The organism is Occallatibacter gabretensis (genome assembly GCF_001449115.1).
Classification (GTDB): Bacteria; Acidobacteriota; Terriglobia; order Terriglobales; family Acidobacteriaceae; genus Telmatobacter; species Telmatobacter gabretensis.
This window is the reverse complement of record NZ_LAIJ01000012.1, coordinates 481,083-538,753: the sequence shown is the minus strand read 5'-3', so window position 1 is coordinate 538,753 and position 57,671 is coordinate 481,083. Positions and strand designations below refer to the sequence as shown.

Below are 57,671 nucleotides of genomic sequence, written 5' to 3'. Positions count from 1 at the left end.
TGCATACCTTCTCGCCGGCGAAGATGTGGATTGCCGGTCTCAGCTTGCTGAACAAGCCATTCCTTCACCTTCATACTCAGTTCAATCGCGAGCTGCCTTACAGCACGATCGATATGGACTTTATGAATTTGAATCAGGCGGCTCACGGGGATCGGGAATTTGGATTCATCACGGCTCGCCTGCGGCTTGCCCGAAAGGTGGTCGTAGGTTTCTGGCAGGATGCCGAGACGATTGCCGAGATTGCGACCTGGACACGTGCAGCTATGGGCTGGCATGAATCACAGCATCTGAAGGTTGCGCGATTTGGGGATAACATGCGCAATGTCGCCGTGACAGAAGGCGATAAGGTGGAAGCGCAAAAGGTCTTTGGCTATACCGTTTCCGGTTATGGGATCGGCGATCTGACCGATCGTATGGCGGAGTTCTCTGATAATGAGGTTGCAAAGCTGGTTGCCGAGTATCGCGAGAGCTATTCGATCGCCAAAGAACATGATCGTGCGGATTCGCTTGGCGTGGCAGCGCGCATCGAGTTGGGGCTGCGTGCGTTTCTCGAAGACGGCGGCTTTGGCGCATTCACCGATACATTTGAAGACCTGCATGGAATGGGACAGCTCCCGGGCATTGCTACGCAGAGGCTGATGGCCTCGGGATACGGGTTTGGCGGAGAAGGAGACTGGAAGACGGCCGCGCTGGCGCGAATCATGAAGGTGATGGCGGCGGGCCTGCAGCAGGGCACCTCGTTCATGGAGGACTACACCTACGACTTTGGAGGAACTCCGAAGGTGCTTGGATCGCACATGCTCGAGATCTGTCCATCCATTGCAAGTGGCAAGCCTGCGCTTGAGGTTCATCCGCTTGGCATCGGCGGCAAAGCAGATCCGGTTCGCCTTGTCTTTACTGCTCCTGCTGGCCCTGCGGTTGTCGCAACGATCGTCGATATGGGCAATCGCTTTCGCATGATCGTGAATGATGTGGATGTCGTGCCTCCGGAGCAGCCACTGCCAAAGCTTCCCGTGGCGCGAGCGATCTGGCACCCACGTCCCAATCTGAAAATCGCAGCGGCGGCTTGGATCTATGCTGGAGGGGCGCACCATACCTGCTTTAGCCAAGCGCTTACCATGGACCACATGGAAGATTTTGCCGAGATCTCAGGTGTTGAGCTGGTGCGGATCGACAGTGAAACGCGCATTCATCTGCTGCGGCGCGAACTTGTCTGGAGCGATGCGGCATATAAACTCCAATAAACATGCAGCATTTGAAACAATACAAGGTTTTTAATCGAGGAATTTCGAATGAGCGCTCTCGACATGCTGGTCGTCGCACAGAAAACGCATTGGGGAACGGTCGATGGTGAGCCGGTCGATCTTTACACCATCTCCAATTCTTCTCTCACGACCTCCATCACCAACTTCGGGGCCTGCGTTACAAGCATTGAAGCCCCTGACGAAAACGGGGCAAAAGCCGATGTAGTGCTCGGATTCAAAAAACTCGATGACTATCTGCGCGATGAGAAGACCTATATGGGGGCCATCGCTGGCCGCTATGCCAACCGCATTGCCGACGGTACATTTGCCATCGACGGCAGTGTCTATCACATCCCCTCGCGTCATCGTGACTACGCGCTGCATGGCGGCACGATCGGCTTTGACCGTAAGGTATGGAGTGCCGCCATCATTCCCAACGGAGTCGAGTTCACCCTCGTCAGCCCGGATGGCGACATGGGCTTTCCTGGCACGCTCACAGTGCATGTTCGCTACACTCTGGAGTCTTCAAGTCTTCGGATTGAATACACTGCCACAACAGATAAGCCTACGGTGGTGAATCTGACGAATCATAGCTATTTCAACCTGGCGGGTAGAAGTGGTGGCACCGTGCTCGATCATGAGTTGATGCTGAACGCGGATCGTTACACGCCGATCGATGCCGTGATGATTCCTACCGGAGTGCTTGCGCCGGTCAGCGGGACGCCTCTTGATTTCAGACAGAGCCATCGTATTGGGGAGCGTATCCAGAGTGAAGACGAGCAGTTGAAGCTGGCGGGCGGGTACGATCACAATTTTGTTCTCAATGGAGAGGGACTGCGGCTGGCTGCCAAAGCGTTTGATCCCCATAGTGGCCGAACGCTCACCGTCTCAACCACGGAGCCGGGCGTGCAGTTCTATTCCGGCAATTTTCTGGATGGGTCAGTGATCGACAGCGATGGAAGACCGTATGAAAAATATGCGGGGTTTTGCCTGGAGACACAGCACTTCCCGAATTCTCCCAATGAGGCGGAGTTTCCGTCTACGATTTTGCGTCCGGGGCAAATGCTTCATAGCACCACAATTTTTGAATTTGGCGTGCAGGAGTGATTCTGATAGATGGGTTTAAATTATTGATATTCAGGAATATGGCGGAGAGGGTGAGATTCGAACTCACGGAACCCGTAAAGGTTCGGCGGTTTTCAAGACCGCTGCCTTAAACCGCTCGGCCACCTCTCCGCGGCAGGACTGATTTGATTGTACTTGGGAATGCGGGGACGGGGCCAGAACGATGGCGTATTCTTTCGTTGCGCGGACAGCCGCAATTAAGACTGTCGCGGGGGCCCATAGAAAGAGATGCCTAAGAAAGCTCCATCGGGAAGCAATCCACGAAGTCCTCAGCCGGGACAGCCAATCAGCCTGAAGACACTGGGCGAGTATCTGAATCTTTCGCCGGCGACGATTTCGCTGGTGCTGAACAATGCACCGGGAGTGCGGTCGATTCCGCAAGACACGCGGGACCGGGTGATGGAGGCTGCGGCAAAGTTTGACTATCGGCCGAGCTTTTATGCGCGGTCGCTCAGGAAGCGGCAGAGTTTTTCAATCGGCGTGCTGGTGCCGGAACTGAATGACAGCTATGCGACGCAGGTGATGGCGGGGGTAGAGGAAGTCCTGATGGAGGAAGGGTACTTTTACCTGACAGCGAGCCACCGGAGAAAGCCGGACCTGATCCAGGAGTATCCGCGGCTGCTGATGGACCGCTCCGTGGAGGGATTCGTCTTTATCGACACGGTTCTGGAGGAAGCGCTGAGCCTGCCGACGGTGGTGGTGGCGGGGCATAGAAAGATCGAGGGCGTGACGAATGTGGTGCTGGACCAGAAGCGCGCGGCGGAGTTGGCGCTGCGGCACCTGTATCAGCTGGGGCACCGCAAGATTGCGTTTATGCGCGGTGGCAGCCACAGCTCTGATGCGGACGACCGGTGGAACTGCCTGATGGCGGTGGCGAAAGACCTGAAGATTGAGGTAGCACCGGAGCGATGCGTGGTGCTGGAACTGCGCGTTTCAACGCCTGAGCTGGGGTTTGGACCGATGAATGAACTGATTGCTCGCGGTGTGGATTTTACGGCGGTGCTGGCCTATAACGACATTGCGGCGATTGGGGCGATTCGCGCATTGATGAATCACGGGCTGCGGGTGCCGGAAGATATTTCGGTTGTGGGCTTTGACGATATTCAGGGAGCAGCATTTCACAACCCGAGCCTGACGACGATACGCCAGCCGCTGAACCAGATGGGAGCGGTGGCGGCGCGGATTCTGCTGCAGAGAATTCGGGGACAGGCTACGTTTCCTGATATTGTGCCCATTCATCCGGAGTTGGTGATTCGCGAGTCGACGTGTCCGCCGAATCCGAAGCGGAACCGAAACAAACGAAGCTAAGGCGCATGAAGATGCACAAGGGCAGGCTGGTTGTTCTTCATGCGGCGTTTGGGCTGACGGGTGTGCTGCATGCGATCGGCGGGGCGCTGCTGCCGGCGATTGCGGCTTCCTTTGGGTTGTCGGACAGCCGGTCGGGGACGCTGTTTCTCTGCTACTACATTGGAACGCCGCTGGGTGCGCTGGTCTGCGTGGGGCGTCATGTGCGGATGCTGACGGCGGGCTTTCTGCTGACTGCGGTGGTGTGCTGGGGGATTGCTGCGGGCGGATCTGCGCTGCTGCCGGTGCTGTTTTTTGCGATGGGCGTGGGTGTGGGCGTTCCCATGACGGCGGTGAGTATGTACGCGGGGCGGGCGTTTGCGGGCGAGACGGCCGCTCCGCTGACGCTGCTGAATTTTACGTGGAGCGCTGGCGCGCTGGCTGCTCCGCTGTTGGCGGCGCGGGTGCTGGCGGGGCATGGATGGCGCACGGCGTATGGGCTGCTGGCTGTGGCTGCTGTTGTGGCTGCGGTGGCGTGCTGGCTCGGGCTGCAAGAACCACCAGAGGAAGCGGTTGTAGCGGCTGGGGAGCGCGAGACTGAATCCGGAATGGGGCCGTGGGGCGTTGTTGTGCTGTTCGCGTTTCTGGCTTTTCTTGAAGTGGGGATTGAGAACACGACGGCGACGTGGATGGCTTCTTATGCGATGCGCGTGGCGAGCACGGGAGCGGCGAAGGCGGCGGCATCTTCTTCGTTGTACTGGTGCGGGTTTCTGGCTTCGCGAGGACTCTTTGCGCTGCTGCTTACGCGCATGAATGCCATGCGTGTGCTGAGTGTGATGGTTGTGGCCGCGCTGTTGGCGGCAGGGGCACTGGTTAGCTTTACAGGAGTGGCTCCGGTAGCGATGCTGTTGCTCGGTGCGGCGCTGGCGCCGGTGTTTCCGCTGCTGATCTCAAGGTTTTTTGCGCGGGCACAGGTGAAGCATTCGCGGTGGGTGCTTTTCGTGGCCGGATTTGGTGGATCGGCACTACCGTGGGTGACAGGGCTGGTTTCATCGAGTGCAAACAGCTTGCGGTTGGGACTCTGTACGGTACCAGCCGCGCTGGTGGTGATGATTTGCCTGATGCCGCTGGTGCGGATGCGGCAGAAGACGGAAGCCTGAGGCAGCTCGCGAGGCCGTTACAGATTTACTGAAAGTGTGAGGCAGGGGGAGAGACGGCCTGAGCATCCGGATTTGTTTATTAGCAGGTTAGCCGCGCTTTGCGCGGTGGCGAGTCAGCAAGTTAGCCGAGAGGATCATGCAGGGAGTTAAGTATGTAAATCCCTTTAGATTCAGTTGAGTGACTCGATTTCCTGCTGTTAACTAATTGTGCAATAGATTGGCAAAAAGTGGTTACTTTTCCCAAAGAAATTTGTTTTTTTTCCTTTTTTTTCGGGAGATGAATTCCCTAAATTAAGAAAGGCCCGATTTGTCCATCGGGCCTTTTTCCGCTGCTGATTATGAGTGTGGCATAAACGGCGGTAATTTTATGCAAACTATCTGAGCGAGGTTTCATTACGAAAGGACAATGGACTAAAGTAACGTGCCTTGTGCGGTCTGCCTTAAGGCATGACGAGCACTTCGACGCCGCTTGCTGCGTCTTTCTGATGGAAGACCTGCTCGGTTGCCTTTACGAAGTCCTCCGGTTTGGCGTGCGGAATGTCGGTAAAGGTTTGCGGGTTGCGGTCTGTGAGCGGGAACCATGTGCTCTGCACCTGCACCATGATGCGATGGCCGCGGCGGAAGGTGTGGAAGAGGTCCGGCATGGTGAAGTCGATCGCTGTCTGCTTGCCGGGCGTGAGGGCTTCGGGCTTCTCCCAGCTATTGCGGAATTTTGCACGGAATGGCTCGCCGCGCAGAAGCTGCTGGTAGCCACCCATGTGGAGCGGGGCTGAGTCGAGAATGCGCTTGTTGCCGCTGCCTTCGACGTCGGGTGCGTCATCGGGGTAGACGTCAATGAGCTTGACGACGAAGTCCGAATCCGTACCGGAGCTCGCGATTTTCAGCTTAGGTGCGATTGGGCCGGCGATGGTGACATCTTCTTCAAGAGGCTCGGTCTGGTAGACGAGAACGTCCGGGCGATAGCTGGCGAAGCGCTGATCGTCAACCATGTAACGCTGCGGCACGGTGTCTGTGGTGTAGCCGACGAAGGGAACGGGATGGTTGGGGTCGCTGACGTATTCGTCAAAGCCCTTTGCATCGGCAGGAGCATCGAAGCTGAGCTTGCCGTTGGCGTGGAAGTAGAGCGTCTTTGGCTGGGCGGCTTTTGGCGGCCACGCATCGAAGCTGCGCCAGACGTTGGTTCCAGTTTCAAATACGACAGCCTTGGGCTGCGCGCCTGCGGATTTGCCTTTGAGATAGTGCTCGAAGAAGGGGAACTGGATGTTGGCGCGGAAGTATTCGGCTGTCTTGGCGTTGAATTGCGCGTCGCCGAGGTGAGAGCCATCGCCGCGCGCCCAGCCGCCGTGGACCCAGGGGCCTTCGACGAGCGTGGTGGGGGTTTCAGGATTGAATTTGTTGACGGCGTAGAAGGTACCGTAGGGACCGGCGAGATCTTCCGCGTCATACCAGCCGCCGACAACGAGCACGGCGCATTTGACGTTCTTCATGTGCGGCGCAAGGTCGCGGGATTTCCAGTAGGCGTCGTAGGTGTCGTGCTGGAACTGGTCGTTGTAGAGCCAGTTGGAGCCCTTGAGAGATTTGGCTTCCATGTCGGCGAGGCTGCCGGCCTTGAGATACCACTGGTAGTGATCGGGGGTGCCGAAGTCGAAGTTATCGCGCTGGGCGTGTGCGGGATCTTCAGGATTGTGCTGAGGCTTGAAGAAGACGTAGAAGCCGAAGTTTGCTTCCAGCATGAAGGTTCCGCCGTGGTAGGCATCGTCCCCCTTGAAGAGGTTTGTCATGGGCGCCTGCGGGCTGGCGGCAACGAGTGCGGGGTGGGAGTCGATCATCGAGGCTGAGGTATAGAAGCCGGGGTAGGAGATGCCCCAGATGCCGACTTTGCCGTTGTTGCCGGGCACGTTCTTGAGCAGGAAGTCGATGGTGTCGTGTGTGTCGGAGGCGTCATCGACGTCCTGCGGACCTTTTTTATCGTCGATGTGTGGACGCATCTCGACGAAATCGCCTTCACTCATCCAGCGGCCGCGAACATCCTGATAGACGAAGATGTAGCCGCCCTTTTCGAACTCGTCTGACGGGCCGAGGTGCATTGGGTATTGGTCTTCACCATAAGGACCGACGCTGTACGGTGTGCGATCCATGAGGAAGGGATACGGGCCTGCGTCGGAGAATGCGCCGGTCTTGGGCACGTAGACAGAGGTGAAGAGACGCTTGCCGTCACGCATGGGGATGCGGAATTCGTACTTGGTGTAGTGGGATTTGACGAAGTTTTCTGTTGCATCTTGCGCGGGAAGTTTGGCGAGCGCGAAGGTGCAGAGGGCCAGAACGGCCAGGGTGCGACAGAGAAGTCTGTGCATGAAAGTCTGGAATCTCCTTGAGAGAACAGAGTAAAGCAGGGAACAGGGAATAGGGATAAGGGAATAGGGTTATAGATAAAAAGAGAAAGGCTATAAATATGCGCACCCTTGCGCCAGGCGAGCCACAAGGGTGCGGATTAGACGGTTCTACTCTTCAGCTTTCTTCGCTTCCGGGGCCTTTTCCGGGGTGGTTAGGGGCTTGGTGATGTCGTCGAGGTAAGCGGGCGTGCCTTCAGTGCGCTCGAGGACGGGATAGCGCTCGCCGTCGTGGTAGTCGATGTCGAAGTTGTTGACATAGCTTTCGGACTGGACAACGAGGTGGATGGGTTCGCTGTTGCCTTTGGCGGCGTCGATGGCGCCCTTAAGGGCATCGGCAGAGAAGGTGCGGCCGTTGACGGCCAGGACCTTGTAGCCGGGAGCGAGGCGGGCCTTGTCGGCGGGGCCGTTCCAGCGGACGTCGGAGATGGTTCCTTCGCCGCCGATGCGGATGCCGAGCGAGTACCAGACATCGATGCCGAAGCCGTAACGCGCGTATGCCGCTGCAACCATGCGGGATGAGGCGGAGGGCTTGTCTTTGTAGACGAGCTTGTAGCCGCCGCGCTCGATGCCTTCGAGATCGGCGCGAGGATTGATGTGGTCCACGCGGTCGTGAAGGAATTTGGCCCAGTCGTAGGGCGTGACCTGATTGAGATCCGTGACTAGCTCATCGAAGTTGTAGGGGACGATGAGTGGGCCAGTGGTGCCGCCCTTGGCGAGGAAGATCTTCTGGAAGTCGTCGAGGGATTTTTTGTTGTCGGTGAGCTTGCGGATGAGTGTGTCGGCGTCGAGCCAGAGGAGCTCGCCTTCCTGGTAGTAGTCCTGTCCGCGCTTCCAGTTGGACCATGCGGGGTTGCCGCCGCGGAGGATGCTGGCGGAGATGGCGGTGTCTCCGGTGGAGCGCCATTCGCGGCCTACTTTATAGTCCAGGCTGGCGGCGCTTGAGGCGAGCAGATCGCGGTACTGGGCCTGGGATTTGAGGCCGGAGCGAGCGGCGAGGACGTTGCCGAGATACTGCGTCATGCCTTCATAGACCCAGAGCAGAGCGCCCTGTTGCATGGTGGCGAAGTCAGGCTGATAGAGGCCGACGGGACGGCGATATTTGCCGTTCCAGGAGTGGGTGAACTCATGGGCGAGCAGATCGGATTCGGCGAGCTGGTGGGCGTCATCGGCAAAGCCTTTTTCGCCGACGCCGTTGTCAGAGGACTGGCCATGCTCCAGGCCCTCACCGCCGGCGATGTCAGAGAGCGTGAGGAGGAAGTGGTAGACGTTGTAGTGATGCGAGGCGTAGAGCGAGTCGGCTTCGCGGACGAGATTTGCGACTTCAGCCAGTGTGGCAGGACGCATCTTTGAGTCTTCGGGATCGTCGGAGACGACGTCGAGATAGTGCGCGGGCTTGATCTGAGGGGCGAGGGGAAACTCGTGGAAGTACTGGCCGGAGATGATGGGCGAGTCTTCCAGCTGCTCGACGCTGGTGACGGCGAATTTTGTGGTGCTTCCGGCGGCGGGGACGGGCCAGGAGGATGCGCCTTCCGGCTGCAGTGCGGTGCCGACTCCCCAACCGGCGGGGACTTTCAACGAGGGCTGGATGGGAATGTCGCGGACTGGCGTGTGCGCGGGATAGAGCAGGAGTTTTTCCCACTCGAGGACGGCCATCTTCTGCGTGACGCGAGCGAGGACGATGCAATCGAGATGCGCGTGGAGAGTGGTTGCGCCTTTGGGAACGTTGACGTGGAACTGGTAGAGATCGACATCGTCGCGACGCCACTCGACGGGCTTGCCATCGACGGTGAAGACGACGCCGGTGATGTCTTCAGCAGGGCCGGTGGGACGATGGTTGCCGGGGATCCACTGGGGAGTGGTGAGGGTGACTGGGCCGCCGGTGACGGGGATGTCGACTTCGGCGTGATAGAGCTTGCGCGGGGCGTCGGTGAGATCGGCGGTGATCTGAATGGGCGTTTTTTGCGCGACTGCGAGCGAAGCAAGGGCGCTAAGGGCAAGCGCGCCGAGACGGGCAGGGAAGCGGAACGTGTGCATGAATACTCCTGTGAAGAAAGGGTATCGCACGGGGCGAGCGGGCCCTGCATGTGATTGGGTTGTACCCAAAATGGGAACATGGTATTGTCTTCTGGTGCGAGTGTTTTCGCGAAACACCCTAACCAAGTCCGTAGAGAAACTGGCAGGCCATAAAGACCAGCCTGCGGTGAAGTCGGCGCTGGATGCATGGTTCCATGAAGTTCGGCGGGCTGCCTGGAAGTCATCGGCGGATGTTAAGAGAAGCTATGCGCATGCGAGCATTGTGGGCGGGGATCGGGTTGTGTTCAACATTAAGGGCAATTCGTATCGGCTGGTTGTCGCAGTGAACTATATGCGCGCCAGTGTCTTTATTAAGTGGATCGGAACGCACAAGGAATATGACTCGATAGATGTGAGGGCAATTGAATATGGACCTGAAGCCAATTAAGACTAACGCTGACCATGAGGCCGCTCTGCGTGAGATTGAACGCTTGTGGAACACTGCGGAAGGCACTGCGGAAGGTGATCGTCTCGAAGTTCTGATGACTCTGGTCGAAGCCTATGAAGAAGCGAATTTTCCTATTGACCTGCCTGACCCGATTGAAGCGATTAAATTTCGCCTTGAGCAGCAGGGAGAGGATGTGAAAGCGCTCATCGGCATCCTCGGCAACCGCACTCGCGTCTATGAGGTGATGCGTGGTGATCGCGCGCTTTCGCTAGCGATGATTCGGCGGTTAAATGCGGAATTGCATATACCGGCGGAGGTCCTAATTCAGCCAGTGCATCCCCGTCGTAGAAAAAAGGCTGCTTGAGAGCCGGTTTGCTTTTGCTTCCTGATTGCTCCCTTAGGTCCCGCATGTTACAAGCAGAAGAACAGGGAGCAGACAGATGCGGCTTTTGCCCGGTGAAGGAAGCCTGCACCTTGAATTTGCAGCAAAGGAAGTTCTCCTCTGTCCATGAGCGCTGGTCCCATTGCGGAGCTGGAAGGCCTGTTGGGCGACTATCCGCTTGACGACGCCTTTGACGAGATGCGCGAGCCGAACGGTGAACTTCGCGAGCATTACTGCGCGCTGGCGGAGACGCTGGCGAAGCTGCCGACAGACGAGCTGAAGCGGAGAAAGCAGTCAGCGGATATTTCGTTTCTGACGCAAGGCATTACCTTCACGGTTTATGGGCGCGACGAGGGGACCGAGCGGATATTTCCCTACGACATGCTGCCGAGGCTGATTACGGCGCGGGAGTGGGAGCACATTGAGCGCGGGCTGACGCAGCGCATTACGGCGCTGAACCACTTTCTGCGGGATATTTATTCGGACGCGCGAATTCTGAACGAGAAGGTGGTGCCGCAGGAGCTGGTGTACAGCTGCAAGCAGTTCCGGCGGCAGATGCGCGGGCTGCAGGTGCCGCGGAATGTGTATATCGCAGTGATTGGGTCAGACCTGCTGCGATTGAATACGGGCGAGTTTGTGGTGCTCGAGGACAATCTCCGCGTGCCCAGCGGCGTGAGCTATATGCTGACGAACCGAAGAGTGATGAAGCGGACTTTCCCGCAGCTCTTTCACAACTACGGCGTGCGGCCGATTGAGCGCTATCCGCAGCTCTTGCTATCGACGTTGAGGTCACTTGCGCCGGAGGGAAGGCCGGAGCCGAATATCGTGCTGCTGACGCCGGGTGTTTTTAACTCAGCTTATTTTGAGCACACGTACCTGGCGCGCCAGATGGGCATTGACCTGGTGGAAGGCCGCGACCTGGTTACGCACGACAACATTGTGTACATGCGGACGACGGACGGGCTGAAGCGCGTGGATGTGATTTACCGGCGCGTGGATGACGACTTCAGCGATCCGCTTGTGTTCAGGCCGGATTCGATCCTGGGCTGCTCGGGATTGTTCAATGCGTATCGCGCGGGCAATGTGACGGTAACGAATGCATTCGGTACAGGCGTGGCGGACGACAAGGCGCTGTATGCGTATGTGCCGAAGATTATCCGCTATTACCTGGACGAAGATCCGATTCTGCCAAATGTGGAGACGTTCCTGATGACGGACGAGAAGGAACGGAAGCATGTGCTGGCGAATCTGGACAAGCTGGTAGTGAAGGCTGTGGGCGAGAGCGGCGGTTATGGGATGCTGATCGGGCCGCACTCGACGGCAGCGCAGCGGGAGGAATTTGCACAGAGGATCGAGGCGAATCCGCGGAACTATATTGCGCAGCCAACGCTGGATTTTTCGAGGGCGCCATGTTTGATAGGCGACCAACTGGAGCCGCGGCATGTGGATCTGCGGCCTTACATCTTATTTGGCGACAAGGTGAACATTGTGCCTGGAGGATTGACGCGGGTGGCTCTGGAAAAGGGTTCGCTGGTAGTGAACTCATCGCAGGGCGGCGGCAGTAAAGATACATGGGTATTGCAGGATTAATTGATTTCGGAAGCAAGCACGGAGATCGGGAGAATGCGCGGATGCTGAGCCGGGTTGCCGACAGCCTCTACTGGATGAGCCGTTACCTGGAGCGGGCGGAGAATACCGCGCGCCAACTGGATGTGACGATGAACCTGATGCTGGATCCCGGTGAGGCAAGCGCGGAGACACGATGGAAGCGTTTTGTGGCATCCCTGGGCAGGCCGACGGGTCTGGAGTGGAACGGCGATCTGGAAGCAATGACACGCGGGTTGGTTTTTGATACATCGAATCATGCATCGGTGATTTACTGCGTGAATTGCGCGCGTGAGAATGCACGGCAGGTGAGAGAAGAGATCTCAAGCGAACAGTGGCAGAGGCTGAACCGGCTTTTTCATCACGTGCACTCGCCAAACACACAACTGCAGGCGCGCGACAATCTGAGTGATGTGCTGGCAGGCGTGCTGGACGGGATTCATCTGTTCAAGGGTGTGACCGATACGACAATGCTGCATGGGCAGGGGTGGCAGTTTATCCGGCTGGGGCGATACCTGGAGCGCGCGTATGCAACGGCTACGCTGCTGGAGGTCTTTCACCCCGACCTTCTGAGTCTGCCGGATCACGAACACTCCGGTTACAAGTACCTGGAACAGGTGGGGCTGCTGCGGTGCTGCACTGCATTTGAGGCTTACTGTCAGGTTTATACGGCTGATATCGATGCAGATCGCATTCTTGAATTTCTGGTTCTCAATCGTGATTTTCCTCATGCGATTCGCTACTGTATCGAGGGGAGTCTGCAGGCGATTGACTCGATTCAGCGCAGTGGAGGACGGCGGCCGCCGGAAGAGCTGCGCGCGGCGATCGGGCGACTCCATGCGATGTTGGGATACACGACCGTGAACGAAATTATCTCCGGTGATGCGGCTGCATTTCTGCACTCGATCCGAGTGCAGTGCATGGCAATTCACGAGCAGATTTATGGGCATTATGTGCATTATTCCATTCAGTCAGCCCTGACGGTGTAAGAGGCGAGAGCGAGCATGAATTTTTATTCGATACGGCATTTGACCCGCTTTCGCTATTCGCGGCCCATCAGCGAGAGCATCATGGAAACGCGTATGCATCCGCGATCGGATGCGTTGCAGCATTGCCTGGCGTTTTCGCTGTCAGTGAGCCCGCGCTGCCGCGTCTTTACCTATCGCGACCATCTCGGCAACAATGTACATCACTTCGACATTCCGGGTGACCACACGCAGCTCATCATTGTGGCGGAGAGCATTGTGGAGCAGCAGACGGCTGCGGATGTGCCCGCATTTCTGTCTCCGGATGCGTGGAGAGCGCTTGATGAGATGGTGCAGGGCGGCGATTACTCCGAGATGCTGCTTCCTTCGACCTACGCGATAGAGTCAGCAGCGTTGCTGGAGCTTGCCGGCAAGCTGGAGGTGAGGCGTCGCGATGATCCTATGATGCTGGTGCATGAGCTGAATCAAAGGCTCTTTGAATATTTTGAATATGTGCCGAAGTCCACGCGCGTGGACTCGCCGATTGATCTCGCGATTGAAAGCCACATGGGTGTCTGCCAGGACTTTGCGCATACGATGATTGCGCTCCTGAGACATGTAGGGATTCCGGCGCGGTATGTTTCCGGCTATTTGTACCGGAGCCGCGAAGACCATGACCGTTCGACGCCCGATGCAACGCATGCATGGGTGGATGTGCTGCTTCCGTATCTCGGGTGGGTTGGCTTCGATCCAACGAACAACCTGGTGGCGCATCATCGTCACATTCGTACCGCCGTAGGCCGTGATTATGCGGATGTGCCGCCGACGCGGGGCATCTTTCGCGGCAAGACGGAGAGCGAGCTGTATGTGGCGGTGCATGTGGAGGCCGGTGAAAAGGCTCCCGAACTGGACCGCAACCTGCCGATTCCAGAGGACTGGTCTGTACTGGTGGAGCGGGCGCAGGAACCGGTGGCACAAGTCATGCCAACCATCGAAATTCAGCAGATGCAGCAGCAACAATAAAAGGAAATGAAAGATCTTTATGGGATCTTTTGATCCGTCCTTATAAATTTCTTATTGAATCTCCGGTCAATTTCCTGCACAATTGCGAACTATCCCCCCTTTCGGTGCATAGCTCGAGGTTCCCGCTACACAAAGATTTACGAAATCGAAGATATTGCGACACATTCGGCGGCGATGCATACGTCGCAGTTGTGGCGCAAGACGGATCGACCGTATCACCGCGCTGCTGACAATACACGGCAGCGTGGTAAGCACTTTTCCAGCGAACGGCAGAAGTACATGCCGCCGCATAGATGAGTCATTCTTTGGAGGAACAGACGTGAAACGATCCTTTAAGGGATGGATGCTTCTCTGCATCCTTTCCACCGCTTCCTGCCTCTTTGCCCAGAACGCGACAACCTCGCTTCGCGGCACCATCAAGGACCCCAGCGGCGCGCTCGTCCCCGGCGCCAAGGTTACGCTCTCGGAAAAGGAAACCGATCACACTTATACCGCCGTTGCCAATGCAGCCGGTGAGTATCAGTTTGTTCAGATTCTTCCAGCCAAGTACACCATTACGGCGACTGCAATGGGGTTTGGCGACCAGTCCAAGTTCGCCGAGCTGCTGGTGAACCAGCCTGCCACAGTGGACTTTGCCCTTACGGTGCAGGCCAGTGCGGTAACAGTGGACGTTTCCGCTGCGGCGCAGACACTCAACACATCCGACGCCACACTGGGCAACTCCATGGACAACACCATGATTCAGGACATTCCATCCGAAACACGCAATGTGCCTGACCTGCTTGCGCTCCAGCCCGGCGTTCTCTATCTTCCTGGTACCGATGACTCGCGCTCCGGCGCAGTCAACGGTGGTCGCTCTGATCAGGGCAACATCACGATCGACGGTATCGACGACAACGATCAGATCAACGGCACAGCTTTCACCGGCGTACTCCGCCAGACGCAGGATGCCATTCAGGAATTCCGTGTCGTTACGGCGGGCGGCAACTCTGACTCCGGCCGCTCCTCCGGCGCTCAAGTCTCGATGATCACCAAATCGGGCACGAACAGGATCCATGGTGCCGCCTACGAGTACATGCGCAATGGCCTTGATGGCAACGACTGGTTTAATAAGAATGCGCAGGTAGGTAACGGCGAGCCCAATATCCCTGGCAAGCTCATCCGCAACATCTTCGGCGCCGACCTGGGCGGGCCCATCAAGAAAGACAAGCTCTTTCTCTTCATGAACTATGAGGGTTGGCGTCTGGCGGAAAATGCCCAGGTCTCCCAGACTACTGCGACTGATGACTTTAAGAATGGCATCCTCAGCTACCAGGATGTGAACGGAAACAAGCAGCAGCTCCAGCCTGGCGATGTGGCCGCTATCGATAGCGGCTGCACCGTCATCTGCAATTCCACTGCTTATCCGAATCCGCCGGGACCCAATCCTAACTCGCTCAAGTACTTACAGTCCATGCCGACGGCAAACGTTCCATCCGGAGGCGACGCCACCGGAGGCGTGCCCTATAACTTAGGCACGTATACTTTCTCTTCTCATAATCCAATAAATAGAGATACCTATATAGCGCGCCTGGATTACCAACCCTCGTCGAGGCAGAGCATCTTTGTCCGCGGCCAGTTGCAGGGTGATACGACGATTGGTACGGAGCAGTTCCCAGGCGCGGGACCTTCCAGCCTCACGGTTGCCAATAACCGCGGCATCATAGCCGGCCATACCTGGACCCTCAAGCAAAATCTCATCAATGATTTCCGCTATGGCTTTATCCGCGCGGGCGGCGGCTCCTCCGGTGTTGGAAAAGGGGATTATGTGGACTTCCGCGGCGTCTCCTCGCCTACCTCGGAGTCGCGCAGCTCGATCAGCAACACCCCAGTCAACAACATTGTGGAAACCCTCTCGTGGACCAAGGGCAATCATGCGCTGTCATTCGGCTTCAACTGGCGCGGCATCAGCCATAACAGCCTTTCCGATGCCAATTCCTACGATGGCGCCAGCACCAATCCCTCATGGTTTTCCGGCAATGCTCCCGAACCCATGGGCGGAGATGGTAACAGCCTGGTCAACAGCGGCTTTGAGACTAATTACAAGTGGGCCTATACGGACCTTGTTGGCGCCATTCCTTCACGCACCAACAACTACAACTATCATCTGGACTCCGCCACCGCGGCTACCGCGCTGTCGGAAGGCGTTCCAGTTGAGCGCCACTTCAAGGCCAACGAGTACGAGGGCTATGGGCAGGATTCCTGGCGTATTCAGCCGAACCTGACCCTGACCTTCGGTCTCCGCTACACCATCCTGCAGACCCCCTGGGAGACAAAGGGGCAGGAAGTGCTTCCCACTGTGGACACCCACCAATGGTTTTTGAATCGCGGAATAGCCGCAGCGGCAGGACAGGTCAACCAGCCGGATCTCTCTTTCAGTCCCGGCGGCAAATACTATAACAAGCCCGGCTTCTTCCCCATGAACAAGAACAACTTCGCTCCGCGCCTGGCCATCGCTTTCGCTCCTGACGCGCACACCTCCATCCGCGCCGGCGCCGGCATCTACTTTGACCACTATGGCGAAGCCATGGTGAGTACCTTGTCCAGCCAGGCTTCTTACGGCATGTCCACCTCCGTGACCAACCCCGCCTCAAGATACGTTATTAATAGTGATTGCGCGGTGTATGACAAGACCACCTGTCCGCATCCGGCTTCCCAGCGTTTCACGGATCGCAACACGCTGCCGAACATCGATCTGGGACAGGCGCCGCCTACCTCCGCGACCTTCCCGTACACGTATCCCGAAAATTCGCTGGCCATCAAAGCGGGCGTGGATAACCACATCAAATCTCCTTACTCTGAGACCTTCAACCTCTCCGTTCAGCACGAGTTCCGCGGAGGCTTCACGTTCGAGGCTGCCTACGTGGGCCGTCTTGGCCGCCATCTCCTACAGAATCTCGATCTCGCCGAGCCTACCAACTACGTTGATCCGCTGGGCGGGGGCGACTACTTCTCCAACGCCGATAAACTATCGAAGTTCTCCGACTCGGTCGGTGACGGCGGCGCCAACTACATCGCCAACGTACCGACCATTCCGTACTTTGAAGATGTATTTCCCTGGATGAAGAACTTTACCGGCAACGGCGAATCCGCCACCACGGCTATCTACAACGCCGAATGGGGATGGGCGCGCTATACCTACGGCGAAACCAACGCCATCTATGACCTGGATCTTGGCTATGACGGAGGTCCGGCCGACCGGGTTCCTCACTTCTTCCAGAACCAGTTCTCCTCCTTCTTTGCCCTTTCCTCCATCGGCAGCAGCTACTACAACTCCGGGCAGTTCACGCTTCGTCACCCATTCAGCCACGGTCTCGCCTTCGATGTCAGCTATACCCTGGCCCACTCGATCGACATGGGGTCGGACAGCGAGCGCAACTCCTTTGCCCCAGGCGGCGGCAACGGCGGCGTCTCCCTGTCGGCTATCTACAACTCCTGGAATCCTAGCCTGAACCGGGGCTCTTCCGAGTTCGACGTTCGTCACCTCATCACCGGCGATTACGTCTATCAGCTGCCCTTTGGCCGCGGAAAGTCGATTGGGGGCAGGGCCAACGGCATACTCGATGCTTTCATCGGAGGATGGCAGCTTGCCGGAGGCCTCCACTGGTCGAGCGCTCTTCCTTACTCGTTCTATGATCCGGGCTGGAATACCAACTGGGAGCTTTCCAGCTATGCCGTCCAGACGGGGCCCATCAAAATGCACCGCCATATTGACGCCTCCACGCTGTACACGTTCATTGATAATGGCGATAACATTTCGATGAACGGCACTTATGTAGGCAACCCGATGCGCCTCTCCTATCCCGGCGAAGCAGGCATGCGGAATCACTTCCGCGGAGACGGCTACTTCGACCTGGACTCCGGTCTTTCCAAAACCTGGAAGACGGGCGAATTCGGCAAGCTCAAGTTCACCTGGGAGGTCTACGACGTTACCAATACCGTTCGCTTCGATCCGCAGTCGATTGGAGCGCAGCTGACCTCTTCCGGGCTTGGCGAGGCCGGTACCGAGCTCTCGAAGCCGCGCGTGATGCAGGGCTCGCTGCGGTACGACTTTTAAGCTGTATCAAAAAAATATTTGAGATGCCGGAGTGGCGTATGCGACTCCGGCATTTCTATTTGCCAGCCTTGTTTGCTACCTAATTTGGAGCTACCGGTGCAAAAGTGGCTTTCTGTCCGCTCTGTAGGTAGAGCAGGTAGAGCATGTTCGGAAATCGGTGGTGCTGTTTGAGTGAAACATCGAAATCCAGCAGATATAGCAGTAATGGAATAAAATAAGAGATCTTTATACGGTCCTTTGACCCTGCCTAGTAGATTTTTTGATTGAATATTTTGCTAAATTCCGACAAAATTACACAAATCTACGACTGAGTCAGTTGCCCGATGCTCTCCGGGCGCTGAATTACACGCAAGACAGTCGAGTCGATCATAGATTTGGATCAAATACGGATCCCAGCCGAACTGGGACGTAAAACCGTACCCACTGTGCTGCACCTCGCAAGAGCAGGACAGCGCCGAAAAGCAATCACAAGATGCGGCGGAACCATACAACGCTGCACAGACGGATTTTCTGGAGGAACTGACGTGAAACGATCCCTTCTGGGATGGATGCTTCTTTGCATCCTCTCGACGACTTCCCTTGCATTCGGTCAAAGCGCAGCCACCTCACTTCGTGGCGTTATTAAGGATCCAAGCGGCGCACTGGTTCCTGGCGCCAAGGTCACTATCACCGATGCAGACGCGGGCCGCACCTACACAGCCACAGCGAATACAGCCGGCCTGTATGAGTTTGCGCAGATCCCACCGGCGAAGTACAAGATCACTGTTAGCGCAATGGGATTCTCCGACCAGAGCAAGCTGGCGGAACTGCTGGTGAACCAGCCAGCTACGATTGATTTTGCAGTTTCTGTCCAGGCCAACACTATTACTGTGGATGTCTCGGCTGAGGCGCAGACGCTGAATACTACGGATGCCTCGCTGGGTAGCTCCGCAAACAATGCACTCATTCAAGCGCTGCCTTCGGAGACGCGCAACGTTCCTGACCTGCTTTCACTGCAGCCCGGCGTACTGTATCTGCCGAACAACGATGACAGCCGTAGTGGTGCAGTCAATGGCGTCCGCTCTGATCAGGGTAATGTGACGATGGATGGCGTTGACGATAACGACCAGGTGAACGGCTACGCGTTTACCGGCGTTCTGCGCGAGACGCAAGACTCAGTAGAGGAATTCCGCGTGGCTACCGCGAATGCTAACTCCGACCAGGGCCGCTCTGCCGGTGCTCAGGTGAGCCTGGTGACTAAGTCCGGGACAAACAAATATCACGGGGCTTTGTACGAGTACAACCGGCCCACTATCACGGTCGCCAATAATTGGTTCAATAAGCAGGGGGAAATCAACAGCGGCCTGCCAAACATTCCCGGTAAGTTGATTCGTAATATCTTTGGCGCCGACGCAGGCGGGCCAATCAAGAAGGGCAAGCTCTTTTTCTTCGCAAACTACGAGGCCGAACGGATTGCGGAAAATACTCAGGTCACGCAAACCGTTCCCACATCGTCCTATCAGCAAGGCAATCTTATCTATCAGGGAGATTCATCGAGCGGAGCCATTGAGAATGTCACGCTCAGCTCGAACCAGGTTGCACAACTGGACGGGGGATGCCAGGTTTGCAATACTGCCGGGTACCCGCCACCGCCGGGCCCAAATCCGAACGCGTTGGCTTATTTTCAGTCGATGCCTGCAGCCAATGGCTTTACCGAAGGCGACGGACTGAATTCGGGCTCGTATTCTTTTTCCTCGCCTAACCCAATCACGGAAAATACATCGATCGTACGTCTTGACTACACCCCGTCCGAGCGGCATCGCATCTTTATCCGCGGGGACCTGCAGAAAGACACCACGCAGGCTACGGAGCAGTTTCCAGGTCAAGGGCCGTCCAGCTACTTTGAAGACAACAGCAAGGGCGTTATTGCCGGCGACACATGGACGATCACGCAGAACCTCATCAATGACGTCCGCTATGGTTATGTCCGCCAAGGTAACAGCACTCGCGGCATAGGCTCCGGCGACTATGTCGATTTCCGCTTTCTAGCGACCCCTACTGCTGAGACCCGCTCTACCATTAGCTGGGTTCCGGTGAATAACATCGTGGACAATCTGACATGGACTAAGGGCAATCACACGCTACAATTTGGCGGTAACTGGCGGCTGATTCATCAGAACCGCATCTCCAACGCAGCCTCATTCAATAGTGGTAGTTCGAACCCTTACTGGCTGGGCGGAAACCCTCCCGCGCCGGATCAGGTTCTCGGCCTAGACCCCGTTGATAACGGCTTTTCAAACTCATACGTGATTGCCTATGCGAATCTGGTAGGCACAGTTCCTTCAGTGACAAACGTTTATAACTACCAGCTAAACGGTAGCTCAGGCACGCTTCTGGCAGACGGCGCAAATCTTACGCGCCACTTCAGCGCAAATGAATTCGAGTGGTATGTGCAGGACGCCTGGCGCGTCATGCCGAATTTGACCATCACGGTCGGACTTCGCCACAGCATCTTGCAAACGCCCTGGGAAACCAGCGGGCAGGAGGTTACTCCTACTATTGATACACACACCTGGTACCTACAGCGTGAATCTGAAGCGCAGCAGGGCCAGATTTATGAGCCTCAACTTTCGTTTGCGCCTGCAGGCCCGTATTACGGCAAGCCAGGCTTCTGGCCTAAGTCCAAGGACAACTTCGCTCCGCGCTTAGCCATTGCGTACGCACCGGATTCAAAGACCTCGATCCGCGCTGGTGCTGGTATCTTCTACAATCACTACGGCCAGTCGCTGATCAACATTTTTGACCAGAACGGCGCCTTCGGTCTTACCACTGCCATCACCAACCCGGCTGCAACCTATGGCTCGGAAGATTCGCCGCGTTATACGGCGCGGAATGCCCTTCCATTCAGCAACGGCGCGTTTCCGGGAAACGCGGTATTTCCATATTCGCCGCCCACTGGCCCCGTGGAAGGATTTGCAATCACATGGGGCATCGACAGCAAGTTGAAGACCCCATATTCGGAAGCGTTCAACTTTTCTGTCCAGCGTGAGATCGGTAAAGGGTTCACGCTCGAAACGGATTATGTAGGCACGCTGGGGCGTCATCTTATCCAGCAGCTTGACCTCGCGGAGCCGGTGAACTATGTGGATCCGCAGGGTGGAGGCGACTACTTTACCGCAGGCAGAAAGCTTTCGGCTTTGGTCGATACCAATAAAGGCAACTACGGCGTGAACAGCAGCGGAACTGGCTCTGTGGTGAACGTGCCGACGATTCAGTACTATGAAGATGTCTTCTCGTTCATGCAAGGTTATGATTACCCCGGTGAAAGCGCTACCCAGGCGGTCTACAACAACGAGTGGGCACCGTACCGTTACAACCTCGGTGCTACAACGTCCCTGTCCGATCTCGACTTTTACGGGCCGCTTGAAGGTTTCTATCCTGCGCCGGCCAACTGGCAACCGCACTTCTGGCAAGGGCAGTTCTCCTCGCTCTATGCACTTTCGACCATCGGCATGAGCTATTACAACGCTTTGCAGGTAGTGCTGCGTCATCCGGTCAGCCACGGTCTACAACTCGATGTTGCGTATACGCTATCCAAGTCCATCGATATGGGCTCGGATGCAGAGCGCAATACCGAGTTCTCCGGCACCAACTCGTTTTCCAGCATTATGAATACCTGGAAACCGTATTTGAACCGCGGTATCTCCGACTTCGATACGAAGCATCTGCTCACAATCGACTGGGTGTACGCACTCCCGTTCGGTCGTGGAAAGATGCTTGCCGGAGGCGCCAGTAATTTGACGGATGCATTCATTGGCGGCTGGCAGCTCTCAGGCATCAGCCGCGTCTCCAGCGGTCTGCCCTTCACGCTCTTTGAGCCGGGCTTCACAACCGATTGGCAGCAGGAGAGTTTCGGCGTCAAGACTGGGCCGATCAAGATGCGTCGCCACTTCGATGAGAATGGCGAGCCGCAATTCTTCGATAATGCCGCAGCCATCAACACTGGCATCAAAAATGGGGCAACTCCTGAGCGGCTCCCGTATCCCGGAGAAGCGGGCGAACGGAACAACTTCCGCGGCGACGGCTACTTTGATATCGACGCCGGACTGGCCAAGAACTGGAAGCTTGGCGATTGGGGCGGGCTCAAATTTGCCTGGGAGGTTTACAACGTGACAAACACAGTCCGCTTCGATCCGGCATCGATTGGATCAGGCTTGCTGGGCGGCAACCTGGGTGTTGCGAGTTCCTTGCTGACGGCGCCCCGCCGTATGCAGTTCAGCTTGCGCTACGACTTCTAGCGTGTAACTCATATCAACAGAAATGCCGGAGCGGCGTATGCGGCTTCGGCATTTTTATTTGCTGGTTTTCTTTGAGGGCTGACTGGGAGCAGGTGCCGCGGAAGCTGTTTTCTGAGCGGGTTGCGGAGGCGGCTGTTGTTTTGGGCTGTTGCTTCCGGGCAGCCGAGCCGGAGCTCCGGCCTCGTTTTTCACCAGGATAGTGACTCGGCGATTCGAGGGGTCGTAGGGATTGGACTGGACGCGGAGCAGCTGGTCGGCGTAACCACGAACCTGGGTCACCTGATCGCCACGGACGCCATCCTGTTGCATCAGGCGGCGGGCGGAGTTGGCGCGGTCGGCAGAGAGCTCCCAGTTGGTGTACTCCGCGCCGGTGGAATATTGTGCGGCGTCGGTGTGCCCTTCGATGAGCAGATGATTGGGGAGAGTCTTCAGCTCGCCGGCGAGCAAGGCAAGCAATTGCTGGCCGTTGTCGCTCAAGTGTGCGCTGCCGCTCTCATAGAAGGTGGCGTTGCTGCCTTCGAGCAGCTCGATGCGCAGGCCTTCCTGCGTGACGGTAATTTCAATCTGTTTGGAGAGCTTTTCCAGGTTTTTGCTGGCCTTGATCTCCTGGATGAGGCGATCTTTGAGCGCGTTGAGATCGGTGGCTGGCACGGGTGCCGGGACGCCGGTGCCTTTCATGGTGGTGCCGAGCTGGTTTGAGGTGCCGCGAGGGTCATTGAAGTAGCCCGCGACGGCTTCTTTGACTTTGGAACTCTGGCTGGTGAGCCAGAGAACGATGAAGAGGCTCATGAGAGCTGTGACGAAGTCGGCGTAGGCCACCTTCCAGGCTCCGCCATGGTGCCCATGGTGGACCGCCTTGCGCTTGATGATGATGGGTTGCGTGCGGGATGGGGCTGCGGGCGGCACAGGTGTCATGTCTTCTCTCCAGACGCGTCAGGTTTCCAGGTGCGTCAGGCCGCGATGGCCTTATTCGCAGTCTGTCCCTTGCAATGTTTTTCCATCTCGTCAAAGCTGGGGCGAACGCGGGCAGGGATGGCTCGACGGGCCATCTCCACGGCGATGAGCGGTGCAGAGCCTTTCATGAAGGCCATCAGCAGGACGCGCAGTACATGGAGATATGCGTGGTGCTCATCGGAGATCTTGGACATGTGAGCTGCGACTGGTCCGAAGAGGCCATAGCAGAGCAGGATTCCCAGAAATGTTCCGACGAGTGCGGCGGCAACTTTTTTGCCCACCTCTTCAGCCGGTCCGCCGAGCGAGCCCATGGTGATGACGACGCCGAGGACCGCAGCCACGATGCCAAGGCCTGGCAGGGCGTCGGCCGCATTGGAAAGCGCTGTTACAGGCAGCTGCGCCTCCTTGTGATGCACTTCCATATCGAGCTCGAGCATCTGGTCCATGTCGAAGCTTTCCACTCCGCCGGTCAGACCGACGCGGAGGGTATCGCACACGAAGTCGCGGGCGTGATGGTCGGCGAGGAATTCAGGATTGGACTTGAAGAAAGCGCTGGCTTCGGGCTTTTCGATGTCGGCTTCAATGCTGAGCAGGCCCTCTTTACGGACCTTGTTGAGAAGCTGGTACATCATTTTGAGCGTGGCGAGATAGGTTTTCGAGGTCAGGCCCGAGCCGCGAAGAACGCTGAGGAGTCCGGAGACAATTCCCTTGAGGATATGCACAGGATTGCCTGCCAGAACCGTGCCGGCAGCAGCTCCGGCGATGATGAGCAGCTCCGCAGGCTGGAGGAGGACCAGAATTTGGCCCTTCTCCATGAGATATCCGCCGAGAACGGCGCAAAATACTACCAGAATGCCGATAATGGCGAACATAACCGCCTCCCAAGCAGCGCAGACAGACAGATATCCGGCCCCAGAATGATCCGGACGCTATCCGAATTTCACTGTGACGCGGACTCTTTGCCCTTTCCGCATCTATCGGCAGTTCCGGAAGTAACTTCAGGGAGTCCACGGACAAGGGAAATGCTGGGAGCAGGATGGGCGCGTTATGCGCGCGGAGACCGTAGCAGATGGAGTGCCCAGCCAATCAGTGCGCCTGCGGCTGCGCTGACGAGTACGACCGCAGTGTGCCAGATCAGGACATGTGCCGCCTGGAAGTTGGTGCAGTTCAGTTCAAGAACGCCAAGCCCCGCCAGGCCTGCGAGCGCGCCTGCGGCCAAGCCTGCGGAGACGGGTTTGACGGCAAAGCCACGCCGAAGCAGGAGCCCGCTTAATAACGCAACGGGAACGGCGTGGAGCAGGCCACGGAGCAGGCAGGCGACGCCGGCAGAGACGAAATTGGTGGTCTGATAGTCGCGGAAAGAGAGCGCAAAGACAGCGAGCATCGCCACGATGGCGACTGCGAGCAGTGCCCCAGAGGAAATACGGCGCAGGCGGCCGGGAATCATGGCGGAGGCAAATTCGCCAGCGGCGATGACGGCGAGGATACCGAGCGAGGGGAAGATGAGCAGCCGTTGCCAGGGAGACATCTGCTCGATTCCGAAGAAGCCGGCGCGGGCAGCGCCTGCAATTGCGACGGCGAATCCAATGAGGAGCAGTCCCGCGACGAACACCCAGCGCGCAGGCAGCGGACGAACCGGTTTGAGCGATTGCTGAACGGTAGCCGTAATGTGGTTGAGCACATCGGAATTGAGGCCGGAATCAGGCTCATGCGATGCGCCTGCCGCCTGGAGGAGATTGTCGATTTCGTTATCTTTCACGACTGCTCTCCTCTCTGCCGGCTGCTTTGCGGCGTTGCACTCAGAAGATTTCTCAGTTTCTTATACGCGCGATGGGCTTTTTGTTTCACCGATCCCACGGTAGAAGAGGTGGCGCGCGCGACTTCTTCAAGGGACATTCCTGTCACCTTCAGCATGACGACGGTTTCGCGCTCCGCAGGGGAGAGCGGGGCAAGCAGAGTCGCCAAGCTATTGGCCTTCGCAAACGGCTCATGATCGGCCGTTGCATGCACGGGCTCTACTTCCAGTCTTTGCTCCCGCGTGGATATGCGGATCGCTTTGCGGTAGTGATCGACGCGAATATGCCGTGCGATGGCATAAAACCACGGCAGAGCCGGTTCGCTGGAACGATAGGTGTGGCGGACGCGATGAATGCGAAGCCATGTCTCCTGCAAGAGGTCATCGGCGTCGGTGCGGCTGAGAGATTGCGCTGTAAAAAAACGATGCAACTGAGGACTCACGCGATGGATAAGCGCCGACGCAGCAGAAAGGTCGCCCTGTTGATAGCGGGCCATAAGCATCTCGAGATTGTCTTCCTGATGCATCCGATGGATCGTCTTCCTGCAACTGTAATCAGCACGGACGCCGTTCGATCATCCGCCGTCTGAAGCCTAGCAGACTGCCGACCCCATCCTTCTTGAATTCGCTCAGATCGATAGAAAAGTTACATGGGTCTGAGCGAAATTCTAAAGATTTTTATCTCTCCACGAATTCTGCGCTTGAGCGTAACCTTTCGCGTCTGCGCAGCGAACATCCGAGTACAAACAGGTCCACTTCTCTCACGGTCTGGAGTGCTGGAGAGAGCGGAATCCAATCAACGCCAAATTTTCAGGCTTAACTTCAAGGAGAGTGCGATGAATTCTCAAGGACTCAAGATGCGTGCGCCGTGGCGCAGTGTTTTTTCAGCAGCGGTGATGCTTGCGTGCGGAATGGCTGTTGCAGCCGGCGCGCAGGAGCGCAGCACATTTGTGCTGACGAGCACGAACAACACACAGCACAACGAGGTGGCTGTGTTTGCGCTCAAGGGCGGGCAGAACCCTTCGTTGAAACTGGAATACACGCTGCCTACGGGAGGCAAGGGAGGCGCAAGCAACAACGCTGGAATTCTGCAGTTCCAGGGCGACCTTGGAGCAGTGGCGAATTACGGTTCGAACACAGTGAGCCAGCTGGTACGGCGAGGCAATGCGATTGGCGTCCAAGGGAGCATCCGGCTTGCGTCCGGCTGCGCGAAGCCGGACTCTGTGGCGCTGAGCGGTGAGCACCTGTTTGTAGTGGGCGCGAACTGTGCCGAGAGCTATGCGTGGCCGGAGGGTTATCCAGATGGCGGCGCGGTGAGCCTGCCGGACAATACGGCGGCGCAGATCGCGGTGGGCAAGACGTGGGCGGCAGTGACGATGACATCGGGATCGGTGTTGCAGCTTCCGCTGACGCATGAAGGCGGCGTGCTGAATGGGACGAGCAATGTTGTTACGCTGCCCGAGGATGCGAACAATACTCCGCTTGGCGAAGCGTTCTGGGGTAATCTGCTGGGGTTCGATCCGGCACACAGCGTGGATAGCCTGGCGCTGATGAATGCGGACGCGGAGATCTTTCCGATTCCCGGGCCGATGCCGGCTTATCCGACGAATGCTCCCTGCTGGCTGGCGAAGGGGCCGCTGAGCATCTGGTACGCAGGGAACTCGCCGGGACAGGCTGTTTCCATCTTCTTCACCGATGCAAAGGGCGGCTCGTTCTACAAATCCGTGCCCTTGCCGGGGTCGCCGACGGATATTGCTGTCTCCCGCGATCAAAAATGGCTGGCTGTGATCTATACATCTGCCGATGGCGCGCATGTAGCGACGTTTGCGATTGATGAGCGCGGAGATCTGAAGGGGATGACGACTTCGCCTTCGATTGGAGCGGCTGGCTTCAGCGGCGTGGCGTTCAGCGAATAGCGCGTTGTGCAGCAGCGCAGTTCAACCTTATGCAGTTTGAACCGCGGGAGCGATGCTCTCCGCAAAGGAAGAAAGCGAGAGGAATATGAACGGGATTCGGAAGATGGCGATGGCCGGTGTGTTGCTGCTGGCAACTGCGGCAGCGTTTGGGCAGAGCTCCATGCAGAAGTCGGAGCCGGTTGCGACGGGAACATTTCACGGGCAGGTTCACGCCACAAGCGGTCGCGCATCGATCTACAAGGACATGGACAGCAAGATGGTGCTGCGGCTGACGAACTTCAAAACTTCAAACGGGCCGGATGTGCATGTGCTGTTGATTGCCGCGAAAGATGCGGAGGATAACCAGAACTTTCTGAGCAGCATGACGGAGCGCGTGGAACTGGGCAAATTGAAGGGCAACGAGGGGGATCAAAACTATGAGATTCCCACGGGCACCGATCTGGCAAAGTTCAAGACAGTCGCCATTTATTGTGAGCGGTTCAATGCGACATTCGGGGCCGCGCCGCTTGAGAAGTTCTAACAATGAGCATGGCCGGTGCTGTGAGGCACCGGCCATTTCTTCCAGCAAAGGGTTTTTATGCTTGTGTTTCTTGTACGGCATCGGGTGGTAATGGCGATTGCGATTCTGGCCACCGCGATGGGATTCTGGTATCTCTTCCGGCCAGAGAAGCTATTTACCACGCAACGAGTGAATGAGGCGGCGCCTTTTGCCGCCGATGACGCTGCGCGGCCTGCGTTTACAGGGCTGTTGCGCAGCAGTTTGCATGAGACGAAGGGCCGCGCGACGGTATACCGCGCGGAGAATGGAACAATGAGTCTGCGGCTGACCGACTTCAGCACATCGAACGGTCCGGATGTGCATGTGGTGCTGGTGGCGGCGAGCGATCCGGGGCTGAAGAACAACCTTCCGGGCCAGGCACTGCAGGCGATTGAGGTGGACACGCTCAAGGGCAATGAGGGCAACCAGGAGTACAGGCTGCCGGAGAACGTGGACCTGACGCGGTACGACACGGTGGCGATTTATTGTGAGCGGTTTCGGGCGGTCTTCGGGACGGCGAAGCTGGAGGCGTTTTAGGTCAGGCCGTGGCGGCCTGGACCGGCTGGGGCTCGGCGGCGGGAGCGGTCTGGCGAGGGAGGCGGACAACGAAACGGGTGTTTCCGGGTTCAGATTCCACGTCGATGCGTCCGCCGAAGCCCTGCGTGATGATGCGGTAGACGATTTCAAGACCAAGTCCTGTGCCGGAGCCCTGTGGCTTGGTGGTGAAGAAGGCTTCGAAGATATGCGGCATAACTTCCTTGGGGATGCCGGATCCGTGGTCGCCGATGGCGACAACGAGCCAGTCCGGCTCGGTCCAGGTGGCAACTTCAAGAGCGCCGTTCATGGGAGACGCGTCAGCTGCGTTGTCGATCAGATTGGTCCAGACCTGGCTGAGCGCGGAGCCGCGAGTTTCGATGATGGACGGTGAGGCGTCAAAGCGCTTTTCAACCTTGATGTGCTTGATGCGGAGCTTGTGGCTGAGAATCGTGAGCGTGGACTGAATGCTGTCATGGACATCGAGAGAACGGGAAACAGCGCGGTCGTCCCAGGCAAACTTCTTGACGGCCATGACGAGATCTGTAACGCGACCGATGCTTTCCTCGATGGCGCAGACCTGCGAGAAGCTGGAGACGAGCGAGCCGAGCCAGTTGAGCGCGTTCGAGAAGGCTTTCGGGTCGAAGGCCTGCTGGGCACAGGAAAGCTCTTCAGGATTAAAGCCCATTTCCACGAGCACCGGGCCGATGGTGTATGCGTTTTCAACTTCGGCGTTGACCAGCCACTCGGAGAGCGCTTCTTCGGCTTCGGATTGCTCAATGGTACTGAGGGCCTGAAGGCGGCAGCTTCTGACGGCATGCTCGAGAAGGGATTTCAGACAGACGATCTGCTCAGGGGTCTTGGGGTGCTCGGCGGCGCGAAGGCTCAGCTCCTGCAGCCGAACGAGGTTTTCGCGGAGCGTGGCAGCGGCACGTTTGGCAGCTGAGCCGGGATTATTGAGCTCGTGCATGAGACCGGCTGCAAGCGTGCCGAGGGTGACAAGCTTTTCGCGATGCAGGGCTTCTACCTGATAGGCCTGCAGGCGGCTGTTCATGTCCCGGATGGCGACGGAGCGGATCTCAGGGCAGCAGGCGAGAAGCTGCCAGAACTGCTCGCGGGTGAAGCGGACGGCCACGGAGTCTTCGTGAGCAACGATGTTAAAGGTGGCGTAGGCTTTGCCCTGCATGAGGGGTGTTTCGCCGCAGCCCTCGCCCGGTGAGACGAATCCAACTACCGTGACTGTGCCGTCCTGCTCAAGGCGGTCGGCGCGAAGCTTACCTTCAAGAACGATCAGATAAAAGATGTGCGATTCGCCGGACTTGACCAGCTGGGTGCCGGCGGGAGCATGGAAGAGATCGACTTGCTCGTCTCCGAAGACGGTGCAGAGACTGGACTGCGCGAAAGCGGGAATGCAGGCGATTCGAGGAGCAATCTCCCTCAACGCAACATGTTCCGTCTGAATCGTTTGGCTGCCTTCACTCATTTGGAGCTATTCCGCAATTCCCCCATCTAAAACTGATTCCGTTTTCTCATAAATGATTCAGTTTCTTGGAGCATTTCTTACGAGCTTCGCATAGTTTTTCGACCAAAAACGCAAAAAAGTGATCCCTGAGACTGAAGAATCAATGGCTTTCCTGGCACGGCCTAGAAGCCGGCCAGATATTGGTGCACAAACTGGATGGCAATGGAACCTTCTCCGACCGCCGATGCCACGCGCTTGACCGAGCCATGGCGGACATCCCCGGCAACGAAGACGCCGGGAACGCTGGATTCGAGCAGAAATGGCTCTCGCGTCTCCTTCCACTCCGGCGGCAGCTTGCCGTCGATGCGGAGGTCGGGTCCGGCCAGCAGGAAACCTTTGTCATCGCGGTGTATGGTGCTGGGCAGCCACTCGGTGCGCGGAGCTGCGCCGATGAAGACAAAGAGCGAGGTGGCGGGAACCACGGTCTCCCCTTCCGGTCCGCTGAGCCGTAGCTGCTCCAGGTGGTCGGTGCCGATGACTTCGACGACCTGCGTGTGCGGCTTGAGGATGATGTTGGGAGTTCGCTCTATTTCGTCAATGAGATAGCGGGACATGGTCGCACCGAGGCCGGGACCGCGGACGAGCATGGTGACATGGCTGGCGTACTGGGAGAAATGCAGCGCAGCCTGCCCGGCGGAGTTGGCTCCGCCAACAAGATAGATGTCCTCGCCCTTGCAGGAAGCCGCTTCTACCAGGGCCGCGCCATAGTAAATTCCGCAGCCGGTGAGATTGTCGCAGCCGGGGATATCGAGGCGGCGATATTGAACACCCGGAGCCAGCAAGACAACATGGGTGGAGACAGAGCGTCCGTCGGCCAGCTGAACTATGCGGTACTGGCCTTCAATGCGCAGCCCGATGGCGCTTTGGGTGACGAATTCCGCGCCGAAGCGCGTGGCCTGGATGAGTGCGCGGCGTCCCATATCGGCTCCGGTGATGCCCGCAGGGAAGCCGAGATAATTTTCGATTTTTGAAGTAGTTCCGGCCTGGCCGCCCGGAGCCTGGGGCTCGATGACTAGCGTGCGGAGACCTTCGCTGGCGCCGTAAACCGCCGCGGCCAAGCCAGCGGGGCCTGCACCGACAACGACAAGATCGTAGAACTCCTGGCTGGCCTGGACTCGGAGCCCGACACGCTCTGCCAGGGCCTCCGCGGTAGGAGCCATGACGGCGCTGCCGTCGGCAAAGAGGACGACCGGAAGCTGATCGGAGGTGAGGGATGTGGAATCGACGCCGCGTTCTTTAAGGAATGTGGTCGCTTCGTCACTGGCTACGTCCAGCCAGCGATAGGGAACGTGGTTCGAGGTGAGGAAAGAACGCATCTGGTGGCCGCGCGGGCTCCAGCGATGGCCAATGACGCGCAGGCCTTCAAAGCGCGGACGATAGCCGGCCTTCCAGTCGTCCAGCAAGTCGCTGAGAACCGGGTAGAGCTTTTCCTCGGGTGGATCCCAGGGCTTGGTGAGGTAGTAATGAATACGCGCGGTGTTGATGGCCTGGATTGCGGCCTCGGTATCGGCGTAGGCGGTGAGCAGGACGCGGCGAGCGTCAGGATAGATGAGCCGGGCGCGCTCGAGGAACTCAACGCCGGTCAGGCCGGGCATGCGCTGATCGCTGACGATGAGCGCGAGGGGCTCATCTTTGGCCTTCACCTGGGCAAGGGTATCAAGCGCCGCCTGTCCGCTTGCAGCGCGCATGATCCGGTACTCGTTGCCGTATTGACGGCGGAGATCCTGGACAACGGCTTCAAGCACATGTACGTCGTCGTCTACAGCAAGGAGTATCGGGCGTGCCATGGACAACAGTGTACAGGGAGCATGGGCGGCTCAAGGATGTACTACTGGCAGATGAAAGACACCTGAAGGATTTTTGGTTGGCTCAGGGCCGTGTTCCTTGGTATCTTCCAGATAGATACTCGGACCAGAACGTCATTCGATACATGGTGGAGAAGGGGTTACTTCACCGCTCGATGTGTATCAATTCGACGCAAGGCAGAGATTTCTGTGTGACAGTCGATACAAAGTGCAATGGGGGCGCATCCGCTGTCAGCAACCGGTGGGCCGCAGCCATACTGTTTTAGGCAATCTGCTGCGCGAGGGGACGCGATGAGTATGCCAAAGAGCATGCCAAGCGAGCGCCTGTGCCAGGCACGTGGAATGAGACACACGTCATGACCAAGATCATACTTGCGGATTCACAGGCAATATTTCGAGCCGGCACGGCCAAGGTTCTCGCCATGGATGAAGATCTGCGCATCATTGCGCAGTGTTCCGACATGGACAGGCTGCTTCATGCGATTGCGACGTTCCCGGGCTCGGTGGTTCTGTTTTCAGCATCGCTCAAACCTGAGATGTCGCTGCTGAAAAGATCGCTGGAGGAAGCGGGCAGTCGCGGAGTCGTGATTGCGGAGAACAACGAGACTGCGGCGCAGTATATGCAGCAGGGATTCAAGGGCGTGGTTTTCCGTTCCGTGACAGGACAGGCTCTGGTGGATTGCGTGCGGCGTGTGGCAGGGGGCAACACCTGGGTTCCTCCGCAGCTTGTGGTTGCTGAGTCGCATGATGAGGACGCGGTGGGACGGCGCGTGCGCGATCGCCTTACGCCAAAGGAGATGCGGATTGTCGCTCTGATCGTGCAGGGGTGCAAGAACCGCGAGATTGCCATCCGGCTGAAGACTACCGAGCAGGTGATCAAGAACTATCTGCGGTCAATTTACGACAAGACAGGCGTAAGCGATCGGTTGGAGCTGGCGCTGTTTACGATTCACCATCGCGTGCTGGCCCAGGCCGCGGCAGAGGTGGGTAGCAAGCTCGAAGCCGAGGAACAGCAGTCCACGGCGGTAGCGTAAAAGGCAGGCGGAACGCGCTTTCCGGGCGGTTTCGCTTTGACCTCTGAGTGGCGCTGCCAACGCGATGCTAAATAAGCACAAACGTAGATTACGATTGAAGGAATGGATGCACCCAGCGAGCTTAATGAGGTTGTCCTTCCGCAGAATGTGATCGGTCCGCTTACGCGGTCGGCGATCTTCCTGGTGTTGTGCATTCGCCAGGATGAAGATGCTTATGCAGAACTACGCGACTTCTGCGCGGGACTATCCGGGCTGATTCGCGCAGTGGAGTTTCGCGATGTCGAGGCAGGTCTTACCTGCATCGCCGGATTCGGTTCCGATGCCTGGGATAAACTCTTCGGAGCGCCTCGCCCTGCCGAGCTTCATTCATTCCGCGAGATTCGCTCCGCAGGCCGCCATGCCGTTTCTACGCAGGGTGACATTCTCTTTCACATTCGAGCCAAGCGCATGGATCTCTGCTTCGAACTGGCCGCGCAGATCATGGATAGCCTGGGAGACACGGTTTCCGTGGCCGACGAGGTACATGGCTTTCGTTACTTCGACGACCGCGATGTAATGGGTTTTGTCGACGGCACGGAGAATCCACGAGGAGATGTGGCACGCGACGCGGCAATCGTTGGCAGCGAGGACGCGGCCTTTGCGGGCGGCAGCTATGTCATCGTGCAGAAGTATCTTCACGACTTGAAGGCGTGGAACTCGCTTCCTGTCGAGATGCAGGAAAAGATCATTGGCCGCCGCAAGCTCTCAGACATTGAATTGAGCGACGCGGACAAGCCGGCCTACGCGCACAATGCGCTCACAAACATTGAGGAGAATGGACGCCAGCTGCAGATTCTGCGGGACAACATGCCGTTTGGACGTCCGGGCCACGGCGAGTTTGGGACCTACTTTATCGGCTATTGCAGGACTCCCAGCATTACCGAAAAAATGCTTGAGAATATGTTCGTCGGCAATCCCCCGGGAAATTATGATCGGCTTCTCGACTTTAGCCATCCTGTGACAGGCGGCTTGTTTTTCGTACCTACGGGGACATTCCTCGACAGCGTCACTCCAGATGCACCGAACGCGGCGCAGAACACTAAAGCGCCATCCGACGAGTCAACTTCATCGGCTCCGACATCCAAACCGGCTGCCGTACACGACACTTCACTCAAAATAGGATCATTACGGGGAGAGAAAGATGAATAACCTCCATCGGGAACTTGCGCCGATTTCTGACGCAGCATGGGCGCAGATTGAGGAAGAGACGACCAGAACGCTGAAGCGCTATCTGGCAGGGCGACGCATTGTGGACGTTCCGACACCGGGAGGGATCGGCTTTCCCGGTGTTGGGACCGGGCATCTCAAATCCATCTCCGCTCCTGCGGACGGCATTCTCGCGAGACAGCGTGAGGTGAAACCACTGGTGGAACTGCGGGTTCCGTTTGAACTGTCGCGTCAGACCATCGATGACGTTGAACGCGGTTCCGAGGACTCCGACTGGCAGCCTGCGAAGGACGCCGCAAAGAAACTCGCCTTTGCGGAAGACCGGGCGATCTTCAACGGATACCAAGACGCGAATATTCAGGGCATTCGGGAAAGCACCAGCAATCCCATCGAGACCCTGCCTTCCGATGTACGGGATTATCCGGATGCAGTTGCCCATGCACTGAGCCAGTTGCGTCTGGTGGGTGTGAATGGACCCTATTCTGTTGTGCTGGGAGCCGACGAATACACGGCATTGGCCGAAACCCGCGATCACGGATATCCCGTGCTTGAGCACGTAAAACGCATTGTGGACGGCAACCTGATATGGGCGCCCGCGATTGAAGGCGCGTTTGTTCTGACGACTCGAGGCGGTGACTTCGAACTCAATATCGGACAGGATGTTTCGATCGGCTATCTCAGCCATACCGATTCCGCCGTGCAGCTGTATCTTCAGGAGACGTTTGTCTTTCGGGTGCTCACCACGGAAGCAGGTGTTGCATTATCCCCGTCACAAAAATCTTCCTGACCGGCTGGCAAGTCGAGCGCATCAAGTTACGGCCACTGCCAAGGGATTGGCAGTGGCCGTACATGATTGCGATACGCACCGAGGATTCCTGCTAAATTTTCTCGGCGACGGATTTGGCTTGCGTGAAGAGGTAGAGATAATCCGGTCCGCCGGCCTTGGAGTCGGTGCCACTCATGTTGAAGCCGCCGAAGGGATGCGCGCCAACCATTGCGCCGGTGCACTTGCGGTTGAAGTAGAGATTGCCGACGTGGAATTCGCGGCGGGCGATGTCGAGGCGGGCCTTATCACTGGTGTAGAGTGCGCCGGTGAGGCCGTATTCCGTGTTGTTGGCGACAGCCAGGCCTTCTTCAAAGCTCGAGACCTTGATGATGGCGAGGACGGGGCCAAAGATCTCTTCCTGCGAAATGACGGCGCCGGGGGCGATGTCAGCGAAGACGGTGGGCTCGAGGAAATAGCCGCCGTCCGCGGTTTCGACGGCATGGCCGCCGGCAACAAGACGGCCTTCGTGCTTGCCCTGCTCAATGTAGCCGAGGATGGACTCATACGCAGCCTTGTTGACCACGGGGCCCATGTTGAAGTTCTCTACCGGGTTGCCGACTGTAAGCTTAGCTACCTTTTCGCGGACGCGCTCAACGAAGATGTCGTAAACGGGAGCTTCCACTATGGCGCGGGAGCAGGCGGAGCATTTCTGGCCGCTGAAGCCGAAGGCCGAGGCGACGACCCCATCGACGGCTGCGTCCAGTTCGGCATCGGCGCAAACGAGAATGGAATCCTTGCCGCCCATTTCGAGGATGGTGCGCTTGATCCAGATCTGGCCGGGCTGGGTTTTGGCGGCGCGCTCGTGAATGTCGAGGCCGACGGGTTTGGAGCCGGTGAAGGCGATGAAGCGAGTCTTCGGGTGCTGCACGATGGCGTTGCCAAAGGTGGCGCCGGAGCCGGGGCAGAAATTGACCACGCCGGGTGGCAGGCCGACCTCTTCGAGAACCTCAAAGAACTTGGCGGCGATGGTTGGCGAGTCGCTGGAGGGCTTGAGGATGACGGTGTTACCGGCAACGATGGAGGCGGCAGTCATGCCAGCCATGATGGCGAAGGGGAAATTCCACGGGGGAATGACCGCGCCGACGCCGAGGGGAATATAGAGGAGCTGGTTGCGCTCGCCGGGGTATTGGATGGGGGTAGTGGCCTGTGCGAGGCGGAGAGCTTCGCGGGCGTAGAACTCAAGAAAATCAATGGTTTCGCCTACGTCGGCGTCGGCCTCGGCCCAGTTTTTACCGACTTCGTAGGTGAGCCAGGCACAGAAGTCGAAGTTGCGCTGGCGGATGATCTCGGCGGCGTTTAGAAGCAGCGAGGCGCGTTCTTCGACGGTGGTGCGGCTCCAGGTTTCGTAGGCGGCAAGAGCGGCAGTCATGGCCTGCTCGGCGTGTTCGAGGCCAGCCTTCTGGTGGATGCCGACGATTTGCGCGGGCTTGGCGGGATTCAGCGACTGGATTTTGCCTGGGGTGCTCAGGTGTTCGCCGCCAATGACGAGGTCGTACTCGCGGCCAAGCTGGTGCGCCACGTGATCGAGCGCGGCGCGCATGGAGCGGGCGTTGTCGGGGGTTTTGAAGTCGACGAAAGGCTCATTGCGGAACTCGCCCTGGGGCGAGCGCGGCTGAATTTTGGTGGAGAGAGTTACGGTTGCCATGGCTTCTTGATTGTAGTCCGAAAAGTGTGGAACGGGGACACCGGACTGACGGCGAAGAGACGGTAAGCCGGCTGCGAAGAGCGGCGTCTAAGGGCGAATTTCCGTAATTTTCTTCCCAAAACGAAACTAATAGGGTGGGACAGGGTCTGGATTGACATTGCATTCATCTGTGCGGCGAAACTGCCCCGGGATGAAGGGGGCGTGAGTCTGTTATTGGTGCGTCCCCAAGGTTGAATTGAGCCCTGCTTGATCCGCAAGAAGCGGGCGGGCAAGGGAAGGCAGTAAGCGGCGCGTCCGCGCTGCCTGGAGGAAGCATGGAATCCCTTTCCCCGAAGATGCGTCTGCCTGGCGGCGCTCTGATTGTTGCCTTGGTCTCTCTCGCGGCTAGTCCGTTGGTGGCGCAGGGATATCCGCCACAGGGCGGCGGTTATGCGCAGCCGCAATACCCTCAGCAACCTCAATATCCTCAGCCCCAGTATTCCCAGCCGCAATCTCAACAGCCGCAGAACTATGCAGACCAGCAGGGTTACGCGCCTCAGCCGCAGGATGGTTATGGGCAGCAGAGTGCTGCGATGCAGGCAGTGACTCCCGACCAGCTGGAGCAGCTGGTGGCTCCGATTGCGCTTTACCCGGATGCGCTGGTGGCGCAAATTCTGGCCGGGGCTACTTACCCGGCGCAACTGGCGGCGGCGGACCAGTGGGTGCGTACGATGGGATATTCCGGCCCGGACCAGGTGGCAGCCGGGGCGAGCGCGCAGACGATGTGGGACCCGAGCATCAAGGCGCTGACGGCTTATCCGCAGGTTCTGGATATGCTGGCTGGAAACCTGCAATGGGCCACGGCGCTGGGCAATGCCTATTACAACCAGCCGCAGGATGTGCTGCAGACGGTGCAGGTGATGCGGATGCGCGCCCAGCAAGCCGGAACACTAACGAACACTCCGCAGATGCAGGTGGTGCAGAACCCCGGATATATTGCGTTGCAGCCAGCGAATCCCGATGTGGTGTATGTACCGACGTATAACCCGTGGGCGGTGTATGGCGCGCCGGTGCAGCCGTATCCGGGCTTTTCCTTTACGGGGATTCTAAGTACGCTGGCGGGGGCGGTTGCAGGCGGATGGGGCCATGGCGGCTACGGCGCGGGCTATGGCGGCGGCGGGCTGCAGTTTCTGGCTAGCTTTGCGCTGGGCGCGTTTAACCATACTCCCTTTGGGCTGGTTGCGTGGGGACTGGATTGGCTCTTCAACGCTCTGACCTTCCATCACTCGGATTACTACACGCACAGCGCATCTGTGCGCGATTGGGGACTGCCGCACGGCGGGCCGAGATATATGCCGCGAGCTTATCCGGGTTCGTATCGGGCCTCATATCAGGCGCAGCGGGCCGGGTTTGGCGAGGGGTATAACCACCAGCCGATTGCGGTGCATGGCGGCGCGGGCTTTGGGGGCGACAGGTTCGGTGGCAACACGGTGCGGCCGCAGGGATGGATGAACAACAACAGACCGCAGCAGCCCGCGTTTTCGCAACAGCAGGCGTTCAATCGTGCGCCGGAGGCTGCGCGTCCGGATTCCGGGAATAGAGGGCCGGTGAGTAATGGCTATGCGCCAAGGACACTCGCTCCGCAGGGGACGCGTCCGGCCTCACCGAGTGGATATATGGGCGGCTACGGAAATACGAGCAGGCCGGGAAATATGACATATGCGGCGCCGAACTTTAAGCAGGATCGCGGCGGAGCGCAGGCGTACGGCGGTGGACGTGAGAGCAGCGGCTGGGGCGGAGGCGGCTACAAAGAGCCGAAGACGCAGTCCTTCAAGGAGTCGAAATACAAAGAGCCTAAGATGCCGAAGATGCAGTCGTACAAGGCTCCGAAGGAAAGTCACTCCAGCGGACACAGCAGCGACGGCGGGCATCACCGCTAAGGCAAGCGATGCAATAAGAAACGGCGGATGAGAGTGAAAGCTCATCCGCCGTTTTGTTTCGGCGAGTATTCTCATGCAGCGCTGCCTAGCAGCTTTGCCACTGCTTTAGGGTCGCGCTCGATGATTTTCAGATACGCCCGTGCTGTAGCATCCGGTCTCTTGCGGCGCTGTTCCCAATCGCGCAGCGTCCCAATGGGGATGCTATAGAGCGCAGCGAACTCCTCTTGCGTCATACCGAGCTTTGTGCGGAGTTTGAAGACATTCACGATGCGGATGAATCCGGCCTTTTCCATCTCCTCGTCGCTGCCAAGTGGAAGAGGAGGGCAGTCCGGATCAGAAAGGGCAGCGGCGTGAATTTGTTCATCTGTCAATGAGTTCACATAATCCCAGTCCGTATCGGTCTTGATTGGCGGGTCGCCGGGGTTATGCTCGACCGAGATCATACCACTGGATTTCTTCATACTCTGCCCTCCTTACCGAGATAATGCGAACCAGATTGTCATCCGGCTCAGTTGAAACTACATAAAGGACGCCATCCGAACCTAATCCGAGAGTGATGAATCGAATTTCATCGTAATTAAATCGGTCATCAATCCAGGACAACTCCGCCAGATCTTCCAGAGCCGGAATCCCCGCCGCGAGTCGCAATCCATGTTTACGCTGATTCAGGACATCTTTCTGCGGGTCCCACTCGTAGCGCATGTCTTAATGGTACGGCTAGGCCGTAGTTGCGTCAACGTCAGCGGGTCTCGGTCAGTGCTTCGGTTCGTTTGCTCATCTTGGCGGTGCGTTCGAGTTTGTCCCAGTTGAAGGGCTTGCCATCGATTGCGCGCCACAACGTCCTGAACAGCACCACGGAGAAGAGCTGGCGGTAGCTGAAGCGCTGCAGCCAGATGTGGAAGAGCAGCCATCCATCGCCTTTGTTGGCGGGATGACGGCGCTCCAGGCTGAAGGCGACGGCAGAGGTGATGAAATCGATCATCAGGAAGGCCGTGAAGTAGGCAAGGAGCTTCATGAAATTGGCGGACGAGGTGGCTTCCGGGTGATAGTGGCGGTCAATGAAGTAGTGGATGATGCCATACACGAACATGATGTCAATGAAGGGCGAGACCAGCGGCAGCAGCATCTGGAAGACGAGGATATTGGGCAGCGCGAAGAAGCCCATCGCTGCATTTTTGGTGAAGGCGGCGCGGTGCTTCCATACGGCCTGCAGTGTGCCGAAGGACCAGCGGAAGCGCTGGCGCATGAGGCCCTTGGCGTTGATGGGAGCTTCTGTGAAGGCGAGGGCACGGTCTTCGTAATCCACGCGAAGGCCTTGTTCGAGGAGGCTCATGGTGAGGTCAGCATCTTCGGCGACGGTGTTTTCGGGATAGCCTCCAGCCTTCTTAACCGCTTCCGTGCGCCACGCGCCGATGGCTCCGGGGACGACGGTGACGACGTGAAAGAGATCGAGTGCGCGGCGCTCAAAGTTCTGGCTGGTGATGTATTCGAGGGCCTGCCAGCGAGTCCAGAGATTTACGCGGTTGCCGACCTTGGCGTTGCCGGCAACGGCGCCGATGCGGGGATCTTCAAAGTGCGGGATGAGCTTGCTGACGGCATCGGCTGCGATGACGGTATCGGCGTCGATGCCGACGTAGAACTCTTCATCGACGAAGTTAAGCGCATAGTTGAGCGCGGCGGCCTTGCCTCCGTTGGGTTTTTCGAGCACGGTGACGTGGCCGGCGGCGATCTCGACGGCGTAGGCTTCACGCGCTACGTCGGAGGTGCGGTCCTTTGAGCCATCATCGATGACGATGACGCGCAGGTTGGCGTAATCCGAGTTGAGCACGGAGCGGATGGTGCGAACGATGACCTTTTCCTCGTTGTACGAAGGGACGAGCACGGCGACGCGGGGATTGAAGCCTACGGAGGCTTTTTTATGCGGGCGGCGCAGGCGGTCAATGATGGCGAAGAGGCCCACGAGGATGAGACGCCCGCTCATGAGAATGTCGCCGAGGAAGAAGACCAGGACGATGAAGTTGGTGATGGCGGAGAGGGTTGTGAAGGCTGCAAGGTCAGGCAGGGTTCGGGCGCGCTGCCAGAAGGTAAGCCGCGGCATGACTTCTGCCGTGGTCTTGCCCATGAGTGTTGAGACATTCACGATCTGATAGCCGTGGGCGCGCAGTGTGTCGATGAGCACAGGCAGTGCGGCTACCGTGACTGAGCGGTCGCCGCCGCCGTCGTGCATGAGGATGATGGAGCCGCGAAACTGCGGCTTAACCTTCATGCGATTGAGCTGATCGAGCACAGACTGGGAGATCTCTGCCGGTGTTTTGCGGATGCGTTCATCCCAGTCATTGGTGTCAATTTTGTTGCCGACGACGGTGAGGCCCAACTGCTGAATGTGTACCACGGGTGCGGCCTGATCGTCGGTCTCCGGCTCTTCATCAATGTCATATGGCGGGCGGAAGTAGAGTGGCTGCACGCCTAGCCGCGCGGCGAAGAGCCGATTGGTGAGCTTGACTTCAAGATCGAGCTGGCGCTGAGAGATTTCGCTGATGTCCGGGTGCGTGAAGGTGTGGTTGCCTATCTCGTTGCCTTCATCCACGATGCGCTGCATGACGCCCATGTTCTGCTGCGCTTCTTCGCCGATCAGCATGAAGGTGCCATGGACGCCTTTGCTTTTGAGGACGTCGAGGATGCGCGGGGTCCACTTGGGATCAGGCCCATCGTCAAAGGAGATGGCTACCTTGTTGGGGTGGTAACCGTACTGGCGAATGGTGTACTGGCTGGGGTAGACATCCATGTGCTCATCGACGAGGAGTTTTTTGCGCGGGTCTTTTTCGTCGGTGTCGATTTCCACGGTACGCTTGCCGGTTTTTGGTAGGCCGGTGACGTGGATGATCTCTCCGTCGCCTTCGGTATCGACATCGTGGCCAGGTGGGACGGTGCCGAGAGCGTTGAGTGAGTCCGGGTTGCTGGGCTTATCCCAGATGTTCCATAGCGTATTGTCTTCTTCGCCGAGCCGCCAGAGAGCGAAGGTCTGGAGGCCGAGCTGGCGTGCGCCGCGCATCTCATTGAGCACAGTTACGGCGTCGAGAAACCAGACAACGTGGCGGACATTACTGTCCTCATCGATATATTCGAAGTGCGGATTGAGGGTATCGTAATCGAGGTCAAGGTCTGCGTTGGCGTCAGAGGCGCGTTGCCAGACGTCGGAGACAGAGAGATCATCCGTGTTAAGAACCTTCGGCTTGGCGGGTTTCGCGCCTTTTTTCGGCGCGCCTGGAATGGACATGGACCAGTCGTATCCATAGTTGCCAATGGCGCAGATGAGTTTTTCTTTGGGTACGACGGTGAGCACATGCTGGAGATTGCCGAGGAACCAATCCTGCGCTGCAATGGGGCCGGGGTTGCTCTCGAGCTCGTGCTGGTCGTAGTTCATCAGGATGATGCCGTCGGAGTTTGCGGCAAGCTGCTTGAAGTACTGATCCTGCAATGAGACCGGCGCGTTCACGTAGAGGCGAAGGTTGCGCGAGTGCAGGTCGCGGTAAAGCTCCTGCACGAAAGTCATGTAGGCCGGAACCGCCGGCTCATTCAGATTTTCAAAGTCCAGCGAGAGACCGTGATAGGCGGGCTGTGCGGTAAAAAACCGAACGAGCTGCTGGCGCAATGCGGCGCGTTTGGCTGGATCGGCCAGCATGTCTCCAACGGAGGGATCCCATTGCTGTGTCTGCTCGTTGTAGTTATTGATGTGCGGGAAGACTTCGGTGTCTTCGCGCGCTTCCTGAATGACGCGCTTGATCTTGTTCAGATCGTCGGGATCGTGAACGGTATTGCCATCGATGACTCGGTATTCGCGGGCATCCGCGCCTACGGCGTAAAGGACGGGATCGGGCGCGTTGACGTGCAGCCACTCCGGAAAGAGCATATCGATCTGGTGAACATGCTGCTTGAAGGACGAATAGCTTGTGGCGTCATCGGGAACGTAGTACGCGGCACGCAGGCCTTCGCCAGTGTTGAGCGTGATCTGCGATGGGTTTTTTGTGGACTTGCGGCGGTTGGGCGGGCCGGGACGCGTGCCCTTGAGCAGTGGAGTCCGGTCGCTGAGCGCCTTGTAGTTGTGCTTCTGATTGGGGAAAAGAAGCTCCGGCAATGTCTGGACGCGGAGGGTGTTGAAGATCACTCCGGCCACAATGATCGTAACGGCGACAGCGCTGGCGTCCAGAATGCGGCGCAGGCGCTTCCAGCGCTTGCGTTGTGGATCGTAAAAAATTTGTTTCTCGGGCATTTCGGGGGCCTGTTTCCGGTTCCGCTGGGGCGCTATCTCGATAAAGGTTCTAAGCTAATACACTATCAGTAGAAATCGTATGAAACCGGCTTCCGGGAGTCAAACAGGCCAGGGCACGACAGAGGGGCGGTTTGGCCGCGTGAGATTGCGTGCGGCAATTTCGATTGCGGCTGCGCTGGCTGCTGGCACTGCGCTGGCTGCTGGCACTGCGCTGCGCTTCTGGTTCGTGGCGAAGTTCTTTGAGGTGACTGTGGATGGACACCTCTATGCCAACCTGGCAAAGAACATTCTGCTACACGGGCAATACTCCATTGCAGACGGTAGTGGCGTGCTGCATCCTACGCTGATTCGTCTGCCGGGGTATCCACTGTTTCTGGCTGCGTGCTTCCGGCTCTTTGGAGTGGACAAGTTCTTTCCGGCGGCAGTGGTACAAATCTTTTGCGAATTGGCAGGCTGCGTGATGCTGGCGTTGACGGCGCGGAGGATTTGTCCGGCCGAGTGGCCGGATGCGGCGAAGTCTCGCGCATTCCATGTGACGTTGTGGATTGCCGCGCTTTGCCCGTTTACTTCGAGCTATGCGGCGTCTCCGCTGACGGAGTCACTGACGCTGTTCTGCATCACGGTGGCGATGTGGCTGACGGTGCGATTTCAGAACAGACAGAGATGGGCGGCGGCCCTGGGATTTACGCTGGTCATCACATTTGCGGCATTGCTGCGGCCGGATGGGGCGCTGATAGGGGTGGCGTTTGGCGCGCCCATGGTGCTGGCGCTGATTTCGGGGCGCAGGCTTTCACTCAGGCGACGAATGGCGATGACGCTTGCGTGCTTTGTCATTGCTGCTGCCCCGTTCAGTATTTGGACGGCGCATAACTGGAGCCAGTTTCATGTGATTCAGCCGCTGGCGCCGCGTTATGCTACCGATCCCGGAGAGCCTACATGGCAGGGATGGCAGAGGTGGGTCAAGACGTGGTCGCTGGATTTTAAGAACACATACGAAATTTACTGGAATGTGCCGGATGGGCCGTTCGATATGACCCTGATTCCGGCGCGGGCGTTTGATTCGAAGGAGCAGCGTGATCAGACTGCTGCGATTGCGCGGGATTACGAGAACAATGACGAGAGCTTTACCGCGGGTCTGGATGCACGGCTTGGGAAACTGGCCGATGATCGTATTGCTGCGCATCCGTTGCGCTACTATGTGGGGCTGCCGGCGGCGCGTGTGGCAGATATGCTGCTGAGGCCGCGCGTGGAGAACCTGCCTATCGATCAGGACTGGTGGGTCTACAGACACCATTGGGATGAAACGATTCTGAGCTGGTTTTATGTGGCGCTGAACCTGGCATATTTACTGCTGAGCGTGATCGGGCTATGCCTGCGGCCACGGTTGTGGCTGTGGATGCTGCTTTACTTCGTATTGCGATGCGCGCTTTTGGCCACCGTTGAGGGGCCGGAAGCGCGCTACACGCTGGAGTTCTTTCCGATGTGGTTTGTGCTGGGTGGCGTCACTGTTGCGTGGTTTACTTCAAGTCAAACGCGTTCTTCGGCAAAGTCACATTGACCTTAATGTCCGTGTAGGTGCAGATGCGATAGACGCCTGGGCTTTCATCGAAACGCTGCTTCAGGCTTACACCCCGATCGGGATCGATCCAGATGGTGATCTTGGCGATATTCTTACGGACCGTAGGGTCTTTGGCAACGAGCTCGAGCTGGGCAACGTTCACACCATCCAGGACAGACGAGCCGATGTACTTGATGTCCCACTTGTCGGCCAGTTCCGTGCCGCTTGCGCCGAAGCCAAGGATGAGAAAGCTCTGCCACTTCGCAAAGTCATAGGTGTGGATCTCTGTGCCGTCGAAGAAATGGATCGCGCCATCGGTGTAGTTGTAACCACTGTTGAAAGGGCGGCCGTTGCGCTCGTGGAAGTGTGAGGCCATCTTGAAGGCGCCGCCATTGCGCTCGTAGTACGCTGTACCCTTCTGTATGTCAGTGTCAGGCACAGGGTCCTGCGTTTCCGTATCGAAGACAACGTTGGCGGAGACGGAGTGAAACTTCTTTGACGCGACGTTGAGACGACTCAGTACCGACTGAAGATCATCGGCTTTGGCGGAGATGGGAGCCGCGATGAGTGCGACCAGCGAAAGAAGAAAAAGCAATTTACGTGCGCGCATAATCCTCAGTTAGTTTAGACGCCTGGTGGAAGTCAAAGGAGCGAGAAAATTCGCGCGGTTTCGGCGTGGGAAGCATTTTGACTGTGTCTGAAACCAACTTCGCCGTTAGTATTGGCATCCCTAAGAGTGCGGAAACTAAGTATTTATTCAAATTTACTCAGACATACAATTTAGCCACGCGGGAGATTTTCCATGGCAGTTATGATGCAGGCTTTTTACTGGGATGCGCCTGTGAAAGAAGATAAGCGCGGCGAATGGTGGGATACCATTCGCGAGAAAGTTCCCCAGTTGGCAGCCTCCGGCTTTAATTCGCTCTGGCTTCCGCCGATCAGCAAGGCCGCCGACCCGAACTCCAACGGCTATGATCCGTACGATTATTTCGACTTGGGCGACATCGACCAGAAGGGTTCGATGAAGACCCTTTACGGCAATCGCGCAGAGCTTGAGAATCTCATCCGCACGATGCGCGAGCACAACATGGGCGCCATTGCTGATATGGTGATTAATCACAACTCCGGCGCTGATGAGGAAGAGACCAACCCGCTAAACGGGCAGAAGATGTGGACGAAGTTTCGCCCGAAAAGCGGCAAGTTTCCTCGCGACTGGAACTGCTTTCATCCCAGCCGGTATGAGCGCACCATGATCGAAGGGGAAAATTTCGCGGGTTTTCCGCATCTTTGCCACCGCAATCCGCTGGTCTACACCGCAATGTTTGAGTACGCACGGCTGCTGATTGAAGAGCTGGACTTCGAGGGGCTGCGCTTTGACTTTGTGAAAGGCTACGGGGCGTGGATGATCGGCCTGCTGTCCAAGTATCAGTACCAGAAGAAGGACGGCCGCGAGTTTGCGCCGTTCGTCGTCGGCGAGTATTGGTCCGGTCCAGATGACATTGGCGACTGGCTGGACAAGGTCCACGCTGTTACTGACCAGCAGGTGGCTGCTTTTGATTTCCCGCTTCGCTACAAGCTGAAAGATATGTGTGACACGCCGAGCTACGATCTGCGCAAACTGACGGACGAGGGATCGGTATCTGCCGCGCGGCCTTTCAATGCAGTCACCTTTGTCGACAACCATGACATGCAAAACAATGAAATCGTAAACGATAAGATGCTGGCCTACTCGTTCATCCTGACTGGGGATGGTTATCCGTGTGTGTTCTGGTGGGACTACTTCAATAATGAATTGGCTCGGCCGAACACACCGAATGGCATAGATGCTCTTGTGTCTGCGCATCATAAGCATGCCGGCGGGGAGTCTTCGATTCTTCACGCCGATCCTGATCTTTATGTCATGCAGCGGGCGGGCACGGAGTCTCAGACAGGTCTTGTTTACGTGCTTAACAACCTTGGAAACCAGTGGAGTGGGCGGGCGGTCAAGACGAAATGGCCTAACAAGAAGTTCAAGCCTGTGGCGTGGGATGGCTACCAAGCTCCGCAGCCGGAGGAAAGAACCACGGACGGAGAAGGTAGCGCTGAATTTCCTGCGCCGCCGCGAGGCTATTGCGTTTACGCACCAGTCGATTAATGACAGGTCTTTACTTGTGCAGCCAGACCTTCCATGCCAGTGGATTGCCGTTGGCATCACGCGAGAGCTCCCAGCGCTCGATGGAGACTGCGTCGCCGGTGACGGGCTGCATGGCGCGTTTGAGCGCGCGGCGCATTGTGTAGTCCGTGACCCTTGCCGGGATGGGGACTTCACTGGCGGGGACGGTGAGAATGAGGCCTTTGCCGCCGTCGCCGAGCACCTGGATGGGCTGCCTTGGTCCGCCGGTCGCTGGCGGCTTGTCGCCGTAATCCCATACCTGCGGGGTGATGAAGATGAAGGCGAGGATCAGCGTCACCATGACGTCGTAATGGAAGCTGCCGCGCGGGTAGGTCCAGTAAAAGTAGCTTTTGAGAATCCTGTTCATGCTTGCCGTTCGTTGAAAATCAGAAGTTCTGCTTGTTAATTGTAGTCAAGCCGCCCATGTAGGGCCGAAGAATTTCCGGCACAACCACTGAGCCGTCTGCCTGCTGGTAATTCTCGAGGATCGCGAGCCAGGTGCGCCCGACGGCCAATCCGCTGCCGTTGATGGTGTGCAGGAACTCGCTTTTGCCTTTTGGTCCGCTTGCCCTGTAACGGATATTGGCGCGGCGCGCCTGGAAGGACTCGAAGTTCGAGCAGGAGGAGATTTCGCGATAGAGACCCTGGCCTGGAAGCCAGACTTCGAGGTCGTAGGTTTTGGCTGCAGAGAAGCCGGTATCGCCTGCGCACAGCAGAACGCGGCGATACGGCAGGTCCAAAAGCTCCAGAATCTCTTCGGCGTCGCGGGTCAGCTTTTCATGCTCTGTGTCTGAGTCTTCCGGTTTGACGAACTTGACCAGCTCTACCTTTTGGAACTGATGCTGGCGAATGATGCCACGGGTGTCCTTGCCTGCAGCTCCGGCTTCGGCGCGGAAGCAGGGAGTGTAGGCGGTGAAGGCGATGGGCAGACGGGTTTCGTCGAGAATTTCGTCGCGGTAAAGATTGGTGACGGGGACTTCTGCCGTTGGAATGAGCCAGTGGTCTGCGTCTTTGAATTCACCGTTTGCCGCGCTCTCGGCGTCGGCGTCCGAGGTGCGGAAGAGATCTTCGGCGAACTTGGGCAACTGGCCGGTGCCGAAGAGCGACTTCGAGTTCACCATGAAGGGCGGCAGGACTTCGGTGTAGCCGTGCTTTTCCGTGTGCAGATCGAGCATAAAGCCGGCCAGTGCGCGTTCAAGCCGGGCACCGGGTCCGAAGTAGACGGCGAAACGGGCTCCGCTGAGCTTGGCGGCGCGGTCCTGGTCGAGAATCCCGAGCTGTTCGCCCAACTCCCAGTGGGGTTTTGCTTCGAAATCGAAGCTGCGCTTTGCGCCCCATTCCTTGACGGTGACGTTGTCGGCTTCGGATTTGCCGGCGGGAACTTCGTCGCGGGTGAGGTTGGGCACGCGGGAGAGCGAGAGACGCAATTCGTCGTCAAGTGCTGTGGCGGTCTTGTCGAGGTCGTCCAGTTTGTCTTTCAGCGCCCGGGTTTCGTCCATGAGCGCTGTGGCGTCCTGTTTCTGGCGCTTGAGCTGGCCGACCTGCTCCGAGAGTTCGTTGCGGCGGGCCTTGAGGGTTTCGGCCTCACGGATGGCTTCGCGGCGGCGGAGGTCGAGTGAGCGGAAATCGCCGAGGAGCGCGGCAGGGTCTGCTCCGCGTGCGCGCAGTTTTGCTTCTACCAGGTCCAGATTGGACCGGACAAATCCTATGTCGTGCATGACTTTCCTAGTGTACCGGAGGATAGGGCAGCTGTTGCGAGTTATCCTGTGCTGCACGGATTCTGAAGTTATGGTTTTTCTGTAGCTTACATACCGTTCGCACAGTTTCTGGAGAAATCTTTATGCGATCTTCATTTCGAGACTGTGCAGTTGGGTGATGGTGAATCAGTTCGTTTGCACAAATTTCAGTGCAGAGGGGGTGGGGGAGGGGCCCCCTCCCCTCCCATAACGGCGACGGCCCGAATCCATGAGGATTCGGGCCGTCGCTTTCTCTGCTGATTATGAGTAAAGCATATTCGGGGTTAATTGCACGCAAAGTTTCTGCGGATGGAACACGGTACGAAAGTTCAATGGACGAAAGTAACGGGACTGCCCCTCAGTGAACTTATTGGGCAGTATAGGTGTAGTTGGCGGTTTGCCAGACTCCATTGATTTGATACCGGAGCATGACGTAAACAGGCTTGCCGTTGGTGGGAATGTTGGGTACGACGGCGACGGTGCTGGTGAGAAGCGGCGAGCTATAGATGTTGAAGTAGCCGGGACCGTATGTTCCCACAGAAAGTGTGTATCCCGTTACGCCAGGGCCGTTTGTCCACTGAAAGATTGCGGTGGAGCCGGTAAGCTGGCTGCCCGGCGCGGGAGTAAATAAGACCGGCGGGGCGGTGGTGCCCTCTGCCGTGTAGGTGTAGTTGATATCTGTCCAGACGCCATTGAAGAAATAACGCAGCTGGACATAGACGTTGACGCCGTTTGTGGGCAGGCCGGGCACTTCGACAGAAGTGGCGGTTGTGACGCCTGTTCCATAGATGTCATCTGCGCCGGGCCATTTGGTGCCTATGTTCAGCAAGTACGCGGTTGGTCCGTTGCCCGGTGACCACTTGAAGGTGACGGTAGAGCTTCCGAGGTGGCTGTTTGGCGCTGGCGCTATCAGGGCTGGGGGTGTGAGAGAACCGGCTGCTGTGTAGGTGTAGAAATTGGTATACACAACGCCGTTGATCACTGACCGGAGCATGACGTACACATCTATTCCATTTGTGGGAATGCCTGTGACAGTGGCCGAAGTCGCCGTGGTAGCGCCTCCGCCATAAATGTCAATTGCGCCCGGCCATTTGGTTCCTACACTGATCTGGTAAACGCTGACGCCGCTGCCGGGTGTCCACGTGAAGGTGACTGTTGAGCCGGAGAGCTTGGTTCCCGGAACCGGCGATGTGATGACCGCGGGCCCGGTGGGCACCGTGTTGTTAATGGTGACGGTTGGGGAGATGCTTGGGAGGAAATTACTGTTGCCCGAGTAGGTGGCTTCGATTACGTGTGTACTGTCAGTGAGATTTGGCGAGAGCGAAACTGTGCTCTGGAGGGGGCTTGTGAGCCCGACGAGGATTGTCTGTGGAGACGTAACGGTGGCCATTGCCAAGTCGGAGATTCCATCGCCGTTGAAGTCGGCTGTTGCAGGACTAGCGCCGTAACTTATGGAGGTTTGCACATTTTCCTGGGTGAAAGTGCCGTCCCCTTTGCCTAACAGGTAGCTGAATCCGGACAGACCATTGTTGGTTTCATTCGAACCCGCAATATCCGGGATACCATCGCCATTGAAATCGCCAACAATAATGGTAGAAAGGGCGGTTGATGGATTCACGCCGTGCCCCACATTAAAAGTTCCGCCTCCCTTACCCGTAAATAGAGTGACATTGTTAGGCGAATAACTTTGGGTGCTGTTGTTATAGGCAGGGTATGCTGACGCTACCAGATCTGGATTTCCATCGCCGTTGAAATCAGCTGTCAGAATTCCATTTGGCTGTCCGCTGAGCGGCAACGTCGTACCCGCAGTGAAGGTTCCATCCCCATTGCCAAGCAATGTGTTAATTTGCCATTTTTCCGTGCTGCCGTTATACGAGAAATTAGCAAGGTCCAGAATGCCATCGCCGTTCCAATCGGCTACAACGGATCCAAATCCCTCGTTCGTGGTGGTGACGCCCCCCGCGAGGCCTGGAAAGGTGCCATCTCCGTTGCCGAAAAGAACTACATAGCTATACGAGGTGTATCCCGCACCTTCCACTTCTACTAACAAGTCGGGAACTCCATCGTTGTTAAAGTCCGCCACTATGATTCCGGCAAATGGGTATACATATACATTCGGCGGGCCAGCGCTTATGGTGGAACCGATCGTGAAGGTGCCGTCTCCTTTTCCCTGCAAAATTGCGACAGCATAGTTCCCGTCCAGGTACGTGATGATTGCCAGATCCGGAATTCCATCGCTATTGAAGTCACTGACTACAAATCCCGAGGCGTATGGATTTCCAGGGAGTGCTGTAATTGCCGGTGTCTGCGCGAAGGTTCCATCGCCATTGCCGAAGTAGACTGTGACGCCGCTCGCGGTGGAGAGGACCATGTCAGGAATGCCGTCTCTATTAAAGTCTGCAATCGCGAAGGCCCCATTGCTGTTAGCCAGACTGGCGGAGGTCAATAATGATGGTGTGGCAGTGGAAGCACCGAGTGGCACTGTTCCCAGGACGGCGTTGCCATTGCTTGTGTCCACGAAGGAGACCGATCCTGTAGGACTCGGGCTGGAGGTGAATGCTTTTACCGAACTGGTCAGGGTGGGGTCGGCGGTGGAACCATCCCAGGAAAGTGTGGTGGCAGTGCCGTAAATGCCGGTAACAGCCAGCGATGAGACTGTTGAGGAGCTTGTTACATTGATGTTGGTGCCGGCAAAGACTGCCTTATAAGTATGGCTGCCAATTGCGGGACGGAACTTGAGGACAGCGGTGCCTGCGGAGGTAAGTTGGGCGGTGCCTATGATGTGAAAGTCTTCGCAATACGTTGCCGCAGCGTCACAGAATTTGACCAGCCCCCTGGTGACAGGAGTTGAGCCGGCCATGACTGTGGCTGTGAGCGTGACCACGGAACCGGTAGAAACCGATGTGGCGGAGCTGCCGCCGCTGGTCAAGGCGAGCGTAGTGGTCGTTGCTGCCTGGGATGTATAGACCGTGTAAGGGAGAGTATTCGAAGTTGCACCGACATTACTGGTGTCACCGGGGTAAGTTGCAGTAAGAGAACTGGCGCCCGGCGGCAACGTGGAGAGCTTTAAGGTTGCCGTGCCGCCGGACAGGGTGCCTGTCCCCAGAACCTGGCTGCCAATCATAAATGTAATGGGCTCATTGCTCCCTGAACCGTAATAACCGCTGAGAGTCGCCATGAGAATGGCCGTCTGGCCCTGCACCGTGCTGCCCGGAGTTGCACTCAGGGTCAGGCTGGGCTGGGTTTTTGCAACGCTGACCGTAATGCTGGTATTGCGGGGGGCTAAAAGAGAGTTTCCAGGGTAAGACACACTCAGGCTCTGAGATCCAGCAGCGAGCGGCGACGATGTGAGTGTCGCCACGCCGCCCGAGAGCCTGCCGTAACCCATAAATGTGCTGCCGTTATAAAACGAGAGGTCTTGAAAGTCCGAGCTAATACTTGAAATTGAATAGGGGCTAAGAGTAGCGGTCAGCAAAGTTGTCTGGCCGGCAATAAGGCCGGAGCTCGGGGCTGCGCTCAGGGTAAGAGTGGTTGGTGCGGCGGTGGCGGTGATGGTGATGGAGTTTGAGGCGCTCCCGGTGAAGTAAGCGTCACCCGAATAAGCCGCACTAAAGCTCTGAGATCCGGTGAACAGAATCTGCAATGAGCATGTGGCTACTCCATTTGAAAGCGTGCCTGTGCATATCGGCGAACCGCCTTCAGAAAATGTGACGGATTCGCCATTGGAACTGCCGCCTGAGTTTGTGTACGGGCTCAATGTGGCTGTTAGCAGGGTAGTTTGCCCGGCAAACAGCCCAGAGCTTGGAGTAGCACTTAAGGTGAGAGTTGTTGATTGCTGGTTGGAGATAATAACAGTGCCAGAAGTGCTGGCGGCGAAGTTGCTATCTCCGGAGTAGCTGGCCGCAATATTGTGGATGCCGTATGTCAGAGTTGGTGACAATGTAGCTGAGCTTTGCTGGCCGGAGGTCAGACTGACGAATACCTGGGTGATGAAGTTCTGTGGATCACCATCGAAGGGAACGCCAACTACATCGGAAAGCCCATCTCCATTGAAGTCGCCTGCATTGACTTGAAGCATGGAAGTAGTATTGGGATACGAAACGCTAGCCGACTGCGAAAAAGTGCCGGTTCCACTGCCAAGATATAGCACTACGCCATTCCCATAAGGCGCTGCAAGATCCGGAATTCCATCGCCATTGAAATCACCGACCGCGAATCCCGCCAAGCTCGATGACAAAGGGTTAGGCTCTGCAGTGAAATTCCCGTTTCCAGTTCCCAGATATATGACAATACCCTTGCCGTTTGTACCGAGAACTGCGAGATCCGGAATTCCGTCGCCGTTGAAATCTGCTTCAGCTAAGCTCCACGTATCCACCCCAACCGCAATGGGTGTAGCGGCGGTAAATGTGCCATCGCCTTTGCCTAGCAAGATATCCACACTATTACCCGCCAGGCAAGCCAGGTCGAGATTCCCATCTCCGTTAAAATCGGCCGCGACGATGTTGCCAGTTTCTGTAGCAGCTGTGCAAGCAGCCGGCGTGGATGGACCCTGGGTAAAAGTTCCATCTCCATTGCCAATAAAAATTGCGGCAGTTGTTGCCAGATCAGAAATTCCATCATTGTTGAAGTCACCGACTACAACCTCGGGAAACACAATTGACGAAATAGACGACTTTGCGGTGAACGTGCCGTCCCCTTTCCCAAGCAGTATCCACGCCGGTCCGTAGCCCGCGAAGGCAAGGTCAGGAATTCCATCGCCATTAAAGTCGCCTACGGCAACCTGTGTACCGGAAACACCCGAAGGAATTGCCGATGTACGCGTCTGCGTAAACGTTCCGTTGCCGTTGCCTAAATAAACTACTACGGAATTCTCCAAGGCTATTGCAATATCCGGTATTCCATCGCCATTGAAATCGGCTACGACAGGATACTGAAACGGGTTGAATGCGGCTCCAGAACTACCCGGAATCTGCGAGAAATTGGCTGAAGTTGATAGCTGCCAAGTGTTGTTTGACGAACTCAAGGTGGCAGTGCCGACTACTGCCTTACTGTGATTTGTATCTATGTACGAAATTTTGCCGGTAGGTAGCTGTGAAGAAGGGGCACTACCCACGGTGGCCGACAGGCTGGGAGCTGCATTGGTTCCGCTATTGGAGAGCGTGGTAGATGTGGGGGCAGGCCCTGTAACGCTTAGCGAAGACGCTGCGGAAGTGCTTGTGGCATTGGTTTTGGTGCCGATGAAGACTGCCTTGTAGCTATGGCTGCCGAGCGTGGGACGAAATTTGAGGGCGGCGGTGCCAGCGGAGGTGAGCTGAGCGGTGCCCACGATATGGAAGTCTTCGCAATAGGCGGCTGTGGCGTCGCAGAATTTGACCTGGCCTGGGCTGACGGGAGTTGATCCTGCCGTTACTGTCGCGGTGAGTGTAACCACTGTGCCGGAGCTGACTGTCGTAACGGGGCCGCTGCCATTGGTGATCGACAGCGTTGTGGTTGTCGCAGTCTGAGCGAAAGATTGCTGGCTGGTGGCTAGTAACGCAAAGGCTGCGACGACAAACCAGCGTATGAGGGAAAACGAACGCGGAAGGCTAATTCGGGGACCCGTCGAACGAGTGAACATGGGAGCCTCTTGTTTCCGGCTTCCGATTTGTCTGGATAAAGCCGTTCTGGATGGAATGAGAAGCCGGATATCCGGCGGCAGACAAACTATAGCACGGTAATATTTAGCCCAATCGGTAATGCCAGATTCTCGGCTCCCTATCCTCCGAGCTGAAATTCGCTCGGTGACTCGTTCGCTCAGGATGAGACGGTTATGGTCAGGATGGCGGGTTGGCGGATTGCTATCCCAGGTTCCAACTTCAGGGACCCGGAGCAGCCGACGACTGTAATGGAACTCACGAAAAGGAAGACCAAGAACAACCGCAGATCCTTCGACTCGTTTCACGCAAAGCGTGAAACTTTCCTCAGGATGACAATTTTGAGGGAGAGTGAGCGGGAGTGCTATCCCTTCATGCGCGAAAAGCCGCGCATGAAGGGGGCACCCGGCCTTTATGGCGGGGCAAGCGAAAGCAAAAGGCGGTTAGGGGTTGGCGGCTTTCTTTCCTTCTTCGATTTGCTCTTCCCAGCCGGGCAGGGTCTGGTCGCCGGTGATGAGGCGGGCGGTGCCGGAGAAGGTGAGGTAATTCCAGACCCAGGACCACAGGACTGAGAACCGGTTGCGGAAGCCGATTAAGAAGAAGATGTGAACGGTGAGCCAGGCGAACCAGGCGGTCCAGCCGCTCATGAGTGCGGTAAAGGGCCATTTCACATCGGCTACGGCGGCCAGGCGGCCTACGGTAGCCATGTCACCTTTGTCGAAATAATGGAAGGGCGGGCGGGGCTTGCCCTGGAGGTCGGTGGCGATCATTTTGGCGGCGTGATTGCCCATCTGGATGGCGGGTTGCGCAACGCCGGGAACCTGTTTGCCGTTCTGCTCGAAGTGGGCCAGGTCGCCGAGGACGAAGGTGGTTTCAAATGACTTGTCTGGAGTGCTGGGTGGATTGAGTTCGTTGTCGACGAGGACGGCGCCGCGCTTGTCGACGGGCGCGCCGAGCAGCTTGCCGAGGGGTGAGGCCTGCACGCCGGCGGCCCAGAGGATAACTGCGGCTTCTGTGCGTTGGCCGTTTGCTTCAACCCAGCCTGCGCCGACGCCGGTGACGTGGCTTTTGGTGTGAACCTCGACTCCGCGCGCGGCGAGCTCCTCTGCGGCACGGGCGGAGAGCTGCGGTGGATAGGTGGCGAGAACGCGGTCGCCGCCATCGAGCAGCATGACGCGGCTCTTGCGGGGATCGATGTGGCGGAAGTCGTGCTGGAGATAGTACTGTGCGATGTCGCCGATGGCTCCGGCGAGCTCGACACCGGTGGGACCGGCACCGATGATGACGAAGTTCAGCGGCGGGTGCCAGCCGTGCTCCTGCATCTGGCGCTCGGCGAGCTCAAAGGCGAGGAGGACGCGGCGGCGAATCTCGGTGGCGTCCTCGATGGATTTTAGGCCGGGAGCGAATTTTGCCCATTCCTCGTGGCCGAAGTAAGAGTGCGTGGCGCCGGTGGCCAGGATGAGGTAGTCGTAGCCGATGCTTGCTCCGCTTGAAAGCGCGAGGGTGCGGGCGGTTGTGTCGATGGCGGTGACTTCGTCCATGAGGACTTGCGTGTTCTGATGTTTGGCGAGAATGCCGCGGATGGGCTGCGCGATGTCAGCGGGCGAGAGGACGGCGAGGGCTACTTGATACAAGAGCGGCTGAAAGGTGTGGTGGTTGCGGCGATCTATAACGGTGAGATCGACGGGCAGCTTGCCGAGCGCGCGGGCTGCGTTGATTCCTGCAAAGCCGCCGCCGACGATGACGACGCGCGGACGTGCGCCTGGAACCCGTGGAGTGGTGAGCTGGCTCAATGTTCCTCCTCGCCTGGCCTCATTTGAACAGATGCGGGAGGGTAGTTCTTAGCTGCTAGCTATTAGCTTTTGGCTTGGTGGTGGGAGAACGGGTGGGAGTGCTGTCCCACCCTAGCGGCAAGAAACGCCGAATGAATGGGGCACCCGGAAGCTGCTCTTAGGGATGCATTTCGATGGTCACACTGGCGGTGCTAGTGTTGCCGGTGGAGGCAAGGCCGGTGGTGTTGGTGGCTACGCCGGGGATTCCCGCAGGGGCGAAGCTGACTGTGCCATCGATGGCTGATGTCCCTGTTGCGCTTTCGACGGCCAACAGCTGAGCTTGATCGCAACGCCCGTGTGGCGGGCAGGGCGGACTCCACGCGTAGATGGATTGATAGAAGGTGACGATGGCTCCGGCCATCGGATTGCCGTCGATATCCTTGACGCGCATCACGATCTGGCTGGGCGTAGCGGTGGCGGCCATGCTTTGCGAGGCGCCGGAAAGGGCTTCGACGGTGGCAAACTCCGGGCGCGAGCCGAGCGCCGAGAAGCTGACGCACTGCGGAGTGCCGTTGAGGCAGGCCTGGACGCTGGACTGCTGGCCCTCGGTGAGCGGCCCGACGCTGAGCATGTTGGAGGCGATGCCGCTGCCGGCGGTGATGGCTGCCGCGGATCCTGCAGCCGAGATGCCAGAGCTTGGTGTGCTTTGCCATGCCACGGCCTGGCCGCCAACGGGAAGGCCGTTGTTGAGCACGAGCGCCTGTGTGGGCCAGGAGATGCTGGATCCTGCGGCGAGCGAAAGCTGCGGGGTGAGCGCAGAGAGCACGGGCGGAGTTCCGCCTTCAAAGTGTGCCTGGAGCTGCGCGCCGTTGGTGAGGGCGGCTGTAACCACCGAGGGCGTGGTATCCACGGCTGTGATGTTCATGGTGGCATTGCCGTCTCCACCGGAAGTGACCGGGCAAACTGGTTGGCCGCAGGCGAGAGTGGCTGTTCCGGCAGCGACGGCGAAGGTGACGGTGTCTCCTGCGGCGGGTGTGAGGTCCGCGCCAAGCGCGGTGACGGTGAAGGCGAGCGGCACGCCTACGGGGACGGTATTCGAAGGCGCGGTGACGAGGGTGAGTGAGTCGCCTGTGGCCGCGTCATAGCTGATGCCATTTAAGAGAATAGCCACGGCGTTGTAGCCGGGAAGGCTGTCGACCTCCACGTTCACGGAGCCGGTGATGCCCTGGCCGGCGGCGGGAGCGATGGCGGTGATTTCATTGGGCGAGATGCCGGTGATCTGCGCGGCCTGGCCGTTGATCTTTACCGTGTCGGAGGGTTGGAAGCCCATGCCGTCAATGACAATGGGGCCTCCGGCGGCGGGCAGGCGTGGCGGCTGTATGGTGTCAGCGTAGAGCACCCAGCCGTTGTAGGCGTAGTCGGGGCGGCCGTCGCCGCGCATATCGGCGATGCCGAGGCGCACGGTGTCATCGGCGCTGGCGGTGACCTGCAGCCATGTTTCCCCGAGGGCGGTGCCGTTGAGCGCGGGGGCAACGCCTACGGGTGCGGCAGTTGCAGCGTCGAAGGCATCCCACACGCCGAGGGCCGGCATGGTCTTGTACGTCGACGGTATGCCTTGCTCGTTGATGGCCTGCGTGACGATGGTGAAGGTGCGGTTGGCGCGTACGGGGAAGGTGAACCAGTCGGCCTGCTGCACCTGGCCGAGCAGGCCGGTCCAGACGCCGCTCGATGCGAGCATGCGCGGGGACTCGGCGGTGGAGATAGCATCCTCAAAGCCGCTTATGGCTGAATCGGGTACGTTGACGGTGAGGGTCTGTGAGCCGCCGGCGCTGAGAGTCGCGACTGTGACCGGCGCGAGCGTGCCGGAGGGCAGCGGCGAGCCGTCGAGATACGGGCCGACGACGTTTCCGTAGATGTAGAGCGTGCTGATGGGCTCAAAGGTGAGCAGATAGCCGGCCGAGGTCATACCGGGTGGCAGCGGAATGTAGCGCAGATCGAAGTAGCCCTGCAGCGTGGGGTCGTTTGATCCGTACTGCGAGAGCGGAATGCCGTTGGTCGCGTTTGTGCCGGTAACCAGGCTGCCATGATTGCCGCTGAAATAGGCTCCTGAAACTGCGCTTACGGTGTAGTTGTAGAGTGGGTTGCCGCTGGCATCGAGGGGGGTGGCGAGGACGTTTACGCCCTGCATGCCGTATCCGGCGCGAAAGCTGATTGTGCCCTGGATGGAGAGGGTGTTGGCCGCGGTGAGCCGCTTCCCGGGAAAGCCGGCGAGATTGGCTGCGGTGATGGGATAGATGCGGTTCAGCTCGGAGATGTCGTCCTGGCTGAGCTGGCCTTCCTCAGGAATGCAGGTTCCACCTGCGGAGCCGCATGCGCCCATGAATGGCTGCATGACAGGCCAGGCTTCCATCTCCGCTGTGTTGATGCTGGCGGCAGCGTTGGGATAAATCTGCGAGTAGCCGAGGCCGAGAATTTCTCCCCAGGCGCGATCGAGGGCAAAGTTCATCATCGACATGCGCGCGGAGGTGTTTGTACAGCGGCCGTTGAGAATCATGATGGCGTGGCTGATGGTGGCGTCGGTGTTGATGTTGTCGGTCCAGACGGTCACGGCGTTCGATTCGCAGCTTGCGGGATCGCTTGTATACGTGCCGAAGAGGGTGTCGAGGACCGAGCCGTCGGCGTCGAAGACTACGCCCACGGGAAATCCCGTGGAAAATGGAGTCAGGTCGGCGGGAGTGGCGAAGGTGTTGTTGCTGCCGGGGGTGGTGTTTGAGCCGCTGACGTCTTCGGCGAGCGAACCCTTGTCAGTTAATGTGACACCGGCGGTGGGAATGGCGGTCC

General features: G+C 57.9%; 38 protein-coding genes and 1 tRNA gene (2 of these 39 cut by a window edge). 20 read left to right on the top strand and 19 right to left on the bottom strand.

Translation table 11 applies throughout. The features are described from left to right. Nucleotides 1-1,244: the 3' portion of an L-arabinose isomerase gene (araA, locus tag VO84_RS21480; protein WP_157440044.1), read on the top strand. The gene continues 238 nt to the left of window position 1, outside the view; only the last 1,244 of its 1,482 coding nucleotides appear in the window; the start codon falls outside the window, past its left edge; the stop codon is at nt 1,242-1,244. A 48-nt stretch (nt 1,245-1,292) separates the two neighbouring features. After that, nucleotides 1,293-2,351 carry an aldose epimerase family protein gene (locus tag VO84_RS21475; RefSeq protein ID WP_058189814.1) on the top strand — a complete coding sequence of 353 codons (1,059 nt, stop codon included), beginning with the start codon at nt 1,293-1,295 and terminating at the stop codon, nt 2,349-2,351. 39 nt (nt 2,352-2,390) lie between these two features. Here the strand turns inward: VO84_RS21475 and VO84_RS21470 are convergent. Next, nucleotides 2,391-2,480 (bottom strand) — tRNA-Ser (locus VO84_RS21470). Between the two features lie 117 nt (nt 2,481-2,597). On the opposite strand from VO84_RS21470, the gene VO84_RS21465 reads away from it, so the two are divergent. Next, the gene (locus VO84_RS21465) at nt 2,598-3,677 is read left to right on the top strand and encodes a LacI family DNA-binding transcriptional regulator (protein WP_058189813.1); all 1,080 of its coding nucleotides are present in this window, start codon (nt 2,598-2,600) and stop codon (nt 3,675-3,677) included. A 5-nt stretch (nt 3,678-3,682) separates the two neighbouring features. Continuing rightward, complete coding sequence (locus tag VO84_RS21460) at nt 3,683-4,813, top strand: MFS transporter (RefSeq protein ID WP_058189812.1); 1,131 nt, start codon at nt 3,683-3,685, stop codon at nt 4,811-4,813. Nucleotides 4,814-5,253: 440 nt separating this feature from the next. On the opposite strand, the gene VO84_RS21455 is transcribed toward VO84_RS21460, so the two are convergent. Both VO84_RS21455 and VO84_RS21450 read right to left on the bottom strand, forming a co-directional pair. Further along, entirely contained in the window at nt 5,254-7,167 is a 1,914-nt protein-coding gene (locus VO84_RS21455; protein ID WP_058189811.1) for a CocE/NonD family hydrolase, read from the bottom strand. Nucleotides 7,168-7,314: 147 nt separating this feature from the next. Further along, nucleotides 7,315-9,240, bottom strand: a complete 1,926-nt coding sequence (locus VO84_RS21450; protein WP_058189810.1) for a M61 family metallopeptidase — start codon at nt 9,238-9,240, stop codon at nt 7,315-7,317. Between the two features lie 94 nt (nt 9,241-9,334). On the opposite strand from VO84_RS21450, the gene VO84_RS21445 reads away from it, so the two are divergent. The 7 genes from VO84_RS21445 to VO84_RS21415 all read left to right on the top strand — a co-directional run bounded on the left by VO84_RS21445 (nt 9,335) and on the right by VO84_RS21415 (nt 22,015). Further along, complete coding sequence (locus tag VO84_RS21445) at nt 9,335-9,667, top strand: type II toxin-antitoxin system HigB family toxin (RefSeq protein WP_058189931.1); 333 nt, start codon at nt 9,335-9,337, stop codon at nt 9,665-9,667. After that, nucleotides 9,648-10,031, top strand: coding sequence for a helix-turn-helix domain-containing protein (locus VO84_RS21440; RefSeq protein ID WP_058189809.1), 384 nt, complete (start codon nt 9,648-9,650; stop codon nt 10,029-10,031). The genes VO84_RS21445 and VO84_RS21440 overlap by 20 nt, the downstream gene beginning before the upstream one ends. A 144-nt stretch (nt 10,032-10,175) precedes the next feature. After that, entirely contained in the window at nt 10,176-11,639 is a 1,464-nt protein-coding gene (locus VO84_RS21435; RefSeq protein WP_058189808.1) for a circularly permuted type 2 ATP-grasp protein, read from the top strand. A 41-nt stretch (nt 11,640-11,680) separates the two neighbouring features. After that, nucleotides 11,681-12,643, top strand: coding sequence for an alpha-E domain-containing protein (locus VO84_RS21430; protein ID WP_058189807.1), 963 nt, complete (start codon nt 11,681-11,683; stop codon nt 12,641-12,643). 15 nt (nt 12,644-12,658) lie between these two features. Then, entirely contained in the window at nt 12,659-13,642 is a 984-nt protein-coding gene (locus tag VO84_RS21425; protein WP_058189806.1) for a transglutaminase family protein, read from the top strand. A gap of 319 nt (nt 13,643-13,961) precedes the next feature. Then, nucleotides 13,962-17,738 (top strand): TonB-dependent receptor, encoded by a 3,777-nt coding sequence (locus tag VO84_RS21420; protein ID WP_058189805.1) that lies wholly within the window; start codon nt 13,962-13,964, stop codon nt 17,736-17,738. Between the two features lie 524 nt (nt 17,739-18,262). After that, complete coding sequence (locus tag VO84_RS21415) at nt 18,263-22,015, top strand: TonB-dependent receptor (protein WP_231738140.1); 3,753 nt, start codon at nt 18,263-18,265, stop codon at nt 22,013-22,015. Between the two features lie 54 nt (nt 22,016-22,069). Here VO84_RS21415 and VO84_RS21410 read toward each other — a convergent pair whose 3' ends face one another. From VO84_RS21410 to VO84_RS21395, 4 genes are all read right to left on the bottom strand, one after another. Further along, the gene (locus VO84_RS21410; RefSeq protein ID WP_082662258.1) at nt 22,070-22,930 is read right to left on the bottom strand and encodes a flagellar motor protein MotB; all 861 of its coding nucleotides are present in this window, start codon (nt 22,928-22,930) and stop codon (nt 22,070-22,072) included. 35 nt (nt 22,931-22,965) lie between these two features. Beyond that, nucleotides 22,966-23,841, bottom strand: a complete 876-nt coding sequence (motA, locus tag VO84_RS21405; protein ID WP_058189803.1) for a flagellar motor stator protein MotA — start codon at nt 23,839-23,841, stop codon at nt 22,966-22,968. 173 nt (nt 23,842-24,014) lie between these two features. Then, entirely contained in the window at nt 24,015-24,728 is a 714-nt protein-coding gene (locus VO84_RS21400; protein WP_058189802.1) for an NrsF family protein, read from the bottom strand. After that, on the bottom strand, nt 24,725-25,291 hold the full coding sequence (locus VO84_RS21395) for an RNA polymerase sigma factor (protein ID WP_082662257.1): 567 nt from the start codon (nt 25,289-25,291) through the stop codon (nt 24,725-24,727). Before VO84_RS21395 ends, VO84_RS21400 begins: the two co-directional genes overlap by 4 nt. Before the next feature lie 309 nt (nt 25,292-25,600). Between VO84_RS21395 and VO84_RS21390 the strand changes: the two genes are divergently transcribed. The 3 genes from VO84_RS21390 to VO84_RS21380 all read left to right on the top strand — a co-directional run bounded on the left by VO84_RS21390 (nt 25,601) and on the right by VO84_RS21380 (nt 27,755). Beyond that, entirely contained in the window at nt 25,601-26,680 is a 1,080-nt protein-coding gene (locus VO84_RS21390) for a lactonase family protein (RefSeq protein ID WP_058189801.1), read from the top strand. An 85-nt stretch (nt 26,681-26,765) separates the two neighbouring features. Beyond that, entirely contained in the window at nt 26,766-27,200 is a 435-nt protein-coding gene (locus tag VO84_RS21385) for a DM13 domain-containing protein (protein ID WP_197414152.1), read from the top strand. Between the two features lie 57 nt (nt 27,201-27,257). Next, the gene (locus VO84_RS21380; protein WP_058189799.1) at nt 27,258-27,755 is read left to right on the top strand and encodes a DM13 domain-containing protein; all 498 of its coding nucleotides are present in this window, start codon (nt 27,258-27,260) and stop codon (nt 27,753-27,755) included. A gap of 1 nt (nt 27,756) precedes the next feature. Here the strand turns inward: VO84_RS21380 and VO84_RS21375 are convergent, their stop codons facing one another. Then, nucleotides 27,757-29,235 (bottom strand): ATP-binding protein, encoded by a 1,479-nt coding sequence (locus VO84_RS21375; RefSeq protein WP_058189798.1) that lies wholly within the window; start codon nt 29,233-29,235, stop codon nt 27,757-27,759. 161 nt (nt 29,236-29,396) lie between these two features. Next, on the bottom strand, nt 29,397-31,061 hold the full coding sequence (locus VO84_RS21370) for an FAD-dependent oxidoreductase (protein ID WP_058189797.1): 1,665 nt from the start codon (nt 31,059-31,061) through the stop codon (nt 29,397-29,399). A 374-nt stretch (nt 31,062-31,435) separates the two neighbouring features. Between VO84_RS21370 and VO84_RS21365 the strand changes: the two genes are divergently transcribed. From VO84_RS21365 to VO84_RS21355, 3 genes are all read left to right on the top strand, one after another. Next, nucleotides 31,436-32,113, top strand: a complete 678-nt coding sequence (locus VO84_RS21365) for a response regulator transcription factor (RefSeq protein WP_058189796.1) — start codon at nt 31,436-31,438, stop codon at nt 32,111-32,113. 102 nt (nt 32,114-32,215) lie between these two features. Beyond that, nucleotides 32,216-33,301, top strand: a complete 1,086-nt coding sequence (locus VO84_RS21360; protein ID WP_058189795.1) for a Dyp-type peroxidase — start codon at nt 32,216-32,218, stop codon at nt 33,299-33,301. Beyond that, complete coding sequence (locus tag VO84_RS21355) at nt 33,294-34,106, top strand: family 1 encapsulin nanocompartment shell protein (RefSeq protein WP_058189794.1); 813 nt, start codon at nt 33,294-33,296, stop codon at nt 34,104-34,106. Before VO84_RS21360 ends, VO84_RS21355 begins: the two co-directional genes overlap by 8 nt. A gap of 91 nt (nt 34,107-34,197) precedes the next feature. On the opposite strand, the gene pruA is transcribed toward VO84_RS21355, so the two are convergent. Next, nucleotides 34,198-35,790, bottom strand: a complete 1,593-nt coding sequence (gene pruA, locus VO84_RS21350; protein ID WP_058189793.1) for an L-glutamate gamma-semialdehyde dehydrogenase — start codon at nt 35,788-35,790, stop codon at nt 34,198-34,200. A gap of 314 nt (nt 35,791-36,104) precedes the next feature. Between pruA and VO84_RS21345 the strand changes: the two genes are divergently transcribed. Beyond that, nucleotides 36,105-37,709 carry a DUF3300 domain-containing protein gene (locus VO84_RS21345; RefSeq protein ID WP_058189792.1) on the top strand — a complete coding sequence of 535 codons (1,605 nt, stop codon included), beginning with the start codon at nt 36,105-36,107 and terminating at the stop codon, nt 37,707-37,709. Nucleotides 37,710-37,780: 71 nt separating this feature from the next. On the opposite strand, the gene VO84_RS21340 is transcribed toward VO84_RS21345, so the two are convergent. Genes VO84_RS21340 through VO84_RS21330 form a run of 3 tightly spaced genes read right to left on the bottom strand, consistent with a single transcriptional unit; the run spans nt 37,781 to nt 41,979 of the window. Then, complete coding sequence (locus VO84_RS21340) at nt 37,781-38,170, bottom strand: helix-turn-helix domain-containing protein (RefSeq protein WP_197414151.1); 390 nt, start codon at nt 38,168-38,170, stop codon at nt 37,781-37,783. Further along, entirely contained in the window at nt 38,133-38,411 is a 279-nt protein-coding gene (locus VO84_RS21335) for a BrnT family toxin (protein WP_058189790.1), read from the bottom strand. Before VO84_RS21335 ends, VO84_RS21340 begins: the two co-directional genes overlap by 38 nt. Before the next feature lie 37 nt (nt 38,412-38,448). Then, nucleotides 38,449-41,979 (bottom strand): glycosyltransferase, encoded by a 3,531-nt coding sequence (locus tag VO84_RS21330; protein ID WP_058189789.1) that lies wholly within the window; start codon nt 41,977-41,979, stop codon nt 38,449-38,451. Between the two features lie 79 nt (nt 41,980-42,058). Between VO84_RS21330 and VO84_RS21325 the strand changes: the two genes are divergently transcribed. After that, nucleotides 42,059-43,537, top strand: coding sequence for an ArnT family glycosyltransferase (locus VO84_RS21325; RefSeq protein WP_058189788.1), 1,479 nt, complete (start codon nt 42,059-42,061; stop codon nt 43,535-43,537). On the opposite strand, the gene VO84_RS21320 is transcribed toward VO84_RS21325, so the two are convergent. Further along, complete coding sequence (locus tag VO84_RS21320) at nt 43,497-44,147, bottom strand: LolA family protein (RefSeq protein WP_058189787.1); 651 nt, start codon at nt 44,145-44,147, stop codon at nt 43,497-43,499. The genes VO84_RS21325 and VO84_RS21320 overlap by 41 nt on opposite strands. 192 nt (nt 44,148-44,339) lie before the next feature. Between VO84_RS21320 and VO84_RS21315 the strand changes: the two genes are divergently transcribed. Further along, complete coding sequence (locus VO84_RS21315; RefSeq protein ID WP_058189786.1) at nt 44,340-45,671, top strand: alpha-amylase domain-containing protein; 1,332 nt, start codon at nt 44,340-44,342, stop codon at nt 45,669-45,671. A gap of 10 nt (nt 45,672-45,681) precedes the next feature. On the opposite strand, the gene VO84_RS21310 is transcribed toward VO84_RS21315, so the two are convergent. The 5 genes from VO84_RS21310 to VO84_RS21290 form a co-directional block, all read right to left on the bottom strand. Beyond that, nucleotides 45,682-46,056 (bottom strand): hypothetical protein, encoded by a 375-nt coding sequence (locus VO84_RS21310; RefSeq protein WP_058189785.1) that lies wholly within the window; start codon nt 46,054-46,056, stop codon nt 45,682-45,684. A gap of 19 nt (nt 46,057-46,075) precedes the next feature. Beyond that, nucleotides 46,076-47,407, bottom strand: coding sequence for a serine--tRNA ligase (gene serS / locus VO84_RS21305; RefSeq protein ID WP_058189784.1), 1,332 nt, complete (start codon nt 47,405-47,407; stop codon nt 46,076-46,078). Between the two features lie 385 nt (nt 47,408-47,792). After that, nucleotides 47,793-53,042, bottom strand: coding sequence for a beta strand repeat-containing protein (locus VO84_RS21300; protein ID WP_058189783.1), 5,250 nt, complete (start codon nt 53,040-53,042; stop codon nt 47,793-47,795). Between the two features lie 459 nt (nt 53,043-53,501). Further along, nucleotides 53,502-54,851, bottom strand: a complete 1,350-nt coding sequence (locus tag VO84_RS21295) for an NAD(P)/FAD-dependent oxidoreductase (RefSeq protein WP_058189782.1) — start codon at nt 54,849-54,851, stop codon at nt 53,502-53,504. A gap of 157 nt (nt 54,852-55,008) precedes the next feature. After that, on the bottom strand, nt 55,009-57,671 hold the 3' portion of the coding sequence (locus VO84_RS21290; RefSeq protein ID WP_058189781.1) for an IPT/TIG domain-containing protein. Its footprint extends 250 nt past the window's final position; the window shows 2,663 of its 2,913 coding nt (coding positions 251-2,913); the start codon falls outside the window, past its right edge — the gene reads right to left on this strand; the stop codon is at nt 55,009-55,011.

Coding starts and splice junctions, on each gene's coding strand:
- VO84_RS21475 (WP_058189814.1), top strand. CDS start 1,293: ATGAGCGCTCTCGACATGCTGGTCGTCGCACAGAAAACGCATTGGGGA.
- VO84_RS21465 (WP_058189813.1), top strand. CDS start 2,598: ATGCCTAAGAAAGCTCCATCGGGAAGCAATCCACGAAGTCCTCAGCCG.
- VO84_RS21460 (WP_058189812.1), top strand. CDS start 3,683: ATGAAGATGCACAAGGGCAGGCTGGTTGTTCTTCATGCGGCGTTTGGG.
- VO84_RS21455 (WP_058189811.1), bottom strand. CDS start 7,167: ATGCACAGACTTCTCTGTCGCACCCTGGCCGTTCTGGCCCTCTGCACC.
- VO84_RS21450 (WP_058189810.1), bottom strand. CDS start 9,240: ATGCACACGTTCCGCTTCCCTGCCCGTCTCGGCGCGCTTGCCCTTAGC.
- VO84_RS21440 (WP_058189809.1), top strand. CDS start 9,648: ATGGACCTGAAGCCAATTAAGACTAACGCTGACCATGAGGCCGCTCTG.
- VO84_RS21435 (WP_058189808.1), top strand. CDS start 10,176: ATGAGCGCTGGTCCCATTGCGGAGCTGGAAGGCCTGTTGGGCGACTAT.
- VO84_RS21430 (WP_058189807.1), top strand. CDS start 11,681: ATGCTGAGCCGGGTTGCCGACAGCCTCTACTGGATGAGCCGTTACCTG.
- VO84_RS21425 (WP_058189806.1), top strand. CDS start 12,659: ATGAATTTTTATTCGATACGGCATTTGACCCGCTTTCGCTATTCGCGG.
- VO84_RS21410 (WP_082662258.1), bottom strand. CDS start 22,930: ATGACACCTGTGCCGCCCGCAGCCCCATCCCGCACGCAACCCATCATC.
- motA (WP_058189803.1), bottom strand. CDS start 23,841: ATGTTCGCCATTATCGGCATTCTGGTAGTATTTTGCGCCGTTCTCGGC.
- VO84_RS21395 (WP_082662257.1), bottom strand. CDS start 25,291: ATGCATCAGGAAGACAATCTCGAGATGCTTATGGCCCGCTATCAACAG.
- VO84_RS21390 (WP_058189801.1), top strand. CDS start 25,601: ATGAATTCTCAAGGACTCAAGATGCGTGCGCCGTGGCGCAGTGTTTTT.
- VO84_RS21385 (WP_197414152.1), top strand. CDS start 26,766: ATGAACGGGATTCGGAAGATGGCGATGGCCGGTGTGTTGCTGCTGGCA.
- VO84_RS21380 (WP_058189799.1), top strand. CDS start 27,258: ATGCTTGTGTTTCTTGTACGGCATCGGGTGGTAATGGCGATTGCGATT.
- VO84_RS21375 (WP_058189798.1), bottom strand. CDS start 29,235: ATGAGTGAAGGCAGCCAAACGATTCAGACGGAACATGTTGCGTTGAGG.
- VO84_RS21370 (WP_058189797.1), bottom strand. CDS start 31,061: ATGGCACGCCCGATACTCCTTGCTGTAGACGACGACGTACATGTGCTT.
- VO84_RS21365 (WP_058189796.1), top strand. CDS start 31,436: ATGACCAAGATCATACTTGCGGATTCACAGGCAATATTTCGAGCCGGC.
- VO84_RS21360 (WP_058189795.1), top strand. CDS start 32,216: ATGGATGCACCCAGCGAGCTTAATGAGGTTGTCCTTCCGCAGAATGTG.
- VO84_RS21355 (WP_058189794.1), top strand. CDS start 33,294: ATGAATAACCTCCATCGGGAACTTGCGCCGATTTCTGACGCAGCATGG.
- pruA (WP_058189793.1), bottom strand. CDS start 35,790: ATGGCAACCGTAACTCTCTCCACCAAAATTCAGCCGCGCTCGCCCCAG.
- VO84_RS21345 (WP_058189792.1), top strand. CDS start 36,105: ATGGAATCCCTTTCCCCGAAGATGCGTCTGCCTGGCGGCGCTCTGATT.
- VO84_RS21340 (WP_197414151.1), bottom strand. CDS start 38,170: ATGAAGAAATCCAGTGGTATGATCTCGGTCGAGCATAACCCCGGCGAC.
- VO84_RS21335 (WP_058189790.1), bottom strand. CDS start 38,411: ATGCGCTACGAGTGGGACCCGCAGAAAGATGTCCTGAATCAGCGTAAA.
- VO84_RS21330 (WP_058189789.1), bottom strand. CDS start 41,979: ATGCCCGAGAAACAAATTTTTTACGATCCACAACGCAAGCGCTGGAAG.
- VO84_RS21325 (WP_058189788.1), top strand. CDS start 42,059: ATGAAACCGGCTTCCGGGAGTCAAACAGGCCAGGGCACGACAGAGGGG.
- VO84_RS21320 (WP_058189787.1), bottom strand. CDS start 44,147: ATGCGCGCACGTAAATTGCTTTTTCTTCTTTCGCTGGTCGCACTCATC.
- VO84_RS21315 (WP_058189786.1), top strand. CDS start 44,340: ATGGCAGTTATGATGCAGGCTTTTTACTGGGATGCGCCTGTGAAAGAA.
- VO84_RS21310 (WP_058189785.1), bottom strand. CDS start 46,056: ATGAACAGGATTCTCAAAAGCTACTTTTACTGGACCTACCCGCGCGGC.
- serS (WP_058189784.1), bottom strand. CDS start 47,407: ATGCACGACATAGGATTTGTCCGGTCCAATCTGGACCTGGTAGAAGCA.
- VO84_RS21300 (WP_058189783.1), bottom strand. CDS start 53,042: ATGTTCACTCGTTCGACGGGTCCCCGAATTAGCCTTCCGCGTTCGTTT.